The sequence below is a fragment of the Ktedonobacterales bacterium genome (assembly GCA_036557285.1).
Taxonomy (GTDB): domain Bacteria; phylum Chloroflexota; class Ktedonobacteria; order Ktedonobacterales; family DATBGS01; genus DATBHW01.
In genome coordinates this window covers 57,672-100,839 of record DATBHW010000018.1, presented here as the reverse complement: position 1 = coordinate 100,839, position 43,168 = coordinate 57,672, and the positions used below count along the sequence as shown (strand labels likewise).

Here is a 43,168-nt window from a genome sequence, read left to right as displayed (position 1 = left end):
GCTCCTCCTCTTCTGCTCGTTCCGGGTTAATATCTCTCTGCTTCTGTTCTCGCGTCTTCGCACACCGTCCGGCTCTGCGTGGCTTCCTCCCACCAGATCAAGGATGAGTGCTTCAGCAACCTCGTTGCGCAATCCGTGGGTATCTGGGCGAACTTCCCTCCCAACAATCCAGGTACCATCTGCCGCAGAATCCAGGTACTTTCCCCGGTGGCACCGCCCGATGTTTCAGCTATCCTCTCCTTCAGGTACGATTGCCATCTGGTCAAACGACCAAAAGGAGCGGTTGCCATGCTGTATCATCTTGCCCTGTTTGTTCATATCAGCGGAGCGGTTCTTTGGTTCATCGGCCTGGGGCTGGTGTGGCTGGGGCTGAATCGGCTGCGCCAGGCGGAGCGCGTCGAGCAAGTGTGCGAGGTCAGCGCGCTGCTGGCTGTGTTGGAGCGGCTTTTCGCCCTCAGCGTTGTGCTGCTCCTGGGTGGTGGTCTCTACATGACCATCACCACCTGGGGCTTCACGCTCGCCTGGCTAGATGCAGCCCCGGTCACGCTCGCAGCCTTGCCCATCGTCGGCCCCGGCGTGAATGGGCGGCGTCTGACCCGTATTCGCCAGACAGCACTGGCAGAACCAGATGGGCCGCTGTCGGCCAGTCTCCGGGCACAGACAACCGACCCGGTATTGATCTTCTGGAGCCGAATCGTCGCACTCCTCGGCTGGTGGATGGTGTTCCTGATGACCCTCAAACCGGACCTGTTCGGCACGCTGGCCGCACTGGGGGTGGCAGTAGGGCTTGGCGTCTTCTTCGCCCTGCTGGCCCAGCGTGCCCTACGCAAGCAGTTCCCAGTCTCAGCACCACCAGGAGCCAACCAGGAAGTAGCTCAGCCAGCCAGGCGATGACAACTCAAAAGAAAAGAGAGGAACTACCATGACGATCCTGCACATTGAACATGCCATCCGCAACTTTGACGCCTGGAAGAAGGCCTTCGACAGCGACCCCATTGGCCGGGAGCGGTCAGGCGTGCGCAGCCATCAAGTGCTCCGGCCTGTTGATGATCCGAACTACGTAATGATTGACCTCAGCTTCGACAACTCCAGCGCGGCGGAGTCGGCTCTGGCCGCGCTGCGCGAGTTGTGGCGATCACCAGCCGCATCATCCGTCCTGATGGGCAGCCCGCAAACACGCATTGTCGAGGTCGTGGAGAGTAAGCAGTATTAACCATACTCCAGCCCTTCCAGACCAGCTCAGATTCAGGTCACCTCCACCTCATTTGGACTATCAAATGCACAGGAGCGCCCTCACCGCCTTGAGGGCGCTTTGTTGACAGTTGTCGTATGCTTGGAACAGATCATAACGGAACGGCGGCGGAAAGCGGTAAAGTGATAGAAAGAGGAGGCTCTAGGCCGCTTGGAATAAGGGCTGATGAATACATCTCGCTTACAGGCGACAGCGGGTTCGAATCCTGTCGGTCCGCCATCTCACGCGTGACAACCGATCCGCTTTTCTGACCCCCATTTTGACCCCCACACCGCTGAACGATCCTGAACGAACGTGAACAGAACGGCCTTCTGGACCCGCTCTTTTGCAGGGGTTCTGAACGGTCCTGAACGTTTGTGAACAGTTGGGCTTGAGTTCGACTCTCCTCCATCTCCACCCGATGAGGGCAGGTTTTATCTGCCCCCATCTTTTATGCTCGCAAGGTTATACTGCAACCACTAGTGCATACAGCCTTATCAGCCCCCCAAAATGGCATCCATGACATTGATCGTCGCCTGTTGCATATGCGGCGTCACATGTCCATAGAGCCGCAGGGTGATCGAAATACCCGCTGTCCCAGCATCTCACAGACGACCTTGGGGTTGATCCCACGACTGAGCAGTAAGGTAGCCGCTGTATGCCGCAGATCGTGAAAGGTGAAATCCGCATCCGCAAAGCCCTCCGTGACCTGATTGGGGACAATTCTAAAAAGGTGAGCGGCTTGCCTGGTGGATGCAGTTGGTCAAAGGTCCAGCCGTCCATCTCGGAGTAGTGGCGCAAGGTGAGACCAGCGTAGGTGGTGTCTGGACTGATCATCACCAGTCCGGCGTTGGCGGCAATGGGCATCTCCGCTGCTGCTACAGCGCTTGTGAACGGGCCTACTACCCCCACGATGCAGTGGTTCTGCACGCTCTGCCTGTCTAGCTACTTAGATGGGATCTCGGTCTCCGCCAACAGAGGACGCGCATAGGACAGATGTCACCCTGAAAACAGGACACGAATGATGACACCTGTCACATCAAAATCAGGACATAACCTATGACACTGCTCCCATCACCAGATGACACTTCCTCCGCTATGCTTAGCGCAGAGGTATGCACCCGATAGGCAATGTGCGCGATGCGCCTCAAGCGTTCTAGAGGAATCAAAGCGAAAGGAAGAACAACCGTGATGGCAACAGCAACCGTAAATAGGAAACGGACTCAAGTCGGCTGGGGCTTCTGGCTCCAGTGGGTGGTGGCTACCAGCGTGTGCGGGGCGGTAGGCGGGGTCGTGATCTCGGCCTGCATTGGGGCCCTGGGAGACCTCGGCGGGAATGTGGTTGGGAATACCGCTTCGGGGCTGGTGGCCGGGATCGGCCAATGGCTGGTCCTGCGCCAATGGCTGGAGCGCGCGGGCTGGTGGATCCCGGCCACCGCTGGGGGCTATCTCCTGGCTGCGAGCCTGTTGGTCTTGCAAGGCCCGCTGGGCGAGAACCTGGGTGGGGTGATTGCGACGATTGCATTGGGCTTTGTGCCTGGAATCCTGCAATGGCTGCTCCTGCGGCGGCAGGTGGCGCGGGCGGGCTGGTGGGTGCTTGCCAGTACGGTCAGCATTCTCGCTGCCTTCACGGCAGGGGTGGCCGCGAGCTCCGGCGTGGGTTTGAAGGAGAGCGAACTCGTCTTCGGCCTCGTGTCCGGGATAGCGAGCGGAGTTGTTTTCGGAATCATGAGCGGACTTGTGCTGGGCTGGCTGCTCCGCCACCCCGTTGCAGCGCCCGCGCGTGGGCAGACAACAACGGCGTAAAGGCGCAACAAGGTTGCTGAAGAGTTTACGCTTGCTTTTCGTAGCGGCAGCAGAAATGACCATCGGCTCTTCATGTGTTCGTGACATGCACCAGGAGGAAACACTCATGGCATCCCAAACCGTAGCTACCCGTACCACCACATTCACCATTGGCTGGATTACTCTGCTCTTGATTTCGGCCTTAGCCGCCCTGAATCACCTCTTCCTGATGATCGCCAACCAGGAGGAGCGCGTGCTGTTTCTTGGCTGGGCGGCATTCAACGTGTATTCCACGCTGGTCCTGGCACTCCCCTTCCGCAGGAGGGAACCCTGGGCCTGGTACACCTCCTGGGTGCTGGTGATCGCGTTTGCGGGCGTGATGCTCCTTGACCCAGCAGGGGGGGTCGGGGTGTGGTATGTGATCGGCGCGGGGGTGCTGGCAGTGGGTTTGCTGCTGACCCGGTCTGCGTTCTTTCCGAAGAAATAGGCGTGAGGGGTAGCAGGCCATGCAGCCAGGGCCGTTCGCTCTCGTTTCAAGCACATGACCTTGCTCTGGCTCGGTGATCCACATCCTTTGACGTTGCCCTGGTGGGCGGCAAGGCAGCCACCCTCAGCCGCCTCGCCCGCCTGGCTCACCCTGTGCTTGATGGGTTCTACCAGCCAGTGACGGTGCTGGACCAGGCGCACCCGCTGGACCTGCGGGAGGATCGAGACCAATCTCATGTTCACGAATGGTCTGCTCTGCCAGGTGAGGAATGGCGAGGAGGAAGGCGAGTGGGCGTACCCACGATCACGTGGGGTGCTGCTGGGATCGAGACCCACGCGGCCTCACTGCCGCTGCGATCTGCGAGCACGCCGTATGTTAGAATGAGGGGGAGCGCAGTACCGGCAGCCGAGGGTCGGCTCGGTGGCACCCCCCGGACTGCTTGGTTGAGCACGGCCTTGTTCCATTGCAGAGCGAGTGCGCTGCCAGAATGAACCTGAAAGGAGACGACCGATGCGCTGGTTCCATCTTCCGCTTGCGTTGGCGGAACGCCCGCCCGCCACGAGCACTGCCGATACGCGCTTGCGTGGGGACTGGCTGGTGCTGGCGCGGGTGGCCTGGGCAGCGCTGGCGGGCCTGGCGCTGCTGCTCTTTGTCCTGGGTCTTCCGCCGCGCTATGACCATATCCGCAACCTCTCCGGCGACGATGCCCTGGGCAATGGCTGGACCCCTGCGGCCATCCGGGCGGCTCTGGCCCAGCTCGGCCTCTCCACCGACTTCCGCGCGATCTACTGGGTCGTGGTGGCGGCGCTCGTGGCCCTGGGCGCAGTGGTGGTCGCCGTCGTGCTGCTGTGGCGCAAGTCAGACGATGGGCTGGCGCTGTTCGTCTCGCTCTTCCTGCTGACGCTGGGCGTCTGGCCCACCGGCGTCACGGCTGCCCTGGTGGTCAATCACCCGGAGTGGGGGCTGCCGGTTCAGGGGGTGACAGCCTTCAACCTGATCGGCTTCCTGTTCTTCTGCCTGCTCTTTCCTGACGGGCGCTTTGTGCCGCATTGGACCCGGCTGCCTTCCCTCGTCTGGGGTCTCCTCCTGCTCGCTTGGGCCTTGTCCCCCCTCTTCACCGGCCCTGACGCCTGGATCGGCCAGCTCCTGTGGGCGGTCGGGTGGAGCGCTGGCGTTTTCGCCCAGGTCTATCGCTATCGGCGCGTGTCGGGGCCAGTCCAGCGCCAGCAGACCAAGTGGGTGGTCTTCGGCGTGGCAGGGCTGGTCCTGACCTTCCTCCTGTTTGTGGCGCTCTTGCCTGTGCTCGTCCCGGCGCTCTACCAGGCCACTCCCTTGGGGATACTCTGGGAAATGGTCGTGGGGGGCCTCATCCTCTTCGGCGCTTTTCTCTTCCTGCCGCTCTCCGTCGGTATCGCGCTCTTGCGCTACCGGCTGTGGGACATTGATCTGCTCATTAACCGTTCGCTGGTCTACGGATTGCTCACCGCCAGCGTTCTCGGCTTCTATGTCCTGGTGGTGAGCGGGCTGGGAACAGTGGTACAAGTTCAGGGGAACCTCCTGCTCTCGCTGCTCGCGGCTGGGCTGGTGGCGCTGCTCTTCCATCCCCTGCGCGAGCGGCTCCAGCGGGGGGTGAACCACCTGTTGTACGGCCAGCGCGACGAGCCGTATATGGTCATCTCCCGTCTGGGTCAGCGCCTGGAGGCGACGCTGGCGCCAGAGGCGGTGCTGCCAACCATCACCGAGACCGTCGCTCAGGCACTCAAGCTGCCCTATACGGCGGTGAGCGTGAAAGTGGGCGAGGAGTTCCGCCTGGCCGCGGCCTCTGGCTCGCCCGTGGAAGCGCCTCTCTGCCTGCCCCTGGCCTATCAAGGGGAGATAATCGGCCAGTTGAGGCTTTCGCCGCGCCGCCCTGGTGAACCGTTCACTCCGCCTGACCGGCGGCTGCTGGAGGAATTGACGCGCCAGATTGGGATGGCGGCGCATGCGGTGCGCCTGACGGATGATCTGCAACGATCACGTGAACGGCTGGTCACGGCGCGCGAGGAGGAGCGGCGGCGGCTGCGCCGCGATCTGCATGACGGGCTTGGCCCCACACTGGCGGCCCTGGCCCTGAAAGCCACCACCATCAGCGACCTGATACCCACCGACCCAGCAGGAGCCATACACCTCTCCAACGACCTCTATACCGATATTCGCTCCACCGTCGGCGAGATCCGCCGTCTGGTGTATGCCCTGCGCCCACCGGCGCTCGATGATCTTGGCCTGGTGGCAGCGATTCGGGAGAGCGCCAGCCAACAGAGTCGCTCTGATCAGGTGAGCCACACCGCTGAGCGCGGGGAGGGTCTGCACATCAACGTGGAGGCGCCTGATCGCCTGCCGCCTTTGCCTGCGGCGGTGGAGGTGGCGGCCTATCGCATTGTGCAGGAGGCGCTGACCAATGTCGTGCGCCATGCTCAGGCCCATACCTGCACCGTCCGGCTGTCTCTGGAGGATGCCTTGCACATTGCGGTGAGTGACGATGGCGTGGGCTTCTCAGCAGAACGCCAGGCGGGGGTAGGATTGCTCTCCATGCGCGAGCGGGCGGCAGAATTGGGTGGCTCCTGTGTGATTGAACGTGCTGCCGAAGGCGGAACGCGCGTCTGTGCCCGGTTGCCCATGCACTCACACCGACAGGAGGAAGCCGATGGAGCCATTGCGCGTGCTGATTGCTGACGATCACCCGCTCTTCCGGCATGGCATTCAGGCGCTGCTGAGTGCCACGCCCGATGTGGAGGTCGTGGGCGAGGCCAGGACCGGTGAGGAGGCGATCAGCCTGGCAGCGTCGTTGCAGCCGGATGTGATCCTGATGGATATTCAGATGCCAGGCACGAACGGCATCGAGGCTACACGCCGCATCCTGCACACCAGCCCGCACATCCGTATCCTGATGGTCACGATGTTTGAGGATGATGCCTCTGTCTTTACTGCCATGCGGGCCGGGGCGCGCGGCTATGTGCTCAAGGATACCGAGAAAACGGAGTTGCTGCGCGCCATCCGCGCGGTGGGCGGCGGCGAAGCCATCTTTAGCCCGGCGATTGCCACCCGGTTGCTCGACTTTTTCGCCGCGCCTAAGCCACCCGTGCCGCCGCAGGTATTCCCCGAACTGACCGAGCGCGAGCGCGAAATCCTTGTGCTGATTGCGCAGGGCCACCGCAACCACGAGATTGCCAACCGGCTTGTCCTGAGCCATAGTACCGTGCGTAACTATGTCTCCAATATCTTCAGCAAGCTGCAAGTGGCCGACCGCGCGCACGCCATCCTCCGCGCCAGAGAGGCGGGATTAGGATGAGGAAACGCTGGGTGTCTGCCTGAGCAGCTCTTAGCGTATACATTTCCCGAAAAGACCGAATCACCCCGTTGGGGCGTTATAGAACCTGGTGGGCGTGATGCAGATCGCCTGGCTGTAGACGTTCGCCATCGTCTCAGGGGTGTAGCCGATGCGCTTGATGCGCGCCCCATACTTTGCCACGTAATCGGGCAGGGTGGTGTTCACCTCGGGGTCATCCAGCAGTTCCGCCTCGCCCTCCAGCGTGATGGGATCGGCTCCCTGGTTGGTATTATCCAGGGCCAGGATCACGCGCGGCTTCTGGCGCAGGTTGCGAATCTTCTGCTGGTTGGGTTTGCTGAAGATGAGCAGGTCTTTGCCGGTCCAGAGGAACCAGACCGCCACCAGATGGGGGCGTCCATCAGGCCGCACGCTCCCCAGCCAGATCATGATGTCTTCTCACAGGCGGTGGTCAATATGCGCGTCTCTCTTTTGAGTCAGATCAAGCATGTGTACCTCGCTTTGGATTGTCCAGGATGGTGTTTCGAGCAGGTTCGCTCATAGCTTGCGAACCCGCTGACGAGTGTCTATCAGAAAGGCTGAGCTTTGTCCTCCGACAAAGAGGATGCCACCAGGTCAGCGATGGCCTGCATTTGCTCTTGACTCAAAGGCCCATACTGGAGCGCACCCACGTTTTCTTGCACCTGTGCCACAGTCTTGAAGCCAGGAATGGGAAGAATGCGTTCGCTGGGCGCCCACAGGGCGCCCAGCGCGGCTTGAGCCAGGGTTCGGCCATCGCTGCTCTCGTGTGCCTTTTGCAAGGCGCGCAAGACGTACCCCCAGAAGCGGGCCGGGTCATTCTCGGCGCTTTCGAGCGAGAGCCAGGCAAGGGCTAGCTCTTGCGGAGATGTGGGAACGTCTGCACGAGCGGCATATCAGGAACTCAGAAGCGTCGTTTTGCCGAATCCCGCCGGAGTGGAGACCAGCGTCAGCCGCCGGGCAATGCCTGCATCCAGCCGCTCAAACAGTCGCTCGCGTTTCACACAATCCGATCTGACTGGTGGTGGCGCCAGCTTGGTTAGCAAGAGCCATGATTCGCCCACACTCATGCTATTCTCCCAATACCCCTCACAGGCGTGCACTCTCTTCAAGGGATTGCTCTACCCGCCTGGCGTAGAAGCGTTCGCCCAGTTCATGCAGAATGGCCTGTGCATTGCTGAAATGCTCACGAGCCAGTTCAGGTTCTCCCCGCTGGAGAGAGACCTGCCCCAAGAGATAAAGCGTTTTGGCTTCAGCATACGGCGCGGGCAGTTCCCGACTGAGGGTCAACGCCTCCAGCAAGGGCTGCTCTGCCTCCTCCCAGCGGTGTTCCTTGCTGAATGCGAGCGCCTGGACACGGAGGGCTTCCATGAGCGCCGGGCGCATCCGCGCCTCCCGTGTTTCTGCAATGAGTTCTGTCAGCAGCATCTGCGCTCTGGTCTCTTCGCCCATCTCCAGGTAGGCCCAGGCGAGGAGCGGAAGAAACTCTCTGATATAGCCGGTATTTCGACTGGCAAGGTCAAGGAGGGGGCTGATCCGCGCGCAAGCAGCTTCGGGCTGACCCGAAAGGAGATCGCGCTCGGCTAGTGCCGCTTGCATCCAATGCAGCACGCGGTGGTGGCTGCTTTGCTCAGCCAGGCGTGCTTCCTCAAAATAGCTGGAGGCTGCTTCCTCATTGCCTTCAGCCAGGCACAACAGGCCCAATCCATAGAGGGGATAGGTGTCGCCTGTGAAGCGACCTCTTTCGCGTGCCCCCGTGGCTGCCTGCTCAAAAAGATTTCGTGCGCGCTTCCACTCGCCGCGAGCAAAGGCAATGATGCCAAGGCGATGCGTCAGAAATAGGAGGATTCTCGGGTCTCCCAGGCGTTCCGCAAGTTGAAAGGCGCGCTCGATGTAGTGTTGTTCCTGGGTATAGTCACCCCATTGGGCGTAGACCACACTTACGTCCGCGAGCGCGTTGATGAGCGTAGACGCATCACTGCTAGTCTCAGCCGCAGGGAGCACCTCTTCAGCCAGTACCTGGTACGACTCCAACAGCTCTCCCACTAAGCTGAGTGCCGTGCCGAGCCGCTCCTGGGCAACGAGCATCGTCTGGATGTCTCCAAAGGCGCGAGCAAGATTTGCCCCTTGCCTGGCAGCAGCAACCATCTCGTGATACTGATCGATGCCACCGTAGAGCCGAGCGAGCGACACATAGAAAGCCGCCGCTCCCCGCACGGCGCCCAGGGCAGAAAGCTGATCAATTTTTGGCTGGAGCCGTTTCAGCCCCTCTGCCGGTGTCCCATACCAGCGGTGTGTGGTTCCAATCCTGGCAAGTGTTCGTAGTTCTCCCTCCAGATCTTTTACGGACTGATATACCTCTACCGCTTGTTCCAGGACCGCCAGCGCCTGGTCGTAACGGCCCAGGAGGCCCAGTACCTCCCCAAGGTTCTCCCGGACCCGCGCGGCCTCCACCACCCGCCCTAAAGTGTCCAACTTGGTTGCAACCTCACGATAGGCCTCGGCGGCCTCCGCATGCGCGTACCGCGCCCGTGCCGCATCCCCTGCTCGCTCCAAATAGAGCACCGCCTTTTCCATCTCGCTGCTGCGCGCATAGTGATACGCCAGCACCTCAATGGCTGGCACGCCTGGCCCCTGCTCCAGCGCCTCGGCTACCCGCCGATGCAGCTGCGCCCGCCGAGCCGCCCCCAGGTCCGTCAAGAGCACCTCGCGGATCAGATCGTGCGTCACCTGGTAAGTATCTTCGTTGGTCTCCACCAGCAGGCGCACCCGTCCACAGGCTTCCAGGGCCTCCAGCAACGCCTCCTCTGTTTGGTCAGCCTGCGCCGCCACCCTGAGCAGCAGGCGGCGCGGCACGCTGCGCCCAACCACCGCCGCCAATTGGAGGAGTTGTTGGGCGGACTCCGGCAAGGCAACCACCCGCTGCAGAATGGCCTCTCGCAGTGTCCAGGGCACGTGGCTGCTGCCATTCCAGGTCAACTGGCCGGTAGAGAGCGCCTGGATACAACTCACCAGGAAGAGGGGCACGCCTCCGGCTCGTTCCAGTAGGTGCTGGAGCAGCGTGGAATCTCCTGCTGCCTCCTCGGGGAGCAGTTCCACCAACAAGTCAGTGGCTTCTTCCCCAGACAGGGGAGAGAGCAAGGCACGATGGGCGCGCCCTTCGCGCGCCAGATCAGCGGCCAGGTGCGCGAGGGGATCCTGGGGACTAATGTCGGTGTCGCGATAGGCTCCCAGGATGCGCAGCGGGCGCTCCGGTGGGGTACGCACCAGCGCCTGGAGCAGATCGAGGGCGTCGGTCCCAGCCCAGTGCAGATCATCCAGCACCAGGAGCGTCCCAGCCGGGCCAGCCACATTCGCCAGATAGCGCGCTACGGCGCTAAACATCAAGCGACGCTCCTGCTCTGGCGGCAACGTCCAGGCGGGCGCCGCGAGCACCTGGCTCTCCAACAACTCGGGCAGCAGACGAACCAGCCAGGCACAACCCTCCAGGTTCAGACGCTGCTGGGCGGCTGCCTGGCGGCGTAGCGAGTTTGCCAACGCGGCGACCAGGGGTGCATACGGGTCCTGACCGTTTCTTCGGTGGCAGCCGCCTGCGACTACAGTCCAGCCTGCTGCCTCGGATCGCTCCATGCCTTCCTGCAACAGCCGGGATTTGCCCATGCCTGGCTCGCCCGCCAACAGCAGCACCGGGGGGCCAGCCGTCAGCACCTGGTCCAGCAGGGCGAGTTCCTCTGTGCGCCCCACCAGCGGAGCAGCAGACATGAACTGGGAGGACGGTTGGAGGCTTGTGTTGGGAAGTGGGCTAGTCGAGGTGGCGCGCCCCCGTGCCGCAGCCTCTAACTGGGCGCGTTCCTGGGGCGAGAGGTGCAAAGCGTCCGCAAGCAATTGCACGGTCTCTTTGCGTGGCTGGGTTCTGGCGCCACGCTCCAGGTCTGCGATGCCCCGAAGACTTAGCCCAGCCTCGGCAGCGAGTTCCTCCTGGGTCAGACCGGCAGCCAGCCGATAACGCTTGAGCAGTACCCCAAAGGTCAGCGATGGAACGGCAGCCATCTCTGGTCTCCCTCTGCGCGCCTGGCTCGACATGCGGCTTCGCCTCCTGCCCAGGCAGGCGTCACGCGCGCCTGGTGCGATCATAGCATCTGTTCACGCCGTCTGCAAGTCGTGCAGGTTAGCATTGCGTAGCTGATTGCGTAGCTGATTGCGTTCATTGCGCATGTTCTTTGCGCCCAGCATCAGGCATACTCTTCTCAGACGCGATGAGGAGGACTTCATGAGAAGCACCCACAGCGGACAAAAGTGACAAAACGATGTAAGCACATCAGAAAGAGGACACAACATGGCGAACGAAAACCAGAAGACTGAGAACAAGCAAGACGAGCAGCCCGTCGCACAGGTGGAACTGACCGACGAGCAGTTGGAGCAGGTGGTCGGCGGCGGCATCAAAGTCCCCGACGCCCCAGCCGCATACCCTCCAGGCCCCGGTATCATTGGCCCCAACTTCTAATCCCGCGCTGGCCCTGGCAGGCGATGTCTGCCTGCCAGGACGGGGAGACCAACAAAGTAAGCACAGAAAAAGGAGCACCCAACATGTCGAACGAGAACCAGAAGACTGAGAACAAGCAAGACGAGCAGCCCGCCATGCCAACAGCGCAGGTGGAGCTGACCGATGAGCAGTTGGAGCAGGTGACTGGGGGCTTTGAGCCGAACAGCCCCGCAGCGTTCCCTCCAGGCCCCAGCATCATTGACCCCAACTTCTAATCCCGCGCTGGCCCTGGCAGGCGATGTGTGCCTGCCAGGGTCAAGTTGCCAAGCGAACAGCAACGCATTCCTGGGAGAGGCTCTAAACCAGCTCTCTCCCAGGGGTGCTGCCAAAATACGTGTCTCGGACCCAGCAGCCACGACCTGTACCTGTCATTCAGAGGGAAAAGAGCATGGTTTCAAAGCGACACCTTTTTCGGGCACAAGCCCTCCAGGAGTATACACAACGTCGGGAAAAGGAGATTCTGCCCCGCCTGGTGCGACCACCAGTTCTGCTCTGCTGCTGGGTGCTGCTGGGTCTTTTGCTGGCAGCTACCGTGCTGGCCTGGCAGGCGCAGGTCGCCGTTTCGGTGGAAGCCGCAGGCGCCATCGTTCAAGATGCCCAGATTGCACCCCAGGATGCAGGCCAGACAGCCGCGCTGCTGTTCGTGCCTGCCGCCCCTTCTTTACATCTTCCCGTTGGACAGACGATTACCGTGTACCTGACCGGGCAAGCCGAGCCGCTGAGCGCCACCATTGAAAGTGTTGCGCCGGATGTGCTCAGCCCGGATGAGGCCCGCCAACGGTATGGGCTGGCTGGCGATCTCGCCTGGGTCATTACGCAGCCCTCGATGGTGGTCACGCTCGCACTGCACACCAACCTCTCCGCGCCTGTGTTGACGGGGAGAAGTGTGCATACCCAGATTCCCGTTGGGTCACAATCGCTGCTCACGCTGCTGCCAAAGATGCTGCAAGAACTGTTGTGAGGGAGAACCCGATGAACAGCTATGAAGACGACTCCTTGACTGAGGGGCGGGATGAATGCCCGACACTGGTGCTCTCCGCTGAGCAGCGCCAGTCGTTCTATCAGCGCCGGTCTGCCTTGCTTAGCGGGCTCCTGCCCGCTGGCGAATCGAAGCATGTCTCCGCCGGACTGGCCGAGGTCATTGACCATCGAGAGCTGTTCCAGGCCCGGCAGACGCGCGCCTTGAGTGCTCTGATCCAGCAGGAACTGGAGCAGGAGCAAGCCCTGCTATCCCCCCCACCCTCAGAGCACTCTCCTGCGCCCAGCAGACCTGCTTCTGAGCCGTCCAGGGCAGCGCCCGCTGAACAAGGCAGGCGCGCCCGCTGGAGCCGATTCTGGGCACAGCGCCGTCCGCGACGGGTGCCGGTCCTAAGGCAAATGAGCGCGGTGGAATGCGGGGCTGCCTGCCTTGCCATGCTGCTGGGCTACTACGGGCGCAAGACCAGCGTCTCGGAAGTGCGCGAGCGTTGCCAGGTGGGGCGTGACGGCCTCTCGGCGCTGGACATTGTGAAAGCAGCCCGCACCTACAACCTGCGGGTTCGAGCCATTTCGCTTCAAGAAGATGATCTGCGGCTGATAACCCTGCCCGCCATTGCGCATTGGGAGTTCAACCATTTTCTGATCGTTGAGCGATTCTCTCACAAGTGGGTAGACGTGGTGGATCCGGGTCTAGGGCGCAGGCGCTTGAGCACCGAGGAATTTTTCAAAAGTTTTACGGGCATTGTGCTGATGCTGGAGCCAGGCGCCCATTTTGATCGCACCGCCAGCGCCCGCCAGCGCCCGCTGCGCGGCTATCTCTGGAGCTATCTCAAGCTTGCTCCGCTCTCCATCGTGCAAATCCTGGGCGCGTCCCTACTGCTGCAACTCTTTGGGCTGGCCGTGCCGCTGCTGACAGCGTTCGTGGTGGATCAGATTCTCCCGTTCCAGATGAACGATACCTTGACGCTGCTGGCGGTGGGTTTAGGGTTACTCATGCTGGCGCAGGTAGTAAGCACCTGGCTGCGTGCCAGCGTGCTGCTGTACGTGCAAACACGCGTGGATAGCCAGATGATGCTCGGCTTCTTTGAGCATCTGCTCTCATTGCCGTTGCGCTTCTTTCAGCAGCGGTCCAGCGGCGATCTGCTCGCACGCTTAGTCAGTAATGTCGTCATTCGGGATACCATCAGCAATCAACTCATTTCCACCCTCCTCGATGGAAGCCTGGTAGTCACCTACTTGCTCATTCTCTTCGCGCAGTCAGCCACTTTTGGCTGGCTGGTGCTGGCGCTTGGCCTGTTGCAAGTTGCCATCCTCCTGGCTTCTAGTCGAGTGATTCGTGCCCAGGCCACCAGGGAACTGCTCGCCCAAGGCAAAGCGCAGAGCTATGCTGTCGAGGCGCTGGTGGGCATCACCACGCTCAAGGCCGCTGGCGCAGAAGATCGTGCGCTTCAACGGTGGATCAGCCTCTTCTTCGACCAGATGAACGCCTCCGTGCGCCGGAGCCAGCTTTCAGCCCTGGTGGAGGTCGCCACCGCCAATCTACGCGCCATAGCCCCGTTGATCTTATTAGTGGTCGGCACGGCTCAGGTGCTCAGCGGCACACTCCAGGCAGGGACGATGCTGGCGCTGGTGACGCTGGCCGGGGCTTTCGTGACACCGCTCTCATCGTTGGTAGCCAGTGGAAAACAGTTGCAACTTGTGCAGGCCCACCTGGAACGGGTAGCTGATGTCGTGGAGGCGGAACCGGAGCAGGATCTCCTGGCCGTCAGAGAGCCGCCGCGCCTGACTGGGCACATACGGCTGGAGCAGGTCAGTTTTCAGTATGCTCCGCAATTACCACCCCTGCTGCATGATATTACTCTGACCATTCAGCCGGGACAAAAAGTAGCGATTGTGGGGCGCACCGGTTCGGGGAAGAGCACACTGGGCAATCTCTTGCTAGGCTTATATCTGCCGACACAAGGGGAGGTATTCTACGATGGCCTGCCGTTGCGCCAACTCAATTACCAGACAGTGCGCGCGCAGTTTGGCGTTGTCACGCAAGGTTCGACCCTCTTCAGCGGCACCATCCACGAAAACATTGCGCTCAACCAGCCGGGCATGAGTATGGAGCAGGTGATTCAAGCTGCCTCAGCCGCCGCGATCCATGAAGACATTTTAGAGATGCCGATGGAATACGAAACCTTTGTGGCCGAAGGCGGAAGCGCCCTCTCGGGAGGGCAACGCCAGCGGCTGGGGCTGGCCCGTGCCCTGGCAACGGATCCCGTGATTCTGCTTTTGGATGAAGCGACCAGCGCCCTGGATGTCGTCACCGAGCGGGTGGTGGAAGAGAACTTGCAGGCGCTGTGCTGCACGCAGATTGTCATTGCCCACCGTTTGAGCACGATTCGCCATGCCGATATTATTCTGGTGTTGGATCAAGGCGCCATTGTGGAGCGTGGCTCCCATGCGGAGCTGCTCCAACAGCAGGGCTATTATGCCCGGTTAATCCAGAGCCAACTGGAAACCGGAGAGCTCGTCGCGCGGTAATCATGGATCTTACTCTCTCTTGCTTGCGGTGCAGGCCAGGCTGGGAGTACCCATGAAGGCTGCCAGCCCCTCTCAGCCAGCCAATCCGCATAAATGCGTTTGGGGAGTGGACAGACCAGCAGATGAAGGGTATGATCTGAACAGAACAACCCGCTACCAAACGCCAGGCGGCCTTGCGTGGAGGTCTAGAGAAAGCAGGCATAGTATGAGCGCCCAGAGCGAGTTACTCGAAACCAGTTTTCAAGCGGTAGTGCTGCAAGGAGAAGCGTTTGTGGTCGCGTTTTATGAGCGACTGTTCACACGCTTTCCCCACACCAGAGTCCTCTTTGCGGCTACCGATATGCCGGCCCAGCGCAAGAAGTTGCGCGAATCGCTGGCCCTCATCGTCGAGCACATGCAGCAGCCCGAGGTGCTGTCTGACATGCTCGAGGAACTGGGGCAGCGGCATGTGGGCTATGGCGTCAGGCCAGAGCATTACCTCCTCGTGGGGGTGGTCCTGTTGGAAACCTTTGCCGACTTTCTGGGACACCACTGGACCCAGGCTCACCACGATGCCTGGGTCACAGGGTATGAGGCAGTCTGTCGCCTGATGCTCCAAGGCGCGGAGGCGCCTCCGCTCACGTAAGGTCAGGAAGATTTCCAGGATCGGTATCAGCATTGCTCAGAGCGCACGCATGTTCGTGTATCCTCTTGTGCGAGAGACCCAGGATGCTTAGCGAGGTCCGCAACCCGCTACTGGCGAAAGAACTCATCCCGCTTGCCAGGAACATCTTCCTGCATAGAGTGAACTGGCAGGGGCGCGCGACCAGGGGAGCAACCGATCCCTTTAATGCTTTGCTGAATTATGGGCAGGGTTCTCTGCACGCGGACCAGCCTGACAAGCCAAGCCTTACCTTAGAGCGTGTGACGGTGATAAATGGTATGAGGAGCATCGCAAAAAGCGGTTCTTTACACAAGTCCATTCCCGTGATAGATTCTGGGTGAAAGAAGAGAAGCTCAGGGCATGACCCCTCGCCGGATGACGCCGAGTCGCAGACGAAGCCCTCCAAACCTTCCCGCTTGGTACGTCAGGTGAGTTCTACGGTTGAAAGCCTGGAGTTGTCGCTCGATAGGGAGGGAATCATGCGAAAGATCGTGGTCTCAGAGTTTGTGTCGTTGGACAATGTTATGCAAGCGCCTGGGGGCGCAGAAGAAGATACCGAGGGCGGCTTCACCCACGGCGGGTGGACCGGGCCATACTGGCACGATGACATTGGCGCGCACTTCTTTGAGGCAATGAGCCACAGTGACGCGCTGCTGCTGGGGCGCAAAACCTGGCAGATCCACGGCGGGGCCTTTGAACCTATGCCAGAGGGTGACCCGTTTGGCGATCTCATGAACACCGTGCCGAAGTACGTGGTTTCCACCACCCTGGCCTCGGCCTCCGCCTGGCGCAACTCCACTGTGATTCGCGGCAACGTGGTCGAGGAAGTACGCACCTTGAAAGCCCAGCCCGGCAAGAACATCCTCACCGATGGCAGCAGCGTGCTGGTGCATACCCTGGCCGAGCATGATCTGGTGGACGAATATAGCCTGTGGGTGTACCCGGTGGTGCTCGGCAAGGGCAAGAAGCTGTTTCCTGATGGGCTGCGCGTGAATCTGCGCCTGCTCGAATCCAGGCCACTCCCCACAGGCGTGGTGCTCATGCGCTACACGCGCGCCTGAAGGGCCGCCGACTACGCAGTGGTAAACAGGGTGTTGCGAGTCTCTCCAAGAGGGTATCATGCTGACTATCACCATCGAGACAGCCCGTCGTTTCATCCTCGGCAAGCAGGGCTTGTGGCCCGGGCGACGCTGGCGCGGTATCGCGGGCACCGAGCAGGCCATGCGCGCGATGGAGTACCTGCAACTCGACCCACTGCACATCCTGGCGCGCAGCCAGGACATTGCGCTGCACAGCCGCGTGCTCGATTACACGCCGAGCCTGTGGGAAGAGCTGGCCTATCAGCAGCGCAAGTTCTTTGACTGGGGTGGCTGGCTGGCCGTCCGACCGATGGACGAGTTGCCGTACTGGCGCTTGGTCATGCGCCGCGAGCGTGATGGCCTCTCTGGCGACCCGCGCATTCATCGCATGGCCCGCGACCACGCCGAGGCCATAGAGGAAATGCGGTCCATCCTGCGCGAGCGCGGCGCCGTGAGCAACCGCGACTTCGAGATGGCGACACGGACACGCACCCAGAGCTATCGTGGCCGCAAGGACAGCGCGCTGGCCTTGTATTATCTCTGGCGCATCGGCGAAGTGATGACGCACCACCGCGAGCGATTTGAGCGCGTGTACGCCCTCACAGAAGCGGTCGCGCCTGCGCATCTGCTGCGCGAAAGCGACGAGGCCGAGGCTGATCGCTTCTTGATCAAAAAGGAAGTCAACTTCTCTGGCCTGGCGCCTCTCCGCCGGACGGCTGATGCCTTTCACGGGCGTGGCGAGCCGGATCGCGCCGCAAAGAAGAAGCTGTTCGGGACAATGGTGGCCGACGGCGAGATCATCGAGGTACAGGTGGAGGGCTGGAAGGCGGTACACTACACACTCGGCAGCGACGCCGAGGCGCTGAGCGAACTCAGCGCAGGGCGCGTGCCGCAGGCATGGACGCCGTTGGAGACGACCACGACGGATGAGATCGTCTTCCTGGCGCCGCTCGATCATGTCAGTGCGCGCGGGCGCGCCAAAGCCTTGTTTGGCTTCGACTACGTGTGGGAGGTCTACAAGCCAGAGCACCAGCGCCAGTTCGGCTACTACACGTTGCCGATGTTGTGGGGCGACCGAATCGTCGCGCGCTTCGACAGCAAACTCGACCGGACGACCAACACGTTTGTCATCCTGGGCTTGTGGTTGGAGGACGAGGCTCTCGGCACAGATGAGGCCTTTGCGGAGGCCCTGGCTCGTGGGTTGGCGCGCTTCGTGACGTTTCTCGGCGCGAGCCAACTAGATGCAAGGGCGATGCGCGAGCCGCTGCTGCGCCGACGCGCCTACGCTGCACAGGAAGCAAGTGCAAGCGGAGGGTGATAGCGAGGTCTCGCCCGTGTTGGCCTCTTATCAGGGCGCTTGATTTCACCTCCTTTCCACGAAGCGCCAGACAAGTGCATTGACCAGAACAAAAAAACACGAGAACGCAAGTGCTGGCTGGCGCGCTCGACCAATCGGTAGTGCTGCCCTACACTGCATTTCCTTTCCCCTGCTGCTTGCTCTCCTCTGGTTTCCGTGCTACAGTAGGGGACACGCATACTGAATAGGACGTTACGCCCATGCTGACCCCTCCCAGAGACGTTGGTCAGCGCAGAAGGAGCATGGTGATGCTCTACATCGGAGGCCCGGTCTGGGGCAGCAAAGCGTGGGTCGGTAATTTCTTTCCTCCCCACACACCCGCTCGGTCATTTCTGCGGCTCTATAGCCAACGCCTACTTGCTATAGAGGGGAACACCCTCTTTTATGCGCTGCCCTCGGCAGAACTGATTGCCCGCTGGCGAGCGGAGACTCCCTCGACGTTTCGCTTCTGCCCCAAAGTCTGGCGCGCCATCAGTCATGCGGCGCGTCTTGATCACACCAAAGCAGAAACCCAAGTGTTCACCGAACGGGTGCGGGGACTGGAAGATCGCTTAGGACCGATGTTTCTGCAATTGCCTCCATCCTTTTCTCCGTCCAACCTGGAGCGGCTCCAAGCGTTTCTGGACTTCTGGCCCGCTGATCTGCGCCTCGCCGTAGAAGTGCGGCACCCAGGCTTTTATACCGACCAGCAGGCTGCGTCATTGCACGCCTTACTGGAGCAGCATCAGGTTGGACGGGTCATGATGGATACCAGACCGCTCCGCACTGGAGATACAAAGGATCAAGCATTACTGGCAACCCGCGAACGCAAGCCCCATCTCCCCTTGCAGATTGCGTGCACGACGGACTTTGCGTTCCTACGCTACATCGGTCATCCAGAGCTAGGGGTCAATGCGCCATTTCTTGATGAGTGGGCACAGCAGTTGGGGCAATGGCTCCAACAGGGCAAGACGCTCTACGTCTTTTGTCATTGTGCTTTTGAGGAGGACTCGCCAGGGCTGTGTGCTGCACTCTATCAGCGCGTACAGGCACTCGTGCCGCTGCCGCCACTACCCTGGCAGCCAGAGCGTCCAACGGTCAGACCGATGACGCTTTTTGAGAGCTTTTCAGATGGCTCTCCTTAAAGGGTTCTGTCTGAGGGCGCTTCGCCAGATGCCCCCCACGCGGAGAGTCCGAATGAGGGCAGGGCGAGCGAGGGGCGCAGGCTATGAGGAGAGCGGCAGTTCCTAGAGCCGCATCAGCAGGACCATAGCTCAGAAGGCGGACGCTCTTCGGTTTCCTGTTCGCGCCACTCCATAGGAGATTCGGCGTCATGGCCCATCTCTTGAAGGAGTGACAAGTGATACACTCCAGTAAGAAGAATGCTCGATAACGCACCGCGCCAGCGATGGTTGCTTTTCTGCCTGGCAAGGGGGTTCTCATGACTCGTGTCTTTGTCGCTCTGTCCGATGGCCTGTTGCTGCTCCAACGGCAGCAGGGCGTCTGGCAGGCCCACCGCCTCCTCGAAGGCTTCCCCACACAATGCCTTGCCGCTGATCCACTCCAGCCAGAGCGGCTGTATTGTGGCACTTTTGGGCGTGGCTTATGGTGCAGTACTGATGCCGGTCGCTCCTGGCATCCAGCAGGGGAGGGCATTCGCTCCCCGCAGCTAATGGCAGTGGCTGTCAGCCCTACCGAACGTGTGGGGACGTGGGGTGTGGTCTATGCTGGCACAGAACCGAGCGCCCTCTACCGCTCGGAGGACGGTGGAGCCTCCTGGCAGGAACTATCCCACCTGCTCACGCTCCCTTCGGCGCCCACCTGGAGCTTTCCGCCTCGACCTTACACCAGCCACGTTCGCGCCGTTGGGCTTGACCCCTTGCGGGCAGGGGTCTTGGTGGTAGCCATCGAGGCTGGCGCGCTGGTACGGAGCTTTGATGGCGGCCAGACCTGGGAGGATCGCCAGCCGGGGGGACCTTTCGATAGTCACACCCTTGCCTTGCCCCGGCAGCGGCCCGGCTACATCTATTCCGCTGCCGGGGATGGCTTCCTGCAACCAGGGCAAGGGTTTGCAGAGAGCCATGATGGCGGCACTACTTGGGAACGACCTGGCGCGGGTCTACAGCACCATTACCTCTGGGGGCTGGCGGTCGATCCCGCTGATCCTGACACGCTAGTTGTCTCAGCGGCGGCTGGACCACAACAGGCCCATAATCCCAGGTGGGCCGAGTCTGCGATCTATCGCAGGGCAGGCGGCAGTCCCTGGCAGCAGGTTCTGCAAGGGATGCCTGCCTCCAAGGGTACGCTGGCCTCTGTGCTCGCGGCTGCCAACACCGAGCCAGGCGTTTTCTATGCAGCCAACAACCAGGGCCTGTATCGCTCCCCGGATGCTGGACAAAGTTGGGAACGTATGGAGATCCCCTGGCCGGAACAGGGGCGTCGGCAGCGGGCAGAGAGCCTGCTGGTTCTTACGGACGCCTGAGCAACGAGTATGTCTTCGCCGTGTTCGATCAAGCGGGAACAGCAGTTGTGTATGTCGGCGCCAGGGCAAGCCCACTGGCAGCAGGTAAGACCACTGAAGATGCCTTGGCTGCCTTGCCAGCCGCGTGATCCGATCCCTCAGAGATCGGCAAATCCATCCAAAATCTGCCCGATATGACGGGCAGCGTTCTGGAAGTCTGTCAGGCGCACATGTTCGTTGGGCGCGTGGGTCTTATTGTCCCAATAGCCAACGCCAGGCGAGATAACCGGAATATTCCCAAGCGGTCGCGCAATGGCATACACGGGTGAAGTCTCTCCAATCAGGGGACCAATCCTCCCACCGTTGTAGCGTGGCGTATGGCGTCCGCGCTGATGGGGGCGAACCCTCCAGCGAGTTGCGAAGTCGTCCTCTTCCCCGCCTCCTAGAAGGATTGGAGCGCGGCGGCCAGCAGAATGACCAGCATGCCCAGCACGAGATTGAGTTGAGCGATCAAGATAGTCCAGCGACGTAGGCGTTGGAGCGTCTGCGTCGCTGCCGGTTCTGGCGCAGACGCCGGAGCCACTGATCTTGCCGAATGCTGCGGGAGGTCAGGCAATGAAGTACGAGCAGGCACAGGCATGGCGGGTGTCATTGGAGCCTCAAGGGAAGGTTGCTGTATTTGGTGCGCCAGGCGTCCAAGATCGCGCTGGCGTGGTCCCAGCAAGAAGTCATGCACGATGCTCAGGCCAATCATCACCGCGACCAGCGCGATTTTCACCAGCAGGAGATGCCCAAAAGTCGTGCTAAAGAGAGCATCCCAAGAGCCTAAGAAGCGCGTTGCATTGTAGATGCCCGTGCAGACCAGTGTAAAGATAGCACTCCAACCCAGGTAGCTAAAGCGCTTGCCAACGGAGGCTATCAGTGAAGTACGTTCCTCAGGTGGGAAAGCGCGGCGCGCATAGGGGCCAAGAATAAAAGCCACAAAGATCATGCCGCCAACCCAGGAGATAGCCGCCAGAATATGAATCCATAGGACAAGGGTATCCAGCCAGGGATTAATCATGCAAGCCTCCAGAAGAGATGGGCACACGTTCCTCGTCAGATGATAGCAGCTTCCGGGGAGTGGAAGCTGCGACTTTTCTCTCCACGAAAGCAGCCGCTGTGGCAAAAGTGGCTGCTTCCTGACTCGCTTTCTTGAGGCACATGATACAGAGAGCATCAACGAATAAGGCGGCGGGGACACGGAGGAACACCCACTATTGCCTTATTCGTTGACGCAGGATATGCCCTCAGATGAGGGGAGTGTTACTGGGTTTAGTGCATCGCCTGCTCGGCCTGCTGCAACTCGGCGCCCAGCATCAGCAGCGAGCGTGGTCGCACCAGCCCCTGGGTCAGGATCACCACGCCCTGCTTCTGCATTTGCTCCTTCACATCAAGCAGCCACCGATGCTCGATCAACGCGATGGCGCAGGCAGCTCCGGGCGGCAGATCCTGGGCAGCCTCGTAAATGCGCTCTTTGATTTCCTGCACTGGCTCGCCGAAATCCTGATCGCCGAAGGCGCCCGTGCCAAGCTCTCCGCCAGTCCTGACATGCTCCATTGCAGCGCCCATCCCGATCAAAGCCCGCGCGACGGTGCCAAATTTCCGCTGCTCCTCATCGCTCAGGCCAGACAGCCGACCCTGTTGCAGGGTGCCATCCTCGGCTTTGCGAATATAGGCCAGGTCAATGAGGCGAACGTTCCCACGCTCGCTGATGGCGCGCAACCGCTGCACTACCTCTTTTTGCTGCTCTTCTGTACGTACGCCAAAGACGACGTACTGAATCGGTCCAACGGCCATGTGTTCTTCATCTCCTTTGGGAATGGTTTCATTTTCAATACTACTGAGCGTTCGTCGGGCAGAAATCAGATGCCTGGCAATCGGGAAAGAGGCGACTTCCTGGTACACTCCTCCCTGTCTTGCCAGCAGCGGAATACGTCGTTGGATTCGCGTCCGGTTGCTGCTTCAATGAACGCACGAGAGGCAAAAATTGCAGAATGCAGGCCAAACTCACTCATTGTCGGCGGGCCAGGGCATCGGATCATGGGGACCATGACAGGATCGGTTACGACTTCTACAGCGCCCCGGTGGCTGGAAGAGACGCGCTCGTCGGAGCAGTCGGCTTGCCAGCGGAGGAAGATCCGGCTCGACGATAGAAAAACTTCATGCCCTCGATCACCCACAGCACGAGCGATCCAAAAGCAACGCAGAGCAGCCATTGCCCCACGTCCAGCGGAGCGGTCGAGAAGAGCCGATTCATAAAGCCTAGCTCCGTAATCAGGAATGTTGTCAGCAGCGCCAATCCGCTCATCTTCAGCAGCTTGTCATTTTCCAGCAGATCGCGGTGAAAGACGGATTGCAGGTTGTCATTCGTCTCCAGCGCAAAGAAGATACGCGCAAATGAGAAGGAGGTCAGTCCCATAGTGCGGGCCACCACGTCACCGGAACCAGCCGTCGCGGCTAGAATCCCCAACGTACTCGCCGCCATCACCAGGCCGATGAAGCTATAGCGTACCGCCAGGCGCGGAGGCAGAATCTGCGCATCAGCAGGGCGAGGAGATTGCTCCATCAGGTTCGATGCTGGCTTACCAGCCCCCAGTCCAATGGCCTCAAATAGATCCACCGTGAAGTTCAGCCACAGTGCCTGGAGCGGTAAGAATGGAATCCCATGCAGAATGTTGAAGATGGCCGCGCCCAGAAAGGTGAGCATAAAGGCGAACAAGCTCCCCATCTGATAGAGAATATATTTCAGTAAATTGTCATAGAGGCCCCGCCCCAAGCGCACTGCGCGGATAATCGTCGCAAAGTTGTCGTCGGTGAGAATCATCACAGCGGCCTCTTTTGCCACATCGGTCCCCGTGATGCCCATCGCCACACCAATATCAGCTTTCTTGAGTGCTGGGGCGTCGTTTACCCCATCACCAGTCATCGCCACGATCTGGTCTTGTTGCTTGAGCACATCCACCAGCCGCACCTTGTCCTCCGGCGTGACACGGGCAATCACGCCTATCCCGCCTACCTGCCGACGCGCATCCTCGTCGCTCATTGCGCTGAAGTCTGCGCCCGTGATCGCCCGACCCTCGATACCTAGTTGATGAGCAATAGCTGCGGCAGTTACAGCGTGGTCTCCCGTAATCATCCGCACCGCCATGCCAGCGGCTTTTGCCTGAGCAATGGCTTGCTTCGCCTCAGGGCGCGGCGGGTCCACAATCCCCACCAGCGCAAGCATAGTTAGATCACGCACATATGCCAGAAGGTCTCCACTGGGCTGGAAGGTGGCCGGGTTCAGATCTTTGCGGGCCAGCGCCATCACGCGCAAGCCCGTTCTGGCGTAGCGCTCATTCTCTGCCAGCACCCGCTCGCGGTAGGCGTCAAGGGCGACGATCTGCTGATTGGCATCCAGGCCCTGTGAGGAGCGAGCCAGCAGTTGGTCAGGAGCGCCCTTAACAAAACAGCGGATGACCTCATGGCCTGTTTCATCGGTCATGCGATGAAACGTTGCCATCAGCTTATAAGAGGCGTCGAAAGGTACTTCGGCCAGGCGTGGAACCTCCTGACGAGTAGTTTCCACATCAATGCCGCCCTTGGTGGCGAATACAACGAGCGCCCCCTCGGTGGGATCACCCACCAATTCCCCATCCTTGACTACCGCGTCCGAAGCCAGCGCCATCGGCAGCAGAAAGGGTGCAAGGTCAAGTGGGGGTGTACTGCCTACCTGCGTGAGCTGGCCGTTGACAGCATAGCCCTCGCCGGTCGCGGTGACGTGCCGTCCAGCGATAGTCATGCTGACCGCCGTCATCTGGTTCAGGGTCAGAGTGCCGGTTTTGTCGGTGTTAATTGCCGAGGTGGCGCCCAGCGTCTCCACAGACCGCAGTTGCTTCACAATCGCGCCCTCAGCGGCAAGCTGTGTGGTTCCCTTCGAGAGTAAGAGGGTGACGACCGCTGGTAAGCCTGTTGGAATAGCCGAGACAGCGAACGCCACGCCGGTCAGGAAAAGGGTTTCCAATGCCTGGCCCCGGCTGTAGCCAAGCAGGATGGAAATAAGCAGCGCCAGCCCAGCAATGAGTACAATCTGCTTCGTAAGCGTATTCAATTGTTTGGTGAGTGGCGTTTGCTCAACCTTCGTGGTCTGCAACAGCCCGGAGATATGCCCCACTTCTGTTGCCATGCCCGTTGCCGTCACTACGAACTCGCCCGCGCCGCGCGTCACATTGGTCTGCATGTAGGCCATATCCGCCCGATCACCGAGCGGCTTGTCTGCGTCAGGCACTGGTTCGACCTGCTTGGGAACGGGTGTGCTTTCGCCCGTCAGGGCGGACTCATCAATTTCCAGGCTCGCGGCCTTGATGATTCTGCCGTCTGCCGGAATGCGGTCTCCGGCCTCCAGCACGACTATATCCCCAGGCGCCACATCCTCTACTGGAAGTTCCCTGATCTGTCCGTCACGCCGCACCCGTACCTTGACAACCAGCATCTGCTGCAAAGCAGCCACACTGGCCTCCGCTTTACCTTCCTGGCGCAGCCCCATGATCGCGTTGAGCAGCGTCAGCGCCCACAACACGAGTGCTGTTCCCCACTGCCTAATTGCCACAGCACTGATCAGGCCAGCCACCACCAGCACGATTTGCATGGGGTCGTGATATTGGCGGAGAAATGCGTGCCAGGCAGGTTCCTTCTTTACACCAGTAAACTGATTAGGACCATACTCCTGCAAGCGTCTGCTGGCTTCTTCCAGGCTCAGCCCTCTCGTCGCCTCAACACCCTGGGCGAGCAGCGCCTCGTTTACCTCCAGTGTATGCCAGGCGCGGCCCTGTTCATCAGGCAATTTGACAGAGGTTTCCATGATCTTTCCTCCACCCTACCGAAAATGGCTATAGAGAGCGGGACATCAGAGAGCGGCATCTCGACTGAAAGAGCATCGGCAGGAACCGCGCCATGAACTGAGAAGCGCCGGGCACTTTCGCGCCCGTCTGATAAAAAGCAAGACCCAGGCTCCTCAACGAACCTGGCAGCGATGGAGGCACATGGATTGCAACATCACAGTGCAGATGCTGCTTATCCGTTTTCAGGGGCTAGTGGTAAGTGTATTCTCAGCTTGCTCAAAAGAGATAATGAGGAGGTTTGTTATGGCTCTTGGTCCCCTTGATTTCGTTGAGCTTGCTTTCCCCGGCAACCAGTTCAGAGGAGAAATCCTACCGGAGTTGAACGCCATACGGGCGAGTGGCGTTGTTCGGCTCGTTGACCTTATCTTCATACAGAAAGATCAGGAGGGACATCTCACTATCACTGAGGCGAGTGATCTCAAAGGCGAGGACGTACAACGCTATAGACAGCTTACCGGCGACCTCGGCGGCCTGCTGACGCAGGAAGATATTGAAATAGCTGCGAACGACGTTCCCCTCAACAGTTCGGCGGCTTTTCTCCTCTTTGAACATACCTGGGCGGTTGGTTTGCGAGATGCGATTCGCCGCGCGGGAGGGTCGGTGATCACTCAGGGAAGGGTAGACCCTCAAGTCGTAGAGATGGTGGATGAAGAACTGGCGTCATCAGCACATACTGATGGCTAGAAAGGAAACAACTATGGTGATGAGAAGACGTGTTGGGAGACCCCTGCTGAGAACCGCTGTTGTCGGCGGGGCAGCTTATGCTGCCGGTCATTCAGCGGCCAGGAAGTCAGCCCAGGAAGCCGACCAAAATCAGCGTCTCGCGGAACTGGAACAACAAGCGGCTTATCAGGAGCAAGCTCCCTATCCACCACAAGCGCCTATGCCTGGCCCATCGGCTGCTACCGGGCAAGCGGGGGCGGCCAGTGCATCACCTGATAGAATCGCGCAACTAAAGACGCTTGGAGACCTGCATGCTTCGGGGGTTCTCACGGATCAGGAGTTTGAGACCGAAAAGCGACGCATTTTGCAGCAATCCTGAGCCGTTCTTGCAGCAATGACCACACCAGAGAATATGGGAGGCACGCTGATGTGGAAATGGAGAAACGGCAATCAACAAGCAAAGCCAGCCGCTGGCGACCTGGGCGGGTTCACGCAGCGGCGCATTCCGGTGGCGCTCTGCCTGACGCTGTTTATGCTGGAGTTCAACCTGTACACGCTGGCGAATATCCTCGGGCCAGTGGTGCGGGGACTCCAGACCACGGTCGCCAGTATTCAGATGGCGCTGGTACTCCTCCCAGTACTGGCGGCTATCACCCTCCCCACTGCCCGGAGCCTGGTCGGGCTGTATGGCCGCAAGAAGGTCTTCAGGTTGGGGCTGCTCCTTTTTGCGGGAGGGATGGGTATTACGGTGGTGAGCGTGAACACGTCCATGATGGTGCTTGGTTTTGGCGTTGTCGCTGGTCTGGCGGCAGCGCCGCTCATCACCTTGCCCTGGATGATGATGCTCGAAGCCTATACAGGTCGGCGCAGAGAATTCGCTTTCTTTGCCCTGAACGCCTCTCTCGTTGTTGGCACCTTGCTTGGCCCGCTGGTCGGAGGGTTGCTCGCCACGAATATCAATTGGCGGCTGGCTTTTCTCCCGCAGGCGGTGCTGGCTCTGGTCATCCTGCTGCTGGTGCGCGAGATGCCTGAAATGAGGAAGGAGCGCACAGCCCCGCTCGACTGGGCGGGTGTGTTGGTCTTGCTGTTTGGTTTGATCGCCATTTTGTGGGGCCTTGGTCTGGGCAGTGAATATGGCTGGTGGATGGCGCGAGAGTCACCCCTCCTCTTCGGCCATCTGATAAGGATCGTTTTCGGGCTGTCGGTTGTGCCTTTTCTCTTGCTGGTGGGGGTGATCTTGCTGGGGGTCTTTGTCTTTCATCGGTGGAGACACCGGGCAACAGATAACCAGCAAGCGGGCATTCAGCAGATGGGCATGCTTGGCAGACGGCCATTTCTTGTGGGGGCGACAGCGCATGCCCTGTATGTCGTTAGCACCATGGGTCTGACCTTCACCTTGTTCCTCTATTTACAATGGGCGCTCCGGCTGACACCGTTTGCGACCGCTATAACCCTCTTGCCATTTAACCTGGCGCTGATCATCGTCCTGCTGCTGACGATGCGTTTGAGTGAGCGGGCAGTTCCCAAATATATGGTTCAGGCAGGTCTGCTTGGGATGATAGTGGGACTGGTGCTGCTGTACCTGGTCCTGAGTCCAAGCGTCACGAGGCTTGAATTGATGCCAGCCCTGATCATCATCGGACTTGGCGCTGGTTTCGTGGTGGGGCAGGTTCCTAATCTGGTCCTCTCGCTGGCTCAGCGAGAAGAACGGGGAGAATCAAATGCGCTCCTGGTTTCCTTTCAAGATATTGGCTATGGATTGGGCATTTCTCTCTTTGGGGCCATCCTCATCAGTACCACAGCGAGTCTGGTGGTCAGTGGGGTGACGCAGCGCGTCGGACTCAGCCTGAGTCCGCTCAGACTCCAGTCACTTACCAACCAATTTGCGCAAATCTTGCACACGTTTAACCCTGACCAGTTGAATCGCGTGCTGGCTCCATTGTCCCCGTCGGTGCGTCAGGCGTTGGAGGATGTTGCGCCGAGCGCCGCAACTGAGGCGATGCGTCTCACCGTACTCTGCATCCTTGGAGTGGTCCTTCTGGCGTTCCTGATTTCGTTCTTATTGCCGAGTAAGAAAGTGTTCCGGGCAGAATTAATCGAGGATTGAGAAGAGCGGATTCTTGGAAAAAACTCGCAGCAGGTTTCAGCCGTTTTCCGCCGCAGAGCATAGTTCGGCTTTCCTCCATCTCCACCACGCGGGGCCAGTCCAGAACTGGCCCCATTTTATGCCCTCCTTGTTGACCTTATCTCCTTATTAGGTAGTCAGGAGCGGTTTTACCTGCCAGCCGCTTCCGCGCGGATGACGGGGTTGCGCAGGGCGCCTATGCCGTCCACTTCGGCTTCGACGAGATCGCCGGGCTGGAGGTATTCGGGTGGCTGGCGAGCGTCTCCGACTCCAGCGGGCGTGCCGGTGGCAATGATGTCGCCTGGCTCCAATGTGAGGCCCGCCGAGAGGACTTCGATGATGGTTGGCAGCTTATAGATCAGCAGGCGTGTGTTGGCCTCTTGCTTCGTGATGCCGTTGACGCGCAGGCGCAGGCGCAGCGCGTGCGGGTCGGGAATCTCGTCTGCTGTGACAATCCAAGGCCCCATCGGGCAGGAACCATCCAGGCTTTTGCCCTTGAACCACTGTTTGTGGCGCGCCTGGAGGTCGCGGGCGGAAACGTCGTTGATGACGGTATAGCCAAAGATGTAGTCGAGCGCCTGCGCGGCGGGAATGTTCTTGCCAGCGCGGCCAATAATGACGCCAAGTTCCACTTCCCAGTCAAGGCGGTCAGAGATGGTCGAGTCAATGACAATTGGATCGTAGGGGCCGTTGACAGCGGTGGTGGCTTTGCTGAAGAAGATGGGGTCTTCGGGGACCGCTGCGCCCTTTTCCAGCGCGTGATCGGCGTAGTTGCGGCCCATGCAGAATACATTCTTGCGCGGGCGCGGAATGGGCGCGAGCAGATGTACATCTGCAAGACGGCGCTGCGCCGGGTCGCTGGCAGCAGTGAGCGCCTGGCGCAGCCGCGCCAGCCCTTCTGGGCCTTCAGCGATGAGGCTCAGCATATCGGTGGTGTGCGAGAATCCGGCCAATGCGGCCACGTCAATGATCTGTTCGCCGCGCACGATGCCCAGGCGTGGGCCGTTGTCGGCGCGATAGGTTGCTAATCGCATACATGCTCCTCTGTTCACCAGCCTGCTTAGGGCGCCTCACACAACCTCCGCACGAGCAGGGGCGGGGTTGGAGCGCCGTCCTTCCAGGCGGCAGGGGTGGGGCCACCCGTCGGTTGTGTGAGGCATTCTTAGGGCAGGCCGGTGATAGTCAGGTCTCTAGGATATTCTACACTGAAGCGCACGTCAAAGACACGTTCTTCCTCCGGGGGCAGTGTAAACTCCCACTTCAACACGTCCAGTTTCGTGCGCTCGTCAGGTTGGGGGCGAATCTCCAGCATCCGCACCTTGATGCGCTCGTGTTGGGCCACCGGCAGACGGTCACGCAGGGTGATGCGTTCGGGCGTTGGCCGGTAGTTACGCACCTTCATGCGGTAGGTATAGGTGATGCGGCGCAGGTTGGTCTGCAAGAGCGTCCCTTTGTCCACTTCCTTTTCTTCCAGGTCGCGTTTCACGCGGATGTTGTCATCTATGCCAACAAACAGCTTGAACTCTTCGTTGGGCGCGATCTTTTCGATGCTAGTAACGCCCAGGTACGCTTCACCATGAAAGATGTGGGCGCGGCCCGGCAGCAGGACGCGCTGGGCGCTGTTGGTGATGGTGGCGCGCAGATGAGCTACGGGATCAATGACCGGGGCTGTCACATAGTCAAACGCGCAGGGCAGGTCGTCGCGGGCGATAGCGATGGTGTGTGGCTGCCCGTCTGAGGGAACATCGGCGGAGTGTCCGGCGTGGAAGAGCAGCGCGCCTCCCGTCTGCTCGACTGTGGTGGTGGCAATCTCCACCGACTCAGCAACGAGTATTTCTTCTGGCTGCGCCTCCGACATGAGAGCAATATCCATAGAATAGTCGCCAGCTTGCTTTCCGGCAGCCGGGGCAGACAGAGGCAGCGGCGCTGAACCTCCGAATGCGGCTCTCCTCGGTTTGGCGGCGGGATAGACTCGCGGTGTCAGGACATGCAGATACCAGGGTTCCAATTCTGGCACGCGCGTCACCTGGCTGGGGCGCGCTGTGGAAAGGGTTAGCGCCACCTGCTGCCAGTCCTCCCCGGTGGCCTGGCTGACCAGCCCCTGATAGGTGAGCGTCACTTGCCGCTGTTCGGCGTCTACACGCACGTCATACTGTGGCGTCCACGACGCGCCAGGTAGGACGTAGCTAAGTTCGAGGGTGAAGGTTCCGGGTTCGGGCAGCGTCACCTCGACGGTGGCAGCCACGCGATCAGCGCCGCGCCAGCCGTTCAACTGGGCCAGCGCGCGCTGTTTGGCCTGAAGTTCGCGCTCAAGCTGTTTATGCTGCCTGTCCAGATCGAGCTTCGCTTCATTCAAGCTGCGCGCCTGATCGGTGGTGAAGGTAAAGAACGCGCCGCAGTCTTCGGGCCGAAGCCGGTTGAAAGCCAGGCCGCGCGCCATGTCTGTGGCCGACTGTTCGCCCAGTTTGGTCAGCCACGCCTGCTGGTTGGAGAGCGCCTGCTGCCGCGCCGTCAGCAGTTGAAGCTGGTATTGCAGGTCTTCTATTTCCTGCTGAAGCGCGCGAAGTTCCGCTTCGGGGGCGACGGCGTGATATTGGGGCGCGACATCCAGGCGTTCGATGCGCGCGCCCTTTGGCCCGCTGCCGCTGGCGCGCACAGAGTCGCGGTCCAGTTCTTCCGGCAGGCCACCGATGACAAGCGAATGCGCGCCAGCCTCCAGTGGGGCGCTGCCCCGGCGCTGGATGAGCGCCCGGTCTGGAAAGACGGTGACGTGCGCGATAGGCGCGGTAAGGTCCATAATCTCATCCCCCTCTTCATGATAATTCTCGTAATGATTTTCTGAAGCTCGTGGCCGCAGCAATAATACCAGGCAGGGCGCGTGATCGAGGACAAAGCGGGCGATATGTAAGGATACCTACACCATCATACCTGAGCCATCAACCAGAATGCCAGCGCGCCGCCCAATTTCTTCCTGGCATATCTCTTGCATATATGTTTCTCAAAGACAGTCTTACACTGCCTATGCTGGGTGGTGGGCCGGGCGCTGGTGCGAAAGGAGGGCATGTATGGAAACGATGATTCGCTGGCAGCCAGGCGAGACGCTGACAACGCTGCGCCAGGCGATTGAGAAATTGCTGGATGAGACGTTTGCCCAACCACTGGAGACGATCACTGAAGATGGTGATCCGCTGACCTCGACAACGCTGTATCAAACGGACCGGAACTATCTGGTGAAGACGGGCTTACCAGACACAGAGCCAGATCAGGTGGAAGTGACGGTGCGCAGCAATCAGGTTTCGATCAAGTCGGAGGTGACGCATACTCGCCATACCCGCATCGAAGGCTGCACGAAGCTGGAGCGAACGGTGGAGCGTTTTTTTCGCTCGGTGGCGCTGCCAGGGGTGGGTGACATCGAGGGCGCGCGCGCTGTCCTGGAACATGGGGTGCTGACGGTGACGGTTCCCAAAGCGCCTGCGCCACCCTCGCGTCGGCTGGTGGTGGAAGTTGGAGAGCAGGAAGCGGCTGAGAGCTAGCGGCGCTCTCGATACAGCTTATCGTTGATTGAGGGCGCGCGAATCATCAGGCTCTCTACAGGTGGATGAACCTCGACGACGGAGTGATAGACGCCCTGGGGAAAGCAGCAAAACTCGCGGGGGCCAATAGTGAAGCGCTCGCCCTCTACCTCAACCACAATGTCGCCGCGCAGCACAATGAAGCACTCGTCGCTGTGTTGATGGGCATGCGGCGCAGGATCGGCCCATCCCTCAGTGGTGTTGTTATACCAGATTTGTAACCGCTCGGACTGAAAGCCGACCTCGTTTGGGGGTGTATGGCCTGAGAGAAATGTTGAGTAATCGGGCAGCTTACGGTGATGGAATCCAGACACGCGAGTCCTCCAACGTCATTATCTTCGCCTGGTTCGCTTCGGTAGAGGCTGGCCGAGCCGGGCCAGGCGCTCGGCGCGAATGCGCTCTTTGACCTCAGCAGAGGTGAGAACGTAGATGGTCGGTGGCACGAGCTGCAAGCTCCTGCGAAAGAGGTCATAATGCGGTTGGTCAGGGCGGCGGCGGTCCATCCATTCCGTTTTTAGGCCGTGCAGCCGTCCCCATTCGGCAAGCTCGGCTTCGTTGTCGGCATATACCTTTATTACCCGCTCGCTGCGTTGCAGGCCGATGCGAGCGTTGCCACCATGCAGGCCGCTCCAGTCCTCAAATCGTATCATCGCTTCCCCAACGGCTTGATTGATGCTTCCTCTGTTTTACGAGAGCGGCCAGCGCAAGGTTGGGCTGAGACGAATCCGCGCGCCCTGTTTGCTCAGCCCCTCGTCCAGCCCCAATTCGCGCAGTTTGGCCGCTGCGCCGCTCTTGAGCGCGTTGAACTCAGCAGCCGTCAGGTCCACGCCCTGGAATGCCTGGCGCGGGTCAAACTGAAGCTGGCGGCGAAAGTCCGCGTCGTCGCTGGCGCGCTGAATAAGCGCGGTGAGCGCCTCGATACTCATAGTCTGCCTCGTCTCCACTCAAGCCAGGCGCTAGCGTCTCGGTTGCTCTGCGCCCCTTTCCCCAAGTGTACCTCGCTCTGCTGGCCGATGCAAGAGGCAGCTTCGTGGAGAGCTGCGGCTTACGACGCTGCCCTGGCCGATAGGGCGGATTCTTGCTCGGCGCGCGAATGCGCGGCCCGCCGCAAGCGGATGAATGGCCGCTCGATCAGGTAGAATGAGGCGCTGGCAACGGGGAAGATCAGCACAAGGCCAGCAATCGTAAAGGAGAGGTAGGCATGTGGCAGCGAGGCAGAATACCCCTGGGCGAGGAACGTTAAGATGGGATAGTGCCAGAGATAGAGGCTGTAGCTGATGATGCCGATGAACCGCAGACCCGTCATCGAGAAGATGCGCCGCAGGATCGGCTGGCCCACTAGAACGCCCAGCAGCAGGAAGGCAAAACAGAGGCCCAGGGTCCATTCGCCCAGGATGGTCCATAGTTCGCCTCCAGGCGCTACAAATATCCAATTCCTGGAGATATTCAGTTGGAAGGGCGTCCGACGAACGGCAACAGCCCAGAAGACACACCCGGTCAGGCCAGCGACTGCTGTGCCGGTTGCCAGCCAGCCCAGCGCCGCTCCGCGCCGAATGGAGAGGTTGCCACGTTCCACCGCCCACACATAGAACACGCTGGTCCCCATGCCCAGCGCAAAAAGCTCCAGGTATTTCCCCTTTATACCATAGAGGAGTTTCATGGCGAATCCGATGAGGCCCGGCGCGTTGATCGGGTCAACTTCTCCCCAGTCGTAATGGATGATGGCGGCTGCCACACGGATAGCAAGCCCCAGGATCACCAGACCGACCAGCCCAAGGGCCAGGCGCAGGAAGAACCGACGGCTGGCTCGCGCGCCAGCCAGCTTTGCCAAAGCCAGGGCAAGCCAGGGCAGGAGCAGATAGAACTGCCATTCGACGGCCAGTGTCCAGAAGGGCGCGTTGATCTGAGTGATGGCGCTGAAAGAGTCCGAGCGCATATCAAAGAGCAGCAATGGCGCTAGAAAGAGCGAGGCGCGTTCGCCTGAGCGCAGGAAACCAACATAGATGAGAACCCCAGCAGCCAGCGCAGTGTAGTAAGCGGGAAGAATGCGCAGCGCCCGGCGTAAGTAGAACTTGCGCGCCGAGGGCCAGGGCTGTTCGGCGAGCAGCGTGCGGGCATAGGGCAAAAAGAGGAGGAAACCTGACAGGATGAAGAAGAGGAAGACGCCACAAAAGGCTAGACCGGCTACAGCGTTCAGCGCGGCTGGCCCCACGTCCAGGCCGTTCTGCGCGCCAGCCTGATAGAAATGATGCCAGATGACTAGCAGGACTGCCAGCGCCCGCAAGCCATCGAGCGGGGGAATATCACGCAGCGCGCCGCTGGCAGGCATGAGGCGCTTGAAAATGGCGACAATGGCTTGAAGCCCACTCAAGCGTTTTGCTGTTTGTACGGTCGCCACGTTCTCTTCCCTCACACTTTTATGAGTGCCAGCGTTCGCACGTCATTATTTGATCAGTCCCAGGCGGGCGCGTAGTTGCTTCAGGTTCTCGGGGCTGGCAGGCCAGCCCCTCATCTTTGCACAGGTCCAGCCAGGCTTTGAAGCCCTGATCCATCGCGCCTGTACAATCCGCTCCCCAATTATGGTGTGGGATAGGCTGAAGTATAACACAGGCTACGCCCGCTTGAGTAGCTCGTAGCCAGGGCCGCGATCAATGAAGGGGCGCTGGGCGCGCGTCTGGCGCAATCGCTCGCGCTGCGCGGCGGTTTCGGCTTCCAGCAGTGGATAGCCCTGCTCTGGTGGACCCAGCAATACGCCGTAGTCGTGTTCGGCTGTCTTATGTGAGACAAGCCCGCGTATGACATCCAGCCGGACGAGTGCTGGTTCGCGCTCCAGCGGGTCGCCCCAGCCGCCGCCGCCCGTAGTGATGAGCCGGATAAGGTCGCCTTTCTTGAGCGGCTCATCGTCCACCAGGCCAGGGAGTTTGCGCTCGTCGGGCGCGCCGGGGTTGATGATGGTTTTGTACGTGCCGCCTGCCATGCCGCCCGCGACGCCATAGCAACTCAGGATCGTGCGGTCAGCGGTGCTGATCAGTTTGGAGTCGTTGAGCAGGCGCACATCTTTCTCATAGCCAAGGCCGCCGCGTCGTTGGCCTGGCCCGCCAGAATCGCAGGCCAACGCCAGCTTTTCGATCAGCACCGGGAAGCGCGTTTCACAGAACTCGGCGGGCAGGTTCTTGGAGTCTGGTACGATATGGATTACGTCGCTGCCATCGGCGTAGAAGCGCCCGCCGGAGCCGCCGCCCAACACCTCGCGCAGCAAATAGAAGCGCCCCTGCTCGTCTGTGCCATGCACACCCCAATAGCGAATGGTCTCCTGGTCGGCGGGCATGCGGCCCCCAGTGGCAAGCGCCAACGTCCCCGCGAAGATGCCCAGCAGGCGCAGGATAGTGAATGAGCGCGCGTTGGTTGGCGCGGGAAATTTCGGGGTCATCAGCGTGCCTTCGGGCGGGAAGACGACTTCGAGTACATCACAGATGCCCTCGTTGATGTCCAGTTCGGCGGCGCGTTCGGGACTATCGGCCAGGTTGCGCAGGACCGCCGCGATCCACTTCTTGAGGAAACGCCCATCGGCGTAGTTGCCGGGCCAGTTGATCGGGCCTCTGGTCTGAGGGCTGGTTCCGTTGAAGTCGAGGATGATCTTTTCGGGCGTTTTGGTCATGGTCAGGCGAATGGTATGCAGCCGGGGCGGTTCGACGCCATCATGCTCGATATAGTCTTCCCAGGTGTAGGAGCCGTCGGGGATTTTGGGCAGAATCTCGCTGCGGAAGGTGTCGGCGCAGCGCCGGATAAGCGCCTCGAAACAGGCTTCGGTGGTGGCCCGGCCATAGCGCGCAAGGAGATCAGTAATACGTTCAGCGCCCATACGGCAGGCGGCCACTTCGCCGTCAATATCGCCTGCCAGGCTGTCGGGGATGCGCGTGTTGCGGAAGATGATCTTATAGGCGTCTTCGTTCAGGACGCCCGCTTTATAGAGCCGGATGGGTGGGACCATCAGCCCCTCTTGAAAGATGCTGGTGGCGTGCGCGGGCATACTGCCAGGGACCATGCCGCCGATGTCGTCGTGATGCCCAAACGCCTGCACGAAGGCGACGACTTCGCCCTCGAAGAAGACAGGTACGGTGACGGTCAGGTCGGGCAGGTGTCCGACGCTGCCCTCAGAGAGATAGACATCGTTATGAAAGAAGACATCGCCAGGCTCCATCGTCTCCAGGGGGAAGTCGCGCACGATGGGATTGACCATCGCGGAGTAGGAGCGGCCCGTGAGCTTGCGGCAGTGGCGATCATGGATACCGGCACGGTAATCATGTTGGTCGCGGATCATCGGCGAGCGCGAGGTGCGCTCAATGGCTGCCTCGACTTCTGCCTCGACGGAGCCAAGCGTGCCTTCGACAATTTGCAGGATGATGGGGTCTACGCCAGAGATCACGCTCGCTGCTGCTGGCTGGTCCAGAGCTTTGCTCATAGTCATCTCCCTTGTCTGTCTTCATCTCTTCTCCGACCCGGCGAAGGCTGCGGTCACGCCAAGCGCGATATAGATGCCTCCAGTGACATAGCGGCGAATAGGCTGAAAGCGCGCCTGCTTGATGAGCCGATAGCCTATCGTCGAACTAAGCAGGGCATAGAGGCTGTCGGTGCAAGAGGCCAGCATGATGAACAGCGCGCCGAAGAAGAGTGTTTGTCCGACGACTGGCCCTCTGGCGGGATCGACAAATTGGGGCAGGAAGGCGTAAAAAAAGAGCGCCGTTTTGGGGTTCAGCAGGTTCACCAGAAAGCCCTGGGCAAACAGCCGCGAGAGGCTCCTGGGGGCTGGCGTCGCTGCGCTCTGGCTTTCATCGCGCGTCAGGATGGTGCGCACGCCAAGATAGATCAGGTAGGCAGCGCCGAGGTATTTCACCAGACTAAACGCGAGGGCCGAGGTCAGGAGCAGCGCCGAAAGCCCCAGGCCAGCGGCCAGGGCGTGTGTGAAGCCCGCCAGTTCAATGCCACCGACGGAGGCCAGCCCTGCTCGCCTCCCCTGAGACGCGCTGCGGGTGACGATATAGAGGACGGCGGGGCCAGGGATGAGTAACAGGCCCAACGCCGCCGCGAGAAAGAGCGCGATAGTTGACCAGGCGGGCATGATTCTCTCCTCAAAAACAGTGTATGCTCAGGCGTAGTGAACGTGCATATTTCCGCGCTGGCGGGTGCGACGCAAGATTTGCGGCAGGCAGCCGCCGCGCAAACGCCAGGTCTGAAGCGGTTCGTAGCGCAGGCTGTCCCACCAGCGGTGGCGATCTTCCCAGGTGGCTGCGTCGGTAGTGAAGCGATAGAGGATGATGGTGCGGGCGGTGAAGGAGCGCAGCAGCCCTAGCTCGCTGGCCCGCTGGCGGGCATAGTCTACGGCTTCGCTGATGTCGGCGAAGGCCAGGTCTTTGAGCGCCAGGGTAATATGCGCGGCGAAACCATATTTGCGCTCATCGGGCGTGAATGGGCATTCTGGATGCACAAAGTCGGGGTCAAGGTGATGATAGATGGTGTTACGCAGGTCTTGCAGGCGCGGGTTGCGCAGCGAGGCGAGGTCTATGATAACCGAATCGAGCAGATGCGTGACCTCGTTGGGCTGAATCTGAAAGGCCGGGCAAGGCGAGATCAGCGGGTCGAGCGCCTGCTGAAGTTCTTCTTCGGTCTTCGCGGGGTCCAGGCGGAAGAATCCTTTGAGCGTGCAATGGACCATGAAGCTGCGCGCTGCATGGCAATTATAACGCTGCTCCAGTTCCTCGCGCAAACTATCAATGCTGGCAGCCAGGCCAGTTGGCGGGAGTAAATAGACGCTATAGAGCGGGAATGTCATAGAAATTACCTTTCGGAGAAACAAGCAGATGTCCTAATGCTGTTGAATACCTGATATAGCCTGAACGCCCCTGAGCAGCAGGTTGCCAAAGCGATCTACTGCTGCCTGCTGACCGGGGAAGACGACGGTAGTTGAGCCATATTCTTCGATGATGGCTGGCCCGCTGATCAGGTTCCCGGCCAGAAGGCTGGCGCGGTCATAGAGCGGGCAGGGCTGAAAGGCTCCCGCTGCCTCGAAGTAGACGGCACGCTCGCCTTTGCGCGCGGCTGCTGCGTCGGGGCCGCCAGATTCGATTTCGCGCAGCGCGGGTTTATCAATCAGGCCCAGGCCGGTGACGCGCAGATTGACGAACTCGACCTGCTGTTTGCCCCGATAATCGTAGCCATAGACGCTGCGATGCGCCTGATGAAAAGCTTCCACGGCTTGCCGACCCATTGCAGCGTCAACCAATCTGGCTGGGATGTCTACGCGCACCTCATAGGCTTGCCCATGATAGCGCATATCAGCGGAACGCAGCAAGACGCGCCGCTCCGGGGGGATGCCATGCCGCTCCAGAGCATCAAGCGCCAGGGCTTCCAGGCGCTGATAGTGTTCCTGGACGCTGGACGGGTCGAAGGCGTCGGCGTTTTGCACGTTAGTGATAACGTAATCGTTGCGTAGGTCCACGACGAGCAGGCCAAAGGCGGAGGTAACGCCAGGGATGGGTGGGACAATGGCAGTGCGCATGCCGAGCAGATCGAGCAGCCGCCCCGCCTGCAACGGCCCGGAGCCGCCGAAGGGGGCCAGGGCGTAGTCGCGGGGGTCGCGGCCCTGCTTGACGGTGATCTGGCGAATGGCGTTGGCCTGATTCCAGTTTGCCAGTTCCAGAATGCCAGCGGCCAACCGCAGCACATCCAGGCCCAGCTTTGCGGCAAGCGGCTCCAGGCCGCGCTGCGCTGCTTCGGCGTCGAGTGGAACTTCTCCGCCGAGCAGATGCGGTGGGATGCGCCCCAGCACGAGATTGGCGTCGGTGAGGGTAGGCTCTGCGCCGCCTTTGCCGTAGCAGATGGGGCCAGGGTCTGCGCCCGCGCTGCGTGGGCCGACACGTGAGCCGCCGTCGGGGCCAACCCAGGCGATAGAACCGCCGCCTGTGCCGACGGTAATAATATCAATCATTGGCGTCTTCACAGGGAACCGGCCAATCTTGCCTTCGGTCGTCAGGCGCGGCTGGCCGGTGTTCACCAGGCAAACATCGGTGGAAGTGCCGCCAGCATCCAGGGTGATGGCATCGGGGAAACCGGCGGCGCTGGCAATATAGCTCGCGCCGAGCGCACCGGCGGCTGGCCCGGAAAGCACAGTGGTGATCGGCTGGCGCTCTACTTCGCGGGCGGCCACCACCCCGCCGTTGGATTTCATAATCAGGAAGGGAATGTTGATCGCGGCGCTCGTCGCGCCGTCCAACGCTTCGGCGAGATGGCCTTCGGCGGCGTTGATGTAATCGCGTACCTGCGGCTTGACGAAGGCATCTACCAGGGTGGTCATGGCGCGCTCGTACTCGCGGTATTCGGGCAGAACATCCGAGGAAAGCGAGAGGAAGGCGTCGGGGTATTCTTCGGCAAAGAGTTCGCGGGCGCGCTGCTCGTGGGCCGGGTTGGCATAGGCATGGATGAAGCAGATGCCGACCGCGAGAATGCCCTGCGCCTTGAACCAGCGGGCGGCCTGGCGCACGTCCTGTTCATCGAGCGGCGTCAGGACTTCGCCGCGCCAGTTCAGGCGCTCGGTGGTTTCGCGCACTCGTTCCAATGGGACGATGCGGTCAGGTTTGACCCAGAAATACGAGTTGCCGTAGCCAGAGGGGACGCTCTGGCGGGCGATTTCCAGAATGTGGCGAAAGCCGCGCGTGACCAACAAGCCCAGCGAGGTGAAACGCTCTTCCAGCAGGGCGTTGGTAGCGACGGTGGTGCCATGCGCGACGGTTGCTACTTGATCGGGGGCGGCTCCGATCTTGAGCAGCACTTTGCTGATGCCATCGAGCAAACCGCGCGATGGGTCGCTGGGAGTGCTGGGGGTCTTGGTGGTTGCCATCGCGCCGCTGTGTTCATTGATGGCGACAACATCGGTAAAGGTGCCTCCGGTATCAATGCCCAGCCGATAGCGCGGGGGATCAACGCTCATGAGATGGTCTCCTCGACAACTGCGCTCTGCGGCAGGTGTATGGCAGACGTTCTGCTTGCTGGAGAAGAAGATGGGAAAGCCATCACCCACAGCGCAATTGTGGCACAATTGCTGTGTCTTGTCTATGCGCGCGAGGGCGGCGCTACAGGTTGTCTGAGCGTCTGTAGGAAGGGAGTACCATCCAGTGTCGCGTCACGATGAAAATGGGGTAACATATCTCTGAGTAGGTATTTCACTGCATCCCGGCAGCCTCGCGGGTATTATGCTCTCGCTGCTGTTGCGAGCGATAGGTGGAGAAAGACACAGCAAACAATGGAACGAGGGCGTTCATGCACGGATTGATCTTTGTGACCTGGGAGAAGTATCTGGCTGAAGAGTTTAGCCCGGCACTCCTCGAAAAGTATCGCACCCTTATTGGGGAGACGTGGGAGCAGACACCGCTGACAAGTCGTGTCTATGATGACGCTACTTTGCTCAAGGGAGTGGAGGCAGCCGTGACCCTGACCCGGACCTCCGTTGAGTCGTTGCTGCGGGGCTATGGCCGCTACTTTGTGATCAATGGACTGACCAGCCGCCTCTGCTCGTACCTGCTGGATCAGGTACACAATGCGCGGGATTTACTGCTTGCGATGCGCACTGCACATCAGCAGCTAGGCAGCGTCGAGGCAAGCGTGACTCCTCCGCTTTTCACTTATCAAACACACGCCGATGATCCTCATGGTCTAAATCTGCTCTATAACAGTCCCCGCCAGTTATGCCCCCTGCTGCTAGGGGCGATTGAAGGCGCGGCAGCGCGTTATCACCAGGAGGTGTGGGTGTTCGAGGCAAGCTGTATGAAGCGTGGCGCGGCTGTCTGCCGCTTCGAGATGCAATTCTCTCCGCCGTTGGAAGCGGCTCCCGCCGGGCGGGAATCGGCAGCACAGGAGCAGCGACAACGCGAGCAGCGCCAACTGGCGGAGTTGGTCTACAGCGTCTTGCCCGATCAAGACGGCATGACGCTGGCTGCCTTGCGCGATGATTTGGGCAAACGCCAGGTCAGCGCGCGCAACCTTCGACCCTATTTGCTGCTGGAAGCACTCTTCCACTTGCATCATGTTGGCTGGGTTGCCACCACTGCCAATCAGCCGGGAGATATGCTGGAGAATCGGCGCTACTGGCGCCTGCCGCGCGCCTTCTAAGTAGGTTACGATGATGAACGCGCCGCGAGGGACGGCGGCGCTACGGGCTGAAGAGGTTAGGCCGGGGTAATGACGACGGTGAATCCGGTCCAGAGGTAGTCCACTTGCTCGTAGGAGAGATAGGTGATGCGGTAGAGCGATGAATCAACGATGCGCAGGCCGGAGCCGTCGCCGCCAACCACAACGAGGAAATGGCCGACATCGAGGGCCGGGTAGTACCGTTCGCCAGTATCGCGCACGCCCAGGACGACAGGAATGCCCTGGTCCCGTGTCATGTGAACGATGTCAACATAGCTCATCGAGCGGTTATTATAAACGACAGCTTTCATGTGAAAGTTGCTCATCATATAAGGCCAGGCATTCTGGCTCATCAAGCCGCCCCAGGGGGTGATGTAGGGTGGATTATGCGCGCTCATTACGTCTATGAGTTGCCCGATGGTGACATCTTGCACGCCCCAGGCATGCAGAATCTCTGTCATGGCGGCTGCGCTACAGGACGAGTTCCACCAGATGTCGTGCTGCTCGCGTGAGTCATAGCCAGCGTTGATGTCTGCCTGGGTGATGGCTCTCACTCGTTGGGCGACGGTGGTGGGAGCGGCTGGCTGTGCCGGGGCAGAGTAGGGGATGACGCTTTCAAGAGCCTTAAAGAAGCTCGCTACCTCGCCGCCGCCAGCGGTAGCAAATGTAGCAGCCAGCACGCTGAAAACCACGACGACGATCAACAAGAGTTTGATGATAGTCATGCGAGGCGAGGATTTATGAAACCAGCTTTGTGTGATTCTGGAGGCTGGGACCGCAGGTGATGTGCGAGGAATGAGTTGGAGATCAGCAGGTGAGACTGGTTCTGAGAATCCAAGCGGGCTGGTTGCTGTAGTGTGAACGGCTATTGCTCGCGTGGAAGGCTTTGTGGCGCGTTTCTGCTTGCGAGCAGGCTGCGGCTCCTTTTCCTCCAACGACTCTTCGGCTCGCGTTGAATCTACGATTGCCGAATGCTGGGGGAGCGATAGGCGCGGCGCAACGTTGTGGGGACGAGAACCGAGACGGCTCACATGTGGGTTCGTGGCAAAGGGAGAAGGCTGATGATTCAGGGAATCATCGTCTTGATAGGAATCGCTCCGTTGACGCATAACGGTTTATCCTTTTGCTCCATTGCCATTCTTCGCCAGAGTTGAATATTGAGCTACGCGCACTGCCGCGCTCAATTGATTAGAGCATAACAGGCGCGTTACGCTTCCGTCAAACAAATTGGCTGCTTCCAGGACTTTTTTCCTGGTCGCTGGTCCCCTCGCAGATGGTTTTATTCGCCTGCCACCGCTGCCGGTCACGAGAACATTGACGTGAGAGAGCCGCGCGCCTATATTCTGATCATGTTGCTCATTATGGTGCTGTCAAGAATCTGACAGGCTCAAGAAAGGCTCTGTCACGCTCGCTCAAGAACAAATTGAGGGTATTCTGGTGAAACGTTTGCCGGTTTCCGGGCGTGTCCTGCGCCTGATGATAGGCTATGGGGCTGCGATATTGGGCGCAGCACTGACCACCCTCTGTATCGGGCTGGTCAAGACGGTGGTTCATGTCGAAAACCTCTCGATGGCGTATCTGCTGGTCGTGCTGTGGCTTGCGGTCTTCTTTGGTCGCGGCCCGGCTATCCTGGCCTCCATTCTGGCGTTCCTGTCCTATGATTTCTTCTTCGTTCCACCCACTGGTAAGTTGGTTACAAACGATCAGGCAGAATGGATCTCGTTATTCGCGCTGCTGGCAACGGCGTTGGTCATCGGCCATCTCACTGCCACTGTCCAGGCGCATGCAGATGCGGCGCGTGCCAGTCAGCAGCAGACGGCGCGGCTCTATCAACTAGCGCAGTTGATCGCCTCTACCCCCGATCAAGAAACGCTCTTGCAAACGCTGGCGCAGCAGGTCGTCCAGTCCTTTGCAGGTAGCGGAGTATCCGCCTGCATACTGGTCTTACCCGATGCGCAGAGTCGTCCCCAGGTACGAGCGGCGGCTCCATCCAAGAAGCGGGTAATGGATGTATTCCGTCTGGAAGAATCTGAGCAAACAGCCCTGGTTGAGCGGGTTTTGCGGTATGGCGCGCCTGCTGATCTGCCCGCTGGTACAGAGGAGCAGAGCAAGCGAAGAGGCGATATAATTCTCTACGTGCCGCTTTCGAGCGCGCAGAGCGTGGTGGGCGCGCTCGGTATCGCGGGTACACCCGATCTGCGTCGTCTGGTACCTCGAGTAAGCGGCCCTGCTCTGGAGGGTAGCTCCCAGGCGCCATTAGAAAGAGCAGTGGAGCCGGAAGCGAGGTTTTT

The 43,168-nt window shown here is 60.3% G+C and carries 39 protein-coding genes (1 of these 39 running past the window's edge); 21 read left to right on the top strand and 18 right to left on the bottom strand.

The genetic code is table 11. From position 1 onward, the window contains the following. The first annotated feature begins 288 nt into the window (after positions 1-288). The 6 genes from VH599_06320 (at position 289) to VH599_06295 (ending at position 6,831) form a co-directional block, all read left to right on the top strand. Positions 289-894: a hypothetical protein gene (locus tag VH599_06320; GenBank protein HEY7347918.1), complete on the top strand. Its 606-nt coding sequence runs from the start codon at positions 289-291 to the stop codon at positions 892-894. 28 nt (positions 895-922) lie between these two features. Next, entirely contained in the window at positions 923-1,213 is a 291-nt protein-coding gene (locus VH599_06315; protein ID HEY7347917.1) for a hypothetical protein, read from the top strand. Positions 1,214-2,422: 1,209 nt separating this feature from the next. Then, complete coding sequence (locus VH599_06310) at positions 2,423-3,037, top strand: hypothetical protein (protein HEY7347916.1); 615 nt, start codon at positions 2,423-2,425, stop codon at positions 3,035-3,037. Between the two features lie 106 nt (positions 3,038-3,143). Beyond that, positions 3,144-3,503 carry a hypothetical protein gene (locus tag VH599_06305; GenBank protein ID HEY7347915.1) on the top strand — a complete coding sequence of 120 codons (360 nt, stop codon included), beginning with the start codon at positions 3,144-3,146 and terminating at the stop codon, positions 3,501-3,503. Between the two features lie 510 nt (positions 3,504-4,013). Beyond that, positions 4,014-6,215: a GAF domain-containing sensor histidine kinase gene (locus VH599_06300; GenBank protein ID HEY7347914.1), complete on the top strand. Its 2,202-nt coding sequence runs from the start codon at positions 4,014-4,016 to the stop codon at positions 6,213-6,215. Then, complete coding sequence (locus VH599_06295; GenBank protein HEY7347913.1) at positions 6,187-6,831, top strand: response regulator transcription factor; 645 nt, start codon at positions 6,187-6,189, stop codon at positions 6,829-6,831. The genes VH599_06300 and VH599_06295 overlap by 29 nt, the downstream gene beginning before the upstream one ends. A gap of 60 nt (positions 6,832-6,891) precedes the next feature. Here the strand turns inward: VH599_06295 and VH599_06290 are convergent, their stop codons facing one another. From VH599_06290 to VH599_06280, 3 genes are all read right to left on the bottom strand, one after another. Next, entirely contained in the window at positions 6,892-7,257 is a 366-nt protein-coding gene (locus VH599_06290; protein HEY7347912.1) for a pyridoxamine 5'-phosphate oxidase family protein, read from the bottom strand. A 485-nt stretch (positions 7,258-7,742) separates the two neighbouring features. Further along, the gene (locus VH599_06285) at positions 7,743-7,916 is read right to left on the bottom strand and encodes a hypothetical protein (GenBank protein HEY7347911.1); all 174 of its coding nucleotides are present in this window, start codon (positions 7,914-7,916) and stop codon (positions 7,743-7,745) included. Positions 7,917-7,935: 19 nt separating this feature from the next. Then, entirely contained in the window at positions 7,936-10,896 is a 2,961-nt protein-coding gene (locus VH599_06280) for an AAA family ATPase (protein ID HEY7347910.1), read from the bottom strand. Positions 10,897-11,182: 286 nt separating this feature from the next. Between VH599_06280 and VH599_06275 the strand changes: the two genes are divergently transcribed. From VH599_06275 to VH599_06235, 9 genes are all read left to right on the top strand, one after another. Next, entirely contained in the window at positions 11,183-11,350 is a 168-nt protein-coding gene (locus VH599_06275) for a hypothetical protein (GenBank protein ID HEY7347909.1), read from the top strand. Between the two features lie 83 nt (positions 11,351-11,433). Then, positions 11,434-11,604, top strand: a complete 171-nt coding sequence (locus VH599_06270) for a hypothetical protein (GenBank protein HEY7347908.1) — start codon at positions 11,434-11,436, stop codon at positions 11,602-11,604. Between the two features lie 173 nt (positions 11,605-11,777). Continuing rightward, positions 11,778-12,350 carry a hypothetical protein gene (locus VH599_06265; protein HEY7347907.1) on the top strand — a complete coding sequence of 191 codons (573 nt, stop codon included), beginning with the start codon at positions 11,778-11,780 and terminating at the stop codon, positions 12,348-12,350. Positions 12,351-12,361: 11 nt separating this feature from the next. Then, positions 12,362-14,896: a peptidase domain-containing ABC transporter gene (locus VH599_06260; GenBank protein HEY7347906.1), complete on the top strand. Its 2,535-nt coding sequence runs from the start codon at positions 12,362-12,364 to the stop codon at positions 14,894-14,896. 205 nt (positions 14,897-15,101) lie between these two features. Next, positions 15,102-15,521 (top strand): globin domain-containing protein, encoded by a 420-nt coding sequence (locus VH599_06255; GenBank protein HEY7347905.1) that lies wholly within the window; start codon positions 15,102-15,104, stop codon positions 15,519-15,521. 497 nt (positions 15,522-16,018) lie between these two features. Further along, positions 16,019-16,600, top strand: coding sequence for a dihydrofolate reductase family protein (locus VH599_06250; protein ID HEY7347904.1), 582 nt, complete (start codon positions 16,019-16,021; stop codon positions 16,598-16,600). Positions 16,601-16,658: 58 nt separating this feature from the next. Beyond that, positions 16,659-17,936 (top strand): crosslink repair DNA glycosylase YcaQ family protein, encoded by a 1,278-nt coding sequence (locus VH599_06245; GenBank protein HEY7347903.1) that lies wholly within the window; start codon positions 16,659-16,661, stop codon positions 17,934-17,936. A gap of 287 nt (positions 17,937-18,223) precedes the next feature. Further along, positions 18,224-19,099, top strand: a complete 876-nt coding sequence (locus VH599_06240) for a DUF72 domain-containing protein (GenBank protein HEY7347902.1) — start codon at positions 18,224-18,226, stop codon at positions 19,097-19,099. A gap of 296 nt (positions 19,100-19,395) precedes the next feature. Further along, entirely contained in the window at positions 19,396-20,436 is a 1,041-nt protein-coding gene (locus tag VH599_06235) for a glycosyl hydrolase (protein HEY7347901.1), read from the top strand. Between the two features lie 137 nt (positions 20,437-20,573). Here VH599_06235 and VH599_06230 read toward each other — a convergent pair whose 3' ends face one another. From VH599_06230 to VH599_06215, 4 genes are all read right to left on the bottom strand, one after another. Beyond that, positions 20,574-20,738, bottom strand: coding sequence for a hypothetical protein (locus VH599_06230; protein ID HEY7347900.1), 165 nt, complete (start codon positions 20,736-20,738; stop codon positions 20,574-20,576). Positions 20,739-20,857: 119 nt separating this feature from the next. Further along, positions 20,858-21,478, bottom strand: coding sequence for a DUF4149 domain-containing protein (locus VH599_06225; GenBank protein ID HEY7347899.1), 621 nt, complete (start codon positions 21,476-21,478; stop codon positions 20,858-20,860). Between the two features lie 251 nt (positions 21,479-21,729). Next, positions 21,730-22,254: a hypothetical protein gene (locus tag VH599_06220; GenBank protein ID HEY7347898.1), complete on the bottom strand. Its 525-nt coding sequence runs from the start codon at positions 22,252-22,254 to the stop codon at positions 21,730-21,732. A 274-nt stretch (positions 22,255-22,528) separates the two neighbouring features. Then, positions 22,529-25,297 carry an HAD-IC family P-type ATPase gene (locus VH599_06215; protein HEY7347897.1) on the bottom strand — a complete coding sequence of 923 codons (2,769 nt, stop codon included), beginning with the start codon at positions 25,295-25,297 and terminating at the stop codon, positions 22,529-22,531. A gap of 283 nt (positions 25,298-25,580) precedes the next feature. Between VH599_06215 and VH599_06210 the strand changes: the two genes are divergently transcribed. The 3 genes from VH599_06210 to VH599_06200 are packed head-to-tail and all read left to right on the top strand — an operon-like array spanning position 25,581 to position 28,107. Then, positions 25,581-26,021, top strand: coding sequence for a DUF6325 family protein (locus VH599_06210; GenBank protein HEY7347896.1), 441 nt, complete (start codon positions 25,581-25,583; stop codon positions 26,019-26,021). A gap of 13 nt (positions 26,022-26,034) precedes the next feature. Further along, positions 26,035-26,379, top strand: a complete 345-nt coding sequence (locus VH599_06205; GenBank protein ID HEY7347895.1) for an SHOCT domain-containing protein — start codon at positions 26,035-26,037, stop codon at positions 26,377-26,379. Between the two features lie 48 nt (positions 26,380-26,427). Continuing rightward, a complete protein-coding gene (locus VH599_06200; protein HEY7347894.1) occupies positions 26,428-28,107 on the top strand; it encodes an MFS transporter in 1,680 nt (559 codons plus the stop codon). 167 nt (positions 28,108-28,274) lie between these two features. Here VH599_06200 and VH599_06195 read toward each other — a convergent pair whose 3' ends face one another. Continuing rightward, on the bottom strand, positions 28,275-29,159 hold the full coding sequence (locus VH599_06195; protein ID HEY7347893.1) for a fumarylacetoacetate hydrolase family protein: 885 nt from the start codon (positions 29,157-29,159) through the stop codon (positions 28,275-28,277). Between the two features lie 128 nt (positions 29,160-29,287). Next, positions 29,288-30,922 (bottom strand): mucoidy inhibitor MuiA family protein, encoded by a 1,635-nt coding sequence (locus VH599_06190; GenBank protein ID HEY7347892.1) that lies wholly within the window; start codon positions 30,920-30,922, stop codon positions 29,288-29,290. 268 nt (positions 30,923-31,190) lie between these two features. On the opposite strand from VH599_06190, the gene VH599_06185 reads away from it, so the two are divergent. Then, entirely contained in the window at positions 31,191-31,658 is a 468-nt protein-coding gene (locus VH599_06185) for an Hsp20/alpha crystallin family protein (GenBank protein ID HEY7347891.1), read from the top strand. Here VH599_06185 and VH599_06180 read toward each other — a convergent pair. The 8 genes from VH599_06180 to VH599_06145 all read right to left on the bottom strand — a co-directional run bounded on the left by VH599_06180 (position 31,655) and on the right by VH599_06145 (position 39,681). Beyond that, the gene (locus VH599_06180) at positions 31,655-32,011 is read right to left on the bottom strand and encodes a cupin domain-containing protein (GenBank protein HEY7347890.1); all 357 of its coding nucleotides are present in this window, start codon (positions 32,009-32,011) and stop codon (positions 31,655-31,657) included. The two genes, VH599_06185 and VH599_06180, sit on opposite strands and share 4 nt — an antisense overlap. Positions 32,012-32,029: 18 nt before the next feature. After that, positions 32,030-32,347: a hypothetical protein gene (locus VH599_06175; GenBank protein ID HEY7347889.1), complete on the bottom strand. Its 318-nt coding sequence runs from the start codon at positions 32,345-32,347 to the stop codon at positions 32,030-32,032. 36 nt (positions 32,348-32,383) lie between these two features. Beyond that, complete coding sequence (locus tag VH599_06170; protein HEY7347888.1) at positions 32,384-32,623, bottom strand: Os1348 family NHLP clan protein; 240 nt, start codon at positions 32,621-32,623, stop codon at positions 32,384-32,386. A gap of 119 nt (positions 32,624-32,742) precedes the next feature. Further along, positions 32,743-34,095, bottom strand: coding sequence for an acyltransferase (locus VH599_06165; protein ID HEY7347887.1), 1,353 nt, complete (start codon positions 34,093-34,095; stop codon positions 32,743-32,745). Between the two features lie 213 nt (positions 34,096-34,308). Beyond that, a complete protein-coding gene (locus VH599_06160) occupies positions 34,309-36,159 on the bottom strand; it encodes a hydantoinase B/oxoprolinase family protein (GenBank protein HEY7347886.1) in 1,851 nt (616 codons plus the stop codon). 21 nt (positions 36,160-36,180) lie between these two features. Further along, the gene (locus VH599_06155) at positions 36,181-36,816 is read right to left on the bottom strand and encodes a LysE family translocator (GenBank protein HEY7347885.1); all 636 of its coding nucleotides are present in this window, start codon (positions 36,814-36,816) and stop codon (positions 36,181-36,183) included. 27 nt (positions 36,817-36,843) lie between these two features. Next, positions 36,844-37,527 (bottom strand): 2'-5' RNA ligase family protein, encoded by a 684-nt coding sequence (locus VH599_06150; GenBank protein HEY7347884.1) that lies wholly within the window; start codon positions 37,525-37,527, stop codon positions 36,844-36,846. Between the two features lie 33 nt (positions 37,528-37,560). Next, positions 37,561-39,681 carry a hydantoinase/oxoprolinase family protein gene (locus tag VH599_06145; GenBank protein ID HEY7347883.1) on the bottom strand — a complete coding sequence of 707 codons (2,121 nt, stop codon included), beginning with the start codon at positions 39,679-39,681 and terminating at the stop codon, positions 37,561-37,563. Positions 39,682-40,010: 329 nt separating this feature from the next. On the opposite strand from VH599_06145, the gene VH599_06140 reads away from it, so the two are divergent. Beyond that, positions 40,011-40,859 (top strand): heme NO-binding domain-containing protein, encoded by an 849-nt coding sequence (locus VH599_06140; protein ID HEY7347882.1) that lies wholly within the window; start codon positions 40,011-40,013, stop codon positions 40,857-40,859. 56 nt (positions 40,860-40,915) lie between these two features. On the opposite strand, the gene VH599_06135 is transcribed toward VH599_06140, so the two are convergent. Continuing rightward, positions 40,916-41,986 (bottom strand): hypothetical protein, encoded by a 1,071-nt coding sequence (locus VH599_06135; protein ID HEY7347881.1) that lies wholly within the window; start codon positions 41,984-41,986, stop codon positions 40,916-40,918. A gap of 328 nt (positions 41,987-42,314) precedes the next feature. Here VH599_06135 and VH599_06130 point away from each other — a divergent pair, with 328 nt between their 5' ends. Next, positions 42,315-43,168 carry the start of an ATP-binding protein gene (locus VH599_06130; protein HEY7347880.1) on the top strand. It continues 868 nt past the right edge of the window, so only the first 854 of its 1,722 coding nucleotides appear in the window; the start codon lies at positions 42,315-42,317; the stop codon falls past the right edge of the window.

What these genes read in the sequence shown, in the direction of transcription:
- VH599_06200 (HEY7347894.1), top strand. Translation starts at nt 26,428, where the DNA reads ATGTGGAAATGGAGAAACGGCAATCAACAAGCAAAGCCAGCCGCTGGC.
- VH599_06305 (HEY7347915.1), top strand. Translation starts at nt 3,144, where the DNA reads ATGGCATCCCAAACCGTAGCTACCCGTACCACCACATTCACCATTGGC.
- VH599_06220 (HEY7347898.1), bottom strand. Translation starts at nt 22,254, where the DNA reads ATGGCCGTTGGACCGATTCAGTACGTCGTCTTTGGCGTACGTACAGAA.
- VH599_06315 (HEY7347917.1), top strand. Translation starts at nt 923, where the DNA reads ATGACGATCCTGCACATTGAACATGCCATCCGCAACTTTGACGCCTGG.
- VH599_06260 (HEY7347906.1), top strand. Translation starts at nt 12,362, where the DNA reads ATGAACAGCTATGAAGACGACTCCTTGACTGAGGGGCGGGATGAATGC.
- VH599_06215 (HEY7347897.1), bottom strand. Translation starts at nt 25,297, where the DNA reads ATGGAAACCTCTGTCAAATTGCCTGATGAACAGGGCCGCGCCTGGCAT.
- VH599_06290 (HEY7347912.1), bottom strand. Translation starts at nt 7,257, where the DNA reads ATGATCTGGCTGGGGAGCGTGCGGCCTGATGGACGCCCCCATCTGGTG.
- VH599_06140 (HEY7347882.1), top strand. Translation starts at nt 40,011, where the DNA reads ATGCACGGATTGATCTTTGTGACCTGGGAGAAGTATCTGGCTGAAGAG.
- VH599_06210 (HEY7347896.1), top strand. Translation starts at nt 25,581, where the DNA reads ATGGCTCTTGGTCCCCTTGATTTCGTTGAGCTTGCTTTCCCCGGCAAC.
- VH599_06170 (HEY7347888.1), bottom strand. Translation starts at nt 32,623, where the DNA reads ATGAGTATCGAGGCGCTCACCGCGCTTATTCAGCGCGCCAGCGACGAC.
- VH599_06270 (HEY7347908.1), top strand. Translation starts at nt 11,434, where the DNA reads ATGTCGAACGAGAACCAGAAGACTGAGAACAAGCAAGACGAGCAGCCC.
- VH599_06175 (HEY7347889.1), bottom strand. Translation starts at nt 32,347, where the DNA reads ATGATACGATTTGAGGACTGGAGCGGCCTGCATGGTGGCAACGCTCGC.
- VH599_06245 (HEY7347903.1), top strand. Translation starts at nt 16,659, where the DNA reads ATGCTGACTATCACCATCGAGACAGCCCGTCGTTTCATCCTCGGCAAG.
- VH599_06265 (HEY7347907.1), top strand. Translation starts at nt 11,778, where the DNA reads ATGGTTTCAAAGCGACACCTTTTTCGGGCACAAGCCCTCCAGGAGTAT.
- VH599_06135 (HEY7347881.1), bottom strand. Translation starts at nt 41,986, where the DNA reads ATGCGTCAACGGAGCGATTCCTATCAAGACGATGATTCCCTGAATCAT.
- VH599_06255 (HEY7347905.1), top strand. Translation starts at nt 15,102, where the DNA reads ATGAGCGCCCAGAGCGAGTTACTCGAAACCAGTTTTCAAGCGGTAGTG.
- VH599_06225 (HEY7347899.1), bottom strand. Translation starts at nt 21,478, where the DNA reads ATGATTAATCCCTGGCTGGATACCCTTGTCCTATGGATTCATATTCTG.
- VH599_06155 (HEY7347885.1), bottom strand. Translation starts at nt 36,816, where the DNA reads ATGCCCGCCTGGTCAACTATCGCGCTCTTTCTCGCGGCGGCGTTGGGC.
- VH599_06275 (HEY7347909.1), top strand. Translation starts at nt 11,183, where the DNA reads ATGGCGAACGAAAACCAGAAGACTGAGAACAAGCAAGACGAGCAGCCC.
- VH599_06295 (HEY7347913.1), top strand. Translation starts at nt 6,187, where the DNA reads ATGGAGCCATTGCGCGTGCTGATTGCTGACGATCACCCGCTCTTCCGG.
- VH599_06190 (HEY7347892.1), bottom strand. Translation starts at nt 30,922, where the DNA reads ATGGACCTTACCGCGCCTATCGCGCACGTCACCGTCTTTCCAGACCGG.
- VH599_06150 (HEY7347884.1), bottom strand. Translation starts at nt 37,527, where the DNA reads ATGACATTCCCGCTCTATAGCGTCTATTTACTCCCGCCAACTGGCCTG.
- VH599_06300 (HEY7347914.1), top strand. Translation starts at nt 4,014, where the DNA reads ATGCGCTGGTTCCATCTTCCGCTTGCGTTGGCGGAACGCCCGCCCGCC.
- VH599_06250 (HEY7347904.1), top strand. Translation starts at nt 16,019, where the DNA reads ATGCGAAAGATCGTGGTCTCAGAGTTTGTGTCGTTGGACAATGTTATG.
- VH599_06285 (HEY7347911.1), bottom strand. Translation starts at nt 7,916, where the DNA reads ATGAGTGTGGGCGAATCATGGCTCTTGCTAACCAAGCTGGCGCCACCA.
- VH599_06195 (HEY7347893.1), bottom strand. Translation starts at nt 29,159, where the DNA reads ATGCGATTAGCAACCTATCGCGCCGACAACGGCCCACGCCTGGGCATC.
- VH599_06240 (HEY7347902.1), top strand. Translation starts at nt 18,224, where the DNA reads ATGCTCTACATCGGAGGCCCGGTCTGGGGCAGCAAAGCGTGGGTCGGT.
- VH599_06145 (HEY7347883.1), bottom strand. Translation starts at nt 39,681, where the DNA reads ATGAGCGTTGATCCCCCGCGCTATCGGCTGGGCATTGATACCGGAGGC.
- VH599_06205 (HEY7347895.1), top strand. Translation starts at nt 26,035, where the DNA reads ATGGTGATGAGAAGACGTGTTGGGAGACCCCTGCTGAGAACCGCTGTT.
- VH599_06160 (HEY7347886.1), bottom strand. Translation starts at nt 36,159, where the DNA reads ATGAGCAAAGCTCTGGACCAGCCAGCAGCAGCGAGCGTGATCTCTGGC.
- VH599_06280 (HEY7347910.1), bottom strand. Translation starts at nt 10,896, where the DNA reads ATGGCTGCCGTTCCATCGCTGACCTTTGGGGTACTGCTCAAGCGTTAT.
- VH599_06185 (HEY7347891.1), top strand. Translation starts at nt 31,191, where the DNA reads ATGGAAACGATGATTCGCTGGCAGCCAGGCGAGACGCTGACAACGCTG.
- VH599_06310 (HEY7347916.1), top strand. Translation starts at nt 2,423, where the DNA reads ATGGCAACAGCAACCGTAAATAGGAAACGGACTCAAGTCGGCTGGGGC.
- VH599_06235 (HEY7347901.1), top strand. Translation starts at nt 19,396, where the DNA reads ATGACTCGTGTCTTTGTCGCTCTGTCCGATGGCCTGTTGCTGCTCCAA.
- VH599_06320 (HEY7347918.1), top strand. Translation starts at nt 289, where the DNA reads ATGCTGTATCATCTTGCCCTGTTTGTTCATATCAGCGGAGCGGTTCTT.